The sequence below is a fragment of the Nesterenkonia aurantiaca genome, assembly GCF_004364585.1.
Lineage (GTDB): Bacteria > Actinomycetota > Actinomycetes > Actinomycetales > Micrococcaceae > Nesterenkonia > Nesterenkonia aurantiaca.
This window is the reverse complement of the sequence record NZ_SOAN01000001.1, coordinates 1-57,035: the sequence shown is the minus strand read 5'-3', so window position 1 is coordinate 57,035 and position 57,035 is coordinate 1. Positions and strand designations below refer to the sequence as shown.

Below are 57,035 nucleotides of genomic sequence, written 5' to 3'. Positions count from 1 at the left end.
CGTCGATCTCCGGGTCACCGAGGGAGGCGAGGGCATCGAGCAGCTCCGGGTAGGTGGCGGGGTTCTCCGCGACGGTAGGGCGCAGGGCTGGCTGGTTCTCCGCGATCCAGTGCAGAGTCTCCCAATCCGTGCGCGGATCGGCGGCGATGCCACTGAGCTCGTGATCGTTCGAAGCCATGCGTTCCTTTTCGGTCCCGACGACGCGGCACCAGGCCAGCCGTTCAGTGTGAACAATTCGTTGCGTCCGAAGTGTACTCTCGTCGCAGGAACCGGGTGAGGTGGCTCCAGATCAGTTCTGCAGCTGGTAGCTTTCGCGCGCCATGAAGAATCCGTTGCCGGTCTCGGTGTTCCAGCACTCGAAGCCGGACTCGGAGGAGACGCAGGCGAACCGACCATTGCTGGCCGACTGGCCGTACTGCAGGGTCGCCGAGTTCTCACCCTCGGTGCTGCCGCAGCCGAGCTGCGGATCCTCGGACCCCACCGAGAAGCGTGCAGGCCCGTCACAGTCCTGCGGAGCGTCGAAGCCATAGTCCAGGATGCTGCACTCGAGCTCGTCCTCCCCGATGGCGCAGTTGATGTTCCCCGAAGGCGCGGTGAACGCGGGGATGTCCTGGGCGCCCTCGGGTGCGGGGCGCACGATCTCGGCGTCGTCCTCCTCGGGGGCATCGGACTCGGCGCCCTGAGCCCCCGCTTCGTCCGGGTCCTCGCCCGGTTCGTTCTGGTCCTGCTCATTCTGGTCCTGGGAGATCGAGGTCTCCTCGGTCGGCTCATCGTCGCCGCTGAAGACCCCGTTGAAGATCAGGAAGTAGGCGGCCACCACGGCGGCCGCGGCGACCAGCAGGATCAGGAAGATGATCGCGCAGGTGCCGCCGCGACGACGGCGCGGCTCCGGTTCGGCATAGGGCGCCTGGTTGGCCGGAGCTTCCCAGGGAGCGGGACCCGGATTGGATTCCCAAGGAGCCGGGCCGGTGGGGGCGGCGGGGTAGTAGCCGTGACCTGGCTGCGACTGCGGGTAGTCCTGCGGGCGCTCATCGCGCACGGCGGAGAACTCATCCGTCCCGGGGTCCGCCCGAGGGCCGGTTCCGGCAGCGCGTCGGGCCAGCGCGGCGTCCACGGCTGGGTCATGGAGTTCGGCCAGCCACTGGAGCAGCTCGGGGTAGGTGTTGGGATTCTGCGCGATCAGCGGTCGCAGCTCGGGATGGTCTCCGGCGAGCATCTGCAGCTGGACCTGGGGCGTGTGCGGGTCCGCTGCGCGGGCAGCGGGGCCGGTGGGGCTCTGCCCGTGGTGTGGTCCGTCAGTCATGTGCTCTCCATGGTCGAAGGTTCCGCGTACGGCATCCTTGGGACATCATGCCCGAACCAGAGCTGATTTTCAGGTCAGCTGACCTTGTGCTCCGCGGTGATCTCGACGAAATACCGATGCAGCCGGTGATCCGGGGTCAGCTCCGGATGGAAGCTCGCGGCCAGGATCCGTCCCTGCCGAACCGCCACCGGCCGGTCCTGCCAGGAGGCGATGACCTCCACGTCGGTGCCCAGGGACTCGATCACCGGGGCGCGGATGAAGACGGCCTCAAACGGGGTGGTGTCGTCCCCGGGGAGTCCGGCCACCTGCAGCGGTCCGACGAAGGACTCCAGCTGGCCGCCATAGCCGTTGCGCCGCACCACGACGTCCAGGCCGCCGATGCGTTCAAAGCCGGTGAGCGCCTCGGCGTCGAGGATCTGATCCGCCATCAGGATCATCCCGGCGCAGGTCCCGAACATCGCCATGCCCTCGGCGTGCCGCTCCCGGATGGACTCCAAGAGCCGCACCGGGGCGGCGAGCCGGGCCATGGTGGTGGATTCCCCGCCGGGCACGATCAGCCCGTCAAGGCCCTCGAGCTCGGAGGGGCGACGCACGGTGGAGACCTCAGCACCGGCGGCGCGCAGGGCGCGAGCATGCTCGGCCACGGCCCCCTGCAGCGCCAGGACCCCGATGCGGGGTGTGCTCACCAGCCGCGCTCAGCCAACCGGTGCGGGGCCGGGAGGTCTGCGACGTTGATGCCGACCATCGCCTCGCCCAGGCCCTTGGAGGCCTCGGCGACCACGGCGGGATCGTCGTAATAGGTGGTGGCCTTCACGATCGCGGCGGCGCGCTCGGCGGGGTTGCCGGACTTGAAGATGCCCGAGCCGACGAAGACGCCGTCGGCGCCCATCTGCATCATCATCGCGGCGTCGGCGGGAGTGGCCACACCGCCGGCGACGAAGAGGACCACCGGGAGGCGCCCTTCGCGGGCGATCTGCTTGACCAGCGCGTAGGGGGCCTGCAGCTCCTTCGCCGCCAGATAGAGCTCATCTTCGGCCAGCGAGGTCAGCCGGGCGATCTCACCGTTGATCGTGCGGATGTGCTTCATCGCCTCGGAGACGTCACCGGTGCCGGCCTCACCCTTGGAGCGGATCATCGAAGCACCCTCGGTGATCCGGCGCAGCGCCTCACCGAGGTTGGTCGCACCGCAGACGAAGGGCACCTTGAACTTGGACTTGTCGATGTGGTGGATGTAGTCCGCAGGGGAGAGGACCTCGGACTCGTCGATGTAGTCGACCTTGAGGTGCTCCAGGATCTGCGCCTCGACGAAGTGACCGATCCGGGCCTTGGCCATCACGGGGATGGAGACCTCATCGATGATGCCGGTGATCAGATCGGGGTCAGACATCCGGGCGACACCGCCGGTGGCGCGGATGTCGGCGGGCACGCGCTCGAGGGCCATGACAGCGACGGCACCGGCGTCTTCGGCGATGCGCGCCTGCTCGCGGGTGACCACGTCCATGATCACGCCACCCTTGAGCATCTGGGCCAATCCGGTGTTCACCGCGGTGGCACCTGTGGCGGCGGCAGTGTGCGAGGTGGACTCAGTGGTCACGGAGGTCTCCTGAAGGTTTGGGTTGCTGCGACGACAATGGGGAGTGAACGTCGCGTTCACTCCCCATTGTTCCATCACTTCAGCACCGCTGCCGAACCGGCGTCATACTGCGTTCAGGCGCGGTTGCGCTCCTGGGCCTCGAGCTGCGCGGTGTAGTCCTCGGTGGCCTGCGCATCGGAGGACCCTGCCTCTGAGGATCCGGCGCCCAGGGCCGCCGGAGCGGAGCTGCCGGACTTCAGCGCGGCGAGCCGGGCGTCGACCTCGGCCTGCTCGCCCAGATCCTCCAGAGACTCGAACTGCGCATCCAGTGAGGAGGCGGCCAGCTCGTTCTGCCCCCGCACCTTGGCCTCTTCGCGGCGGATCTTCTCTTCGAAGCGTCCCACCTCGGAGGTCGGGTCCATCACGTCGATGGACTTCACGGCGTCGTGGACCTGGGACTGGGCGTGCGCGGCGCGGGAGCGGGCGATCAGCTCGTCGCGCTTGGACACCAGCTGCTGACGCTTGGTCTTCATCTGCTCGAGACCGGTCTTGAGCCGGTCCACGATCTCGCGCTGGGAGGTGATGGTCGGCTCGGCAGACTTCGCCGAGGACTCTGCCTCCATCTGGCGCTGGATGGCGACCTTGGCCAGATTGTCGAACTTCTGCGCGTTCTCAGCGTTGCCGCCGTCGCGGAACTCGTCCGCCTTCCGGGAGGCGGCCAGCGCCTTCTGGCCCCAGGACCTCGAGTTCTCGAGATCCTCGCTGTAGTCGTCCTCCATCATGCGCAGATTGCCGATGGTCTGGGCGATCGCCTCTTCGGCCTCTGCGATGTTGTTGGTGAAGTCTCGGACCATCTGGTCCAGCATCTTCTCCGGGTCCTCGGAACGATCCAACATGGCGTTGACGTTCGCGCGGACCAGCTGGGACATGCGACCTAAAATGGACTGCTTGCTCACAGTGTTCACCTTTCCTTGTGCATCAATGTCTATCGATTGCTCACGTGGTCGATACTAGTCACGGGTTCTTCACACGGCCATGGCACGGCCCCGGTGAAGACTCAGAACATCCGACGACGGCGCCCGAAGCCGCCCCCGCCCATATGGCCATAGCCGCCCGGCATGCCGAATCCGCCGAATCCGCCGCCGTAGCCTCCGCCCCCGCCGCTGAGCGCGTCTTCAGCCGATTCCTGGCGGGCGATCTGAGCGGCCTGCACGGCCAGGGTCTTGGCCTGGGTGGCCAGCTCCAGCGCCTTGGCCGGTTCGCGGTCTCCGATGGCCTCCGCCTCGGCGAGGGTGCGTTCGGCCTCCGCCATCCGGGTGCGCGAGGTGGCGCCGCTGCGCTTGGAGCGCAGGTAGTCCCGGGAGGACTGCACCTGGTGGCGTGCGGTGAGGATCTCGGTCTGCAGCACCTCACGGGCCCGTCGGTCCCGGGCCTGCTGGTCCCGGACCGCGTTCAAGGGCTCGTCGAGCTCGCGATGGGCGATCTCGAGCGAGTTCAGCAGCTCCAGCGGGTTGGTCTTGGACCCTGCGTCCAGCGCCCGGCGCACCTGTTTGACCGCGGCCTCGGCCGCGGCGATGGGGCCGGCGAGCTCCGCGGACTGGCCTGCCTGCATGGTGGCGCGCGCCTGGGCGATGTCCTGCTCGGTCTGGTCCAGACCGATGCTGAGGTTCTGCTCGGCGCTGCGCAGCCGCAACTGGGTCTCTTCGAGGGATTCGATCAGCTTCCCGGCCTCCCCGGCGGCTTCCTCTCCGGCGTGGATCGCGACCACCGCATCGGAGGCTTGGGAATCGGTGAGCGCCTGCTCGGCGTCCTGGGCCGAGCCTTCGGCGTGCTGAAGGCTGCGCGCGGAATGGGCCAGGCCTTCGGTGAAGGAGGTGAGCGCCTCGTCGTCGTATTTGGACTGCAGGTTCGGGAGACGCTTCTCGGCCTCTCCGCGGCGGTCCCGGAGCTCGCCGATCCGGCTGCGCAGCTGCTCCAGGGCCGGACGCGGGTCCAGCTCGAGGCTGCGCAGAGACTCAAAGTCCTGGCGGTGTGACTCCAGGGTCTCGCTGACCCGCTGGCAGTTCTCGATGACCTTGCGCAGCAGCTCGCGGGCCTCGTGCTCATCCTCCGGCGGATCGCGGTCCACCGTGTGCTGCATCCGGAAGGACTCCTGCAGGTGCTCCCGCGCCTCGTCCACGTCCTTCTGGAAAGGGGCGACCTGTTCATCGCCGTAGGCGGCGCTGGCGAAGAGGATCTCCTGTTCGGAGGAGTTCACCGCGTTGTCCGCCGCGATCAGCAGCGAACCGGCCTCGCGCCGAAGCTCCTCGAGGCTCATCGCAGCCAGCCGTCGCTCCTCGGCGGATTCGGTTCCGGAGTTCTTGCCGCCGGAGAGCTGTTGGTTGTTCGCGAAGCCCTGAAGCCGGCGGTTCTGCTTCTTGCCGCCGGAGAGCCACACCGCGCCCAGGCCGATCAGACCGAGGATGACCGCACCGATCAGCAGCGGGCCGATCACGATCATCCCGAGGCTGATGGGTGGATTGAGGACTATATCGGGCACCATGGGCCGAGTCTATAAGTGGCCTATGACATCGTCTATCAGCCAACGGTCAGCTCGTCTGTGGGCGTAGCAGGGGGCTCGCGGCCTGCGAGGTCAACGGTGGCGGGCGGATCGCAGTCTCCTGGAATCGTCCAGGAGGCATCCAGGCCGTTATCGTCGTCGATACAGGATGGGCGCTGACAATGGCAGTCGAGCCCGCGAGAGTATGCGTGTCCCGATCTCGCCGCCCCACTATCACAGCGCAAGACCACAAAGGCAGGTTCCACCATGAGTTCAGATCCGCACAACGGCCCTCGCCGGGACGATGTTGACCCCCCGGAGGACGCCACCGCGCGGATCGATCCTGTCCCACCGGGACCGGTCTCTCCCGAAGCTGATGTGCCGGCCCAGGCCGGGGCGGAGTCCTACTCCGCGAACTGGCCCGCCTCGCCCTCCGGGACTCCCTCCTCCCAGCATCACCGCGCTGAGCAGGGCGGCTACGCCCCGGGCGAGCCAGGCCAGGAACAGCACCAGCCCCAGCACGGTCAGCCACAGCACGGTCAGCCGCAGTACGGTCAGGATGCTAATGACCAGTACGGCCAGGATCAGCATGGTCATGACCAGTACGGTCAGCACGGTCAGGACCAGTCCGGTCAGTACGGCCAATACGGCCAGGGTCAGTACGGACAGGACCAGCAGGGTCAGTACGGCCAGCCGCAGTACAACCAGGACCCCTCCTACGGCGGAGCGGGCCATGGCGCCTACGGCGGGTACGGATCGGGTGCCGCCTTCGCGCACCCCAGCCAGCAGCAGCCAGGCGCCAGGCGCACCGTGGGCGTCGGCGGTCTCGCGCTCGCGGTGCTGCTCGCCGGGCTGCTCGGCGGTGGTGTGGTGGCCGGCACCCAGGCCGTGCTCGACGACGGAAGCATCAGCACCTCCTCCGCCGGAGGCATCGAGATCAACAACCCCGACTCCGCCACCGTGGTCACCGCCGCGGCCGCGAAGGCGTCTCCATCGGTGGTCACCCTGGCAGTCAGCGAAGGCGGCCAGGGCGGTTCGGGCTCAGGCATCATCCTGGACGAGGAAGGCCATGTGCTGACCAACACCCACGTGGTGACCCTCGGCGGGGCCGCCCCGGATCCCGACATTCAGGCCCGGATGAGCGATGGCTCGGTCTCCAACGCCACCCTGGTGGGCACCGACCCGCTGAGTGATCTCGCGGTGATCCAGCTGGAGGACATCGAAGGGATCCAGCCGGCCGAGCTTGGCTCTTCCGGGGATCTCAACGTCGGCGATCAGACCATCGCCATCGGTGCCCCGCTCGGCCTGGCCGGCACGGTCACCGACGGGATCGTCTCCACGCTGAACCGCACCATCTCGGTCGCCTCCTCCGCCGTGGAGGACGAGGGTGCCGACGCCCCGGAGGCACCTGAGGAGGGCAGCGAAGAGGACGGCTTCGAGTTCTACTTCCCTGACATGGAGGGTTCCCCCACCCAGGGTTCGATTCATCTCAACGTGATCCAGACCGACGCCGCGATCAACCGCGGCAACTCCGGCGGCGCCCTCGTCGACGACGAGGGTCGGGTGATCGGCGTCAACGTGGCCATCGCCTCCTCCGGGGGAGGCGCCGAGTCCGACGCCGGGTCCATCGGTGTGGGCTTCGCGGTGCCGATCGACTATGCCCAGCGGGTCGCGCAGGAGCTCATCGATACCGGTGAGGTCTCGCACGGGCTGCTCGGCGTCACGGTCGCGGCCGCCGGCTCCCAGGAGGTCCCGGACGAGACCGATACCGGACTTGCTCCGGTGATGCCCGGCTTCACCGTGGGCGCGCTGATCGATGACGTGCCGGGAAACACCCCGGCCGCCGAAGCGGGGCTTACCACCGGCGACATCATCACCGCGGTCAACGACCGGCGGATCGAAGACTCGCTGGCGCTGACCGCCACGATCCGCGAGTACGCGGCCGGGGAGACCGTGACGATCAGCTACACGCGGGACGGCCAGCAGGAAGAGACCGAGGTGACCCTTGGCGCGACCTGAGTCTGAGTCGTTCCCAGCCGGTTCTTCGCAGACCGCGATGTCGGCAACCCCCGGATCCTCCACCCGTGCCGAGCTGACCACCCCCGCCGCGCTGGCGGCGGAGCACGAGGTCCGCCGGGTGCTCGCCTTCGGGGCTCATCCCGATGACATCGACTTCGGCGCGGCCGGCAGCATCGCGGCGTTCACCGCGGCCGGGGTGCAGGTGACTCTGTGCCTGCTCACCGCCGGGGACGCCGGGGGCTTCGAACCCGGGCGCGACGGGGCCGAGCTGGCCCGAGTGCGGGAGGCCGAACAGCGTCAGGCGGCCGCGGCACTGGGGGTTCACGAGGTGATCCTGCTCGACGAGCGCGACGGCTTCGTCGCGCCCACCGCGGAGTTGGTCGGAAAGATCGTGCGGATCATGCGCCAGGTGCGGCCAGAGGTGGTCGTCTCTCCGCATCCCGAACGCGCCTGGGACCGGCTGCAGAAGTCGCACCCCGATCACTTGGCCTGCGGCGAGGCCGTGGTCCGCGCCGCCTACCCCTCCGTGGAGAACCCCTTCGCCTACCCGGAGCTCGCGGCCGCGGGGCTCGAGGCCTTCAAGATCCGGCATCTGCTGCTCACCACAGCGCCGCAGGAGCGGGTGAACCTCCGGCTCGACGTCTCGGGTCAGGAGTCGGTGAAGCTGGATGCGCTGCGGGCCCACTTCAGCCAGCACCCCGACGCCGAGCGGATGCAGGATTTCGTGCTGGAGCAGATGCGTGAGATCCACGGGGCCGGCGGCTTCGCCGAGGAGTTCCACTGGGTCACGGTCAACGCCCCGGACACGATCAGCGGGTTCTGAGCCCTGAAGGCGGTGACTCCGACCGGCGGTGATTCCGACCGGCGGTGATTCCGACCGGCAGTGACTCAGACGTTGCTGACGAGCACGCCGTCGGCGTCGGACCACAGGGTCGCCCCGGGCACAAAGCTGACGCCGCCGAACTGGACCGGCACATCGACCTCGCCGGCTCCGTCCTTGACCGACTTCCGCGGGTTCGAGCCCAGCGCGCGCACCCCGAGGTCCATCTCGGCGAGCTGCTCACGGTCACGGATCACGCCGTGGATGACCACTCCGGCCCAGCCGTTCTCGATAGCGGAGGCGGCGATCATGTCACCGATCAGGGCCGAGTCCAGCGAGCCTGAGCCGTCGACGACGAGCACGGCACCGTCACCGGGGGAGTTCAGCAGCTCTTTGACCAGTCCGTTGTCCCGGTGGCAGCGGATGGTCCGGATCGGGCCGGTGAATCGGGCGCGGCCGCCGAGGTTCAGCAGCTGCAGCGAGAGCGACTGCAGCGACTCGTCGGCGTCGTAGAGATCGCAGGTCGCGAAGTCAGCGCTGCCGGTGGTGGGTGTGGATTCTGCGCTCATCAGTCCTCTTCCTCCTGATCGGCGGACCCGCCGTACTGCGGGCCGTCGGTGACTCGTTCACGCATCTCGATCTCGCCGACGGTCTCGCCCATCGGGCGCTCCTCGCCGCGGATCTGTTCAACCGTGATCTGCAGCGCCCGGTTCGATTCGATATTGCGCAGGGTCACGATCTCTTCCTCGAGCTCCGCGGCGGTGAAGTTGCCCAGCGAACTGGGCTGGGCGTCGTCGCGCGGCATGAGCCAGAGCTGGTAGGTGGCGTCGCCCTCGAGCTCCCCGACCTCGGAGAAGTCCACATAGCCCACATTCTCGGCCTCGGAGATCACCGCCCGTGCGGTGCCGCCCTCGGCGAGCTCGATGCCGTCGACCACCCGCGCCTCGGGGTCCCCGTCGGCCGTGGCCTGCACGTCCTGGCCGATGGTCAGTCCCCAGATCAGCAGGACCGCGGCCAGCACGACGACGGCGAGCCCGCTGACGATCATCCAACGTTTCACCACCGGCTCGCGCTTGGGAGCCACCTCGGTGTGGCTCGAGATGGACTCCACCATCCCCATGCCCACCTCCTGGTCGGAGAGGTTGTAGAGCACCTCCTCGAGCAGCTGGCCAGGCGGGACCACCGGGTAGGCGGTGAAGATCTCGGCGAGCGTGCGCCGGGCCGAGAGCACCCGGGTGTCCCAGGCGCGCGCGGTGGCCTCGTCGGCGGTCAGGGCGGCCTCATCCAGCACGGCGCGCTCCCGGTTGTCGATAGCGTCCAGCGCGTAGACCTCGGCGAGCTCCACGAGCAGTCCGTGTTCGACGTCGGCGCCGATGTCCTCGGTGAAGTTCCGGTTCACCGCGCCGGAGCGTTCCACGTCCTTCTTCGTCACCGCGGCCCGCAGGATCGGATCGAGCTCCGCCTCGCGGGTGGTGCGTCTGGTGTGCATCCGGGTCATGCCGTCGCGCAGTCGGGACTTCACGGCCGGAACGGCTGCGCCCACCGCGGCGCCCACCTGCTGGTGCGTGTCGCCGGCGAGGTAGCTCAGCGCCAGCGCCTGAGACTGCGAGTCCGAGAGCACGCTGATGTCCTCGATGATCTCCTCGGGAAGACCGGCGATCCCGCCCCCCTCATCGGCCGGGACCACTGCGAGGCGGATCGGTGTGGCCAGGCCCTCGCGGAAGCGCTCCACGAAGATCCGGTGCGCCAGCGGGACCAGCCATTCCAGGACCAGCTCGTATTCGGTGGGCCGGTAGGCGTCGTCGGGGCGATGTTCGTCGGCGGCGTGCTCGTCGGTGAGCAGCTCCGAGGCTTGGGACTGCAGCCGGAGGTCTTGGGCGCGCTCGTCGGCCTGGTCCCAGAGCTGGTGGTAGACCGCCAACATGGAGGCCTGCGCCCCCTCAGGCTCTTCGTGCATCAGCAGCGCCAGCCCGTAGACCACATCGGAGGTGGCCTCGTAGAAGGTGGCGAAGGAGGGCTGGTCGCCGCGGGCGGAACCGGCGAGGAGCTCGCTCAGCCTCGGATCGTGCGAGGACTCGGCGGAGTCGGGCCGGCCGCCGACGTCGTCGTTGCCGGTGGTGTCATGGACGGACCCGCGGTCGTGTTCTGCGCGGTTCAGGTCGCCGTCGGGGAGGTCTTCGGGGTGATCCGATGCAGAGCGGTCAGAGGCGGTGTCCATGGTTGGTGAGTGTAGCGATCCCCAGAGGGCTTCAGCGGCACCAACACCCTCATGAGCGTCAGACGGCTCCGCCGAAACCGTCCTGACGCCAGGCTTCGTAGACGGCGATCGAGACCGAGTTCGCCAGGTTCAGCGAACGCCGCGAGGCGAGCATCGGGATCCGCACCCGATCGGTGATACGCGGATCGGCCTTGACCGCCTCATCCAGCCCGGTGGACTCCCGACCGAAGAGCAGCACATCGCCCGGGCGGTAGGTGATCGAGGTGTGGGTGACGGTGCCCTCGCCGGTGAAGGCGAAGATGCGCTGGGGGGCAAGTGCCGTATAGGCCGCTTCCAGGTTCGGGTGCACGGTCATCACGGCGAGATCGTGGTAGTCCAGACCCGCACGGCGCAGCTTGGCGTCGGCGAAGTCGAAGCCGATCGGTTCGGCCAGATGCAGCTCCACCCCGGTGACGGCGGCGAGCCGGATCAGGTTGCCGGTGTTGCCGGGGATCTCAGGCTGGTCCACCAGCACCCGAATCGGAGTGTTCACGCCGGTCATCCTACCGGCGCCGGACTCGGCTCATCGCGCGGTCACTCGAACGGGTGCTGCAGCTGCCGGCGCAGCGCGGCAAGCAGATGCCGGTCGATCACGTTGGCCTGGGCGGAGGCGGCGAGCTGCTCGCGGATGCTGCGGAAGGCACGCGCCGGGGCCAGCGGGGCCCGGGCGATGCCGGCCCCGCGGGACTCCACCACCGGGCTCTGCATGCCGCCGTCGGGGGAGTGCAGCACGAGCTGCTGCCCCAGGTTCAGGCTGGTCTCGCGGCCGGCATCACGCATCGCGGCCTCCAGGGTGGCCCGCAGCAACCGGGAGTCTCCGGTGAGGTCAGGCAGGGTCAGCGAGCGTCCGGCGGCGTGGAGCCGGTGGCCGTCCCAGGAGGCAGCCGCAGCGGGTACCTCCAAGGAGGAGACCACCACCAGGGTGTCCCCGCAGACCAGCACGTGATCAACAGCCGGCCCGCGCGGGGGGCGGCTGGCTCCGCGGCGATCCTTGCCCGCCGGTTCCAGGGCGACGGCGTTGAAGAGTCGCGCGGTGGGCAGCTCGGCGAGCACGTGCTTCTCCAACAGCGCCGCCATCCGCTCGGCGCGGCGGGTGCGGCCTCCGCCGAAGAGTCCCTTCGAGGCGAACCGACCATGCGTGCGCTGACTGGTCAGCGGCAGCGAGAGCGGCTCGGGCCGGGAGAGGTCCGGGATGTAGATCGGGGCCAGATGGGCGGTCCCCGAGGGGGTGCGCGCGGAATCGGCGCTGCCGGAGCGCGCCGAGGTGCTGCCCGAGGCGGTGGTCCGGAATGCCGCCCCTGACCCGCCGAAGCCGCCGAACCCTGGGCGGCCGTAGGTGGGCCCGTCGTTCTCGGAGTCCTCTTCCGCGCCGGCGCCCTGCGGCTGGCGCAGCTTCCGATCGTAGGCGGCCCGGGCAGCCTCATCGCCGAGGACCTCCCAGGCCGACTGCACCTCGTGGAACTCCTCCGCAGTGCCGCCGGCGTCGGGGTGGGCCCGCCTGGCCTGCTTGCGGTAGGCCGCGCGGACGGCCTGGGCGTCGGCGTCGGGGCCGATGCCCAGCACACTGTAGAGATCTTCGGAGTGACTGCTCATCGAGGATTCACGATAGCCCCAAAAGCGTAGAATCGTGGACACGATGTCATCTGCACCTGAGGCCCTGCCGGGCGGAACCTATTTCGACCACGCCGCCACCACTCCGATCAAGCCCACCGCCATGCGTGTGCTCACCGAAGTGATGCCGGCGCTGTCGAACCCCTCCTCGCTGCACGGCTCCGGCCGTCGCGCCCGGCTGGCGGTGGACTCCGCCCGCGAGCAGCTCGCCCGCGCCGCAGGAGCCCACCCCTCGGAGGTGATCTTCACCTCCGGGGGCACCGAGGCGGACAACCTCGCGGTCAAGGGGCTCTACTGGCAGCGCCGCGCGCAGGACCCGGCCCGGCGTCGGATCCTGCTGCCCGGGATCGAACATCACGCGGTGCTCGAGACGGCTGAATGGCTGGAGACTCACGAGGGCGCCGCACTGGGCATCGTCGCCGTGGACGCGCAGGGGATCGTGGATCTGCCCGCACTGGAGGCCACCCTGGCCGAGTCCGCGGACTCGGTCGCGCTGGTCACCGTGATGTGGGCCAACAACGAGACCGGGGCGATACAGCCGATCCCTCAGATCGGCGAGCTCTGTGCGCGCTTCGGGGTGCCGCTGCACACCGACGCGGTCCAGGTCTTCGGCTCGCTTCCGCCCGGCACGGCGCCGATGAGCTTCCGCGACTCCGGCGCCGCGACCCTGGCGATCAGCGGGCACAAGATCGGCGCCCCGGTGGGGATCGGCGCGCTGCTGGTCCGACGCGACGTGGTGCTGACCCCGGTGCTGCACGGCGGCGGGCAGGAGCGCGACATCCGCTCCGGCACGCTCGACGTCGCCGGGATCTGTTCCTTCGCCGCGGTGGCCCAGGAGCTGGTGGCCTCTCAGGAGCAGGAGTCTCAGCGGCTGGCGGGACTGCGGGATGAGCTGCTGGACGCCGTCGTCGGGCTCGAAGGAGTCACGCTGCGCGGGCCGGACCCGCGAACCCACCCGGAGCTGCGGCTGCCGAACAACCTGCACATCACCGTGGACGACGCCGAGGGCGATTCGCTGCTGTTCATGCTGGACATGGCGGGCTTCGACACCGCCACCGGCTCGGCCTGCACCGCCGGGGTCCCGCGCCCCTCCCACGTGCTGCTCGCGATGGGCCTCAGCGAGGAACAGTCCCGCGGTGCTCAGCGCTTCACCCTGGGCTGGACGACGACGGAGCGCGATGTGGCCGCGCTGGCCGCCGCGCTGCCCGCAGTGATCGCCCAGGCGCGCACCGCCGGAATGGCCGCCGCCCGACGCTGAGCGGGGGCACGGTCATGCATTCGCCGTATCCCGGCGTCTCTGGGGCGCATACCGCCTATCCGGCGTCTCTGGGGCGCATACAGGTGCTCTCAGCTCCTTATGCGGCCGCATTCCCGGTATCCCGGTGTCTCTGGGGCGCATACAGGTGCTCTCAGCTCCCTATGCGGCCGTATTCCACCCGTTGCCGCCCCAGCAATGGTGCGGGTGGGCGCGGGAGGCGGGAGGCGGGATGCGGCAAGGAAGGCCAGGCGGAGTGACTTCGGCTCAGGGTAGGACGACGTCGTTGACCTCGCCCGGCGCGCAGGCGATCTCCCAGCGGAATCCGTCGGGGTCGGCGAAGTATCCGCTGTAGCCGCCCCATGCGCGACGTTCGGCGGGCTGGATCTCAGTGGCTCCAGCCGCGCGCGCCTGGTTCCGGACCTCCTCGACCTGCGCGTCCTCAGCGACGTTGTGCGCCAGGGTCAGCGGCGCCAACCCTGGACCGGTCATGATCGGGCCCACCTCGGTCTCGAACTCCGCGCGGTCCCAGAGCGAGAGAAGCAGGTGCTCGCCGGCGCGCAGCATCAGCACCCCGGGGGCCTCCACGCTGGGCGCCCAGCCGAGACCCTCCACGTAGAAGCGTCGGGTCGCCGGCAGGTCGGCCACGGCGAGGGTGATCAGGGAGAGTCGCTGGTCCATGGGGTCTCTTTCGGATAGAGGGGCGAGTTTCCGGGGTGAAGCGTGTCCGTGGGGCGCATCCAGGTGCTCTGAGGTCTTCCTGCGGCCGCATTCCACCCGTTGCCGCCCCAGCGATGGAGGGGAGGGACGTGAGGGGAAAGGCGCGAGGGGAGGGGGAGGGAAGCGGTGACGGAAGCGGAAAGGGGCGCACCCCGCTCAGGCTTCGCGGAGCTGGTCGCGCAGCGCCTCGGCGGTGTCGCGCACCCGGGTGAGCACCCGCATCGCGGCGGGTTCGGTGAGCGAGGCGAACTGCGAGCGGGCTGGTTCTGCCTGGTGCCGGGCTGCGGAGCCGACCAGGATGAAGCTCTCCAGACTGCTCAGCGGCATCCCGATCCGGTCCCAAGGCCCACGCAGCCTTCGTGCCAGGTCGTTGACCTGGGGAAGCTGGGCGTCCCCGCGGCGTGCGGCCTCCGGGGAGTGAGGCCGCGCGGCTGCAGCGGCCTCCGCGGCGGTCACTGTGGAGGCGAGCATGGTGGCCCCAGATTCAACCAGTTCGGCGGTGCGCTCCCAACCCTGTGCCTGCATCACGGTCAGATCGACTCCGAAGCCGCTGACCCGCGGCCCCTGGGTCGCGCGGAAGTCCTGCAGATGCTCCGCCTCCACGCCGCCGCCGAGGTCGAGCAGGATCTCCTCGGCACCGCCGCGTTGGAGGGTCTCGATCATGATGCCCAGGTGGCCGCGGGCCTCCTCGCGGTCCAGCGCCCGGATCGTCCGGTAGCCGCTGACCGTGGGGATCAGGCCTCCGCGAGCGCGGATGTAGTCGGGTTCGGCGATGATGACCGTCAACGACGACGGCGCGCAGGCTCGCCGCACATGGGTCAGGTGCTCGGCGACCCCGGCGGCCAGTGAGCCGGCCAGGTCCCGGCGTGCCCCATGATCGGTGAGCACCTTCTCGCCGGAGGGCAGCGCGAGGCTCGCCATCAGGCTGATCGGTCCCAGCAGCTCCAGCACCAGGGGAGCGGCGAGTCCGTTCTCGTCGGTGGCGTCCAGGCCGGCCTCGCGGCGCCGCCCCCGGACGTCGGCCAGGGTGTCCACATCCGAGCGCAGCCAGCCGCGGGCGCGCTGGTCATCGGCGCCGGGTCGCTGGGTGAGCCGCCAGCCGTAGGAGGTCAGCTCGGTGGCGAGCTCGGAGAGCTGAGCGAGACTGCGGCCCAGCAGCTGCGAGTGCAGTCCGCGTCCGGGAAGCTCAGGAAGTCCGGGCAGGTGCGGTGCCGGCAGCTCGGCGGCCTGCAGCTCTGCGCTGTGCAGCAGATCGGTCCCAGGCATCACACCGGCCGCGGCGGAGCGCAGGGGCATCAGCGGTCGGTCGAATCGTGGGGTGCGGCCGCGTCGGCGGCGGATTCTCCGGGGCCGACCGCTGCGGCGCCGGGGGCTTCCGTGCTGGACTGCTCGGAGCCGAGGCCGGCGCTGGAGATCGCCTGGTGGTGGCGGATGACCTCTTCGATGATGAAGTTCAGGAACTTCTCGGCGAACTCCGGGTCGAGCTGGGCCTCATTCGCCAGGCGCTTGAGCCGCGAGATCTGGTTCTTCTCCCGGGCCGGATCGGCCGCGGGGAGCTGGTGCTTGGCCTTGAGCACTCCGACGCGCTGGGTGGCCTTGAACCGCTCGGCCAGCAGGTAGACCAGCGTCGCATCGATGTTGTCGATGCTGGCCCGCATGGACAGCAGCTCATCGAGGATCTCGGGTTCGATCTGGGTGCCGGCCTCGCCGGCGCGGGGATCAGTGCTCATGCATCCAGCCTACTGGGCGGCGGAGGCCACCGGCTGGTAGTTCTTCGAGCGGGCGGTGTCGATGGTGGCCTGTCCCAGCACCCGGGTGCCCTGGTACATGACGGCGGTCTGACCGGGGGCGACGCCCTGCAGAGCATCCTCGAGCTCCACCATCAGCCGTGGTGCGCCGTCTTCGGTCTCCGGGTGCTCGGCCTCGACCCGAGCGCGGGCGGGCACCGGGTCGGCGTGCGCGCGGATCTGCAGGTCCAGGGAGAACCATTCCCCGGTGGCGGCCTCGGGGACCGGGGCGCCGGCCCAGGAGAGCCGGATGCCGGTGAGCCGGTCGATCTCGAGCAGCTCGCGCGGCCCGGCGACCACGGTGTTGTCCTTGGGCCGGATCTCCAGCACGAACCGGGGCTTTCCGTCCGGGGCGGGGTGGCCGAGCTTGAGGCCGCGGCGCTGGCCCACGGTGTAGGCCTCGGAGCCCTCATGCTCGCCGATCTGCTCGCCCTCGGCGTCGAGGATCGGGCCGTTGCGCAGCTCGATCTGCTCGGCGAGCCAGCCCCGGGTGTCCCCGTCGGGGATGAAGCAGATGTCGTGGGAGTCGGGCTTCTTCGCCACGGAGAGTCCGCGCTCTGCCGCCTCGGCGCGGACCAGGTCCTTTGAGGGGGTCTCGCCCAGCGGGAAGATGCAGTGCTCGAGCTGCTCGGTGGTGAGCACCCCGAGCACGTAGGACTGGTCCTTGGTCCAGGTGGCCGCCCGGTGCAGCTCCGGGCTGCCCTCGGCGTCGCGGAAGACCTTGGCGTAGTGTCCGGTGGCCACGGCGTCGAAGCCCAGTGCGATGGCTTTGTCCAGCAGCGCCTCGAACTTGATCTTCTCGTTGCAGCGCATGCAGGGATTCGGGGTGCGGCCAGCGGCGTATTCGCTGATGAAGTCATCGACCACATCGGCCTTGAAGCGTTCGGAGAAGTCCCAGACGTAGAACGGGATGCCGAGCTTCTCGCAGGCGCGCCAGGCGTCGGAGGAGTCCTCGATGGTGCAGCAGCCGCGGGACCCGGTGCGCAGCGTGCCGGGCATCCGGCTCAGCGCCAGGTGCACCCCGACGACCTCGTGGCCGGCGTCCACGGCGCGCGCCGCGGCCACAGCGGAGTCCACTCCGCCGGACATGGCTGCCAATACCTTCATGAATCTCTTCCCGGTTCCCTGTAGTGGTTGCGCACGCCTGTGCGCCGAGCTGGTTCTTCTGCCCAGTATTCAGCACTTCCGGGGGTCGATGCATTCCCGCCGGTCAGCGCGGGTGTCAGTGAACATCCCAGCGCCGAGGTCAGAGCCGGTGTCAGCGCCGAGGTCAGTGCCGGTGCCAGCGCCGGAGCCAGCCCCCGAGTTCGCCCCAGCCTGAGCCTCAGCCCCGGCCCCGGAACTACAGCCGGCCCGAGGCCTTGAGCCGGATATAGGTGTCGGCGAGCTGCGGCGGCAGCTGGTGCGGGGCGGCTTCGACGACCTCGACCCCGAGCGAGGCGAGCTGGCGGCGCAGCGCCTCCTTCTCGATCAGCGCTCGCTCGGCGGCGGCTGCCCGGTAGACCTCTCCGGCGGTCTCCCGGGCTCGGGCCCGCCGATCCAGCTCCGGGTCGCGCACCGCGGCGAGCACCACGAGATGGCGCTGGGTCAGCGCGGGCAGCACCGGCAGCAGGCCCTCCTCCAGCGAACCGGAGTCCAGCGAGGTCAGCACCACCAGCAGGCTGCGCTGCGAGCTGATCGCTCGGATCTGCCCCGGCAGCTGGGAGAAGTCCGCCTCCACCAGGCGGGGTTCCACCGTGGACATCGCCTCGGCCATCTGATGCAGCAGGTCTCCACGCATCCCGGATCGGGCCTGCGAGCTGAGCCCGCGGTCGAAGGAGAAGTAGTCCACCCGGTCACCGGCCCCCGCGGCGAGCGCGCCGAGCAGCAGCGCGGCCTCCATCCCGGAGTCCAGCCGCGGCTCATCCTCGATGCGCACCGCGGAGGTGCGCGAGGAATCCAAGGCGATGATCACGCGCCGGTCCCGTTCGGGCCGCCAGGTGCGCACCACCAGATGCTGACCCTGGGAGGACTGCCGCCGCGCGGTGGCCCGCCAGTCGATGGAGCGCACATCATCGCCGCGCACGTAGTCGCGCAGCGAATCGAACTCATGCCCGGCGCCGCGGATCTGCACCGCGGTCGCTCCGTCGAGCTCGCGCAGCCGCTGCAGCTTCGAGGGCAGGTGTCGCCGCGAGTGGAACGGCGGCAGCACTCGCAGGGTGTGCCGCACCCGGTGGGTCACCTGGCGTCCGGCCAGGCCCAGCGGCCCGATCGAGCGCAGGCTCAGATGTTCGCTGTGCAGGTCTCCGCGCCGGGTGGGTCGCAGCGCGGTCTCGATCCTTGCGGTCTGGATCCGGGCGGCGGACCCGTTGGGACCGTTCGATCGGCCCGGTCCCAGCCGGATCGGGCTGATCTGCGCGCGTGCACCGGCAGAGGGCTGCCAGCCGTCCTTGACCTGACCCCGCAGCGGGCGCGACCCGGCCTGGTAGACGGTGGTGCTCGCCGTCGTCGCCTGGCCCAGCCGCACCTCGGCGGTCGGCACCCGTTCGACCCGCACGCTGCGCGGCGAGCCGGCGAGCACCATGTCCACCGCGGCGAGCAGGATCAGCAGCACCGCGCAGCCGAGCAGCGTGCCCGGCGCCGGGAACACGACGACGACGGCGCTGAGTCCCAGCGCCACGTAGAGGAAGCGTCGGGTCAGGACCATCGGTCGGCTCCGATCACCGTGGGACCGGCACGGTGGCCAGGATCGACTGCAGCACGTCGTCGATGCTGACCCCGTCCATCGCCGCTTCGGGACGCAGCGAGACTCGATGCCGCAGGCAGGCCGGAGCCAGCGCCTTGACGTCGTCGGGGGTGATGAAGTCGCGGCCAGAGAGCCAGGCCCAGGCGCGAGCGGCGTTCATCAGAGCGGTGGCGCCACGCGGGGAGACGCCCAGCTGGAAGCTCGGGGTCTCCCGGGTGGCGCGGGCGAGGTCGACGATATAGGCCAGCACCTCACCGGCGATGGCGACCTGGCGGACCTGGGCGCGGGCGGCGAGCACGTCCTGGGCACCAGCCACGGCGCGGACCCCGGCCCCGGCGAGATCGGAGGGGTTGAACCCGGCGGCGTGGCGGCGGATGACCTCGATCTCCTCACTGCGGTGCGGAAGATCCAGGTGCACCTTGAGCAGGAAGCGGTCCAGCTGCGCCTCCGGCAGCGGGTAGGTGCCCTCGTACTCCACGGGGTTCTGGGTGGCGGCGACCAGGAACGGATCGGGCAGCGGTCGGCTGATCCCGTCCACCGAGACCTGCCGCTCCTCCATGGCTTCGAGCAGCGAGGCCTGGGTCTTGGGCGGGGTGCGGTTGATCTCATCGGCGAGCAGCAGGTTGGTGAAGACCGGGCCCTCGCGGAAGCTGAAGTCCCCGGTCTTGGAGTCATAGACCAGCGAACCGGTCACGTCGCCGGGCATCAGGTCCGGGGTGAACTGGACCCGCGAGGTGTCCAGGCTCAGCGAGGCGGAGATCGCCCGGACCAGCAGGGTCTTGGCCACCCCGGGCACCCCTTCGAGGAGCACGTGGCCACGGACCAGCAGGCCGATCAGCACGCTGGTGACCGCGGCATCCTGGCCGACCACCGCCTTGGCCACCTCGCCGCGGACCTGGTGGAACTTCTCACGCAGCTCATGGGACGCCTGGTCCGGCATCAGAGACGGGTCCTGGTGGTTCTGCGTGGCAGCGATATCTGGTTCAGTCATTGCTGGTGTTCTTCCCTTGCTGGCGGTTCAGGTGTGTACGGTCTGTGCTGGTCTGCCCGGCGCCGAGCCCGTCGCGGGCTCCGCCGGCCGAGTGGGCGCCGGGGTGATGGTTCAGCGCGGCGCGCTGGACCTCGTCCTCGAGCTGCGCCAGCGATTGGGCGTAGGCGACCAGCTCTGAGTTGCGGCGCGGCTGCTGGGCGAGGAGCCCTTCCAGCTGCGCGGGATCGCGGCGGACCTGCCGGGCGGCGGCGGCGATGATGCTGGCCTCCTGCGGCGCGGCGCCGAGCCGGAGCAGCCGGGCGAGCCGGATCAGGTGGGCGCTGCGCAGGGTGCGCGCGGAGGGTGCCACCGCGTTGGCGCTCTGATACATCCGACCGCGTCCCTCGGCGGTCTCGGCCCCGGGGACCTGGACCGGCAGCGGCTCGCCGACCACCGGACCGGGACGTCGCCCGAGCACCAGCATCATCACCAGCACGCAGAGCAGCAGCCACCAGGCCAGCGGGACGACCCAGTCGGGGAGGAAGTCCATGGGGGAGGCCCACTGCTGATCGTCGAGCGTGTCCACTCCCATCGGGGTGTACCAGATCAGGTCATCCTCGGCGCCGAAGAGCCACAGCGCCAGCGCCGCGTGTCCGGCGTCGGTGATGTTCTGGTTGGTGAACGCCGCCGGGCCGCCGAAGAGCAGGCCGGCGTCGGTCTCGATCAGCATCTGCGCCTCGCCGGCGTCCTCGCTGAACCCGATGAAGCAGCCCGGCGCGTCGCCGAAGAACAGCGCTCCCGGGGCCTGCACCGTGGCGGCGTTGACCGCCGCGTCCACCGGGCACTGCGCCCCGGCCTCCAGCGCCGCGCTGGAGCCGCCGCCGGGGTGGGTTCCGGCATAGCTCGCCGGGCCCTCGGGGTAGAGCGCGGTCAGCAGCTCGGGTCCCTCGCTGAGCAGCACCACCGGACGCTGGTCGCGCTCGCGGAGGCCTTCGTTGAAGGCAGCATCGGGAACGTCCCCGGTGGAGAGGACCACCAGCGGGGCCTCCGGATGCTCGGTCATCAGGTCTCGGGCGATCTCCGCAGAGGCCGCCTGGTGGATCTGCACCTCCTGCTCCTCGAGCACCCCGGCGAGGGCGGCATAGCCGTCCAGCGCGGTGTTCTGCAGGCCGAAGCGATCCATGTCCTCATCGTTGAGCGACTGGATCAGCGCCACCGACAGGAGCCCCAGGATCAGCAGCAGCAGCCAGAACTGCCAGCGCTGGAACCCGTTGCGCAGCGTGGAGCCGAGCGTCGCCGTCGTCGTCATCCGCGCGCCCCCTGATGCTGCTGGGCCTCATGCTGCTGGGCCTCAGAGTGCTGGGGCTCAGGGTGCTGGGCCTCGGGCGGGGACTGCAGCCGCTCGGCCAGGGCGAGCAGCGTGTCGTAGGCGGCCTGGTTCAGCGAGCCGCCGCCGTAGCGGGAGTAGTTGAACAGCTCGGCGGCATGCATCGCCTGCCGGGCCTGGCCCGGGTGTGCCCGCGCCAACGCGGTGCCGGCCTCGGTGGCGGTGCGGCCAACCTGCTCGGCGAGCTCCTGGCGCTCCTCGGCGGCGCGGATCACGGCGCGGAAGAGCTCCCGGCAGGCCTCGTCGAAGCGTCCGGCCTGGGCGTGGGATTTCGCCCGCCGGCGCAGCTGCTCCGCGGTCACCCCGGCGGGGCTGGTGAGCAGCTCGCCGGCGTCGGCGCCGCGCTGCAGCCGGGGCCGCACCAGCACGATGCACAGGATCACCGCGACGAGCAGCAGCACCAGCAGCAGCACCGGACCCAGGGGCAGGTTCAGCGGACCCAGATTCAGGCTCAGCTGGTCCAGCCAGGCGAAGAAGCGGTCTGCGGCTTCGCGCAGCGGCCCGGTGGCGTCGCGCTGGTAGCGCGGATCGCTGAGCTCCTGCTCCAGGAGCCGCCGGGCCTCATCGGGTTCGGGCTGCACCGCGGTCCACCTCCGCGAAGTGCTCGTGGAGATGCTCGATCGAGCCGGGGACCAGACGATCGGCGGGGGTCCGGGCGGACTGCAGCGGCAGGCGCACCGGGTCGGTCGCGGCCAGCAGCGTCACGTCCAGGGCCTCCTGCCGGATGCGGGCGTTGAGGTACATCAGTGAGATCACCGTGCCCACCACACCGATGAACAAGGTGGTCAGCACGGTGCCGTAGAGCTCGGTGAGGGCAAACACGGCGAAACCGGCCCACTCTCCGCCGGGGACCGGTGAGCCCTCGAGCAGCTCGGCGGCGGCCACGGTGACTATCAGCGGCATCGACGCGATCGTGAACACCAGTCCCAGGATCACGTAGAGCAGCGCGACCAGCCCGATGTTGCGCCACCAGCGGCCGCGGTTGAGCTGCCAGGACCGTCCGATCGCGGCGAAGGGGCCCCGTCGCTCGACCACCACGGTCAGCGGGGCGTACATCACCGCGGCGGTGACCCAGCACAGGGCCAGGAAGAGTCCGGGCAGCACCACCACGGCGCCCAGGAACAGGGTGATCACCAGCAGCAGCACGGCCACGAAGAACACCGGCAGCGCCACCACGGACAGGATCAGACCCAGCACCAGAAGGTTGACCACGGTCGGGCCGACCCTGCCCAGCCGCAGCCGGACCGTCTGGCCCATCCCGGTGTGCAGCCCGTAGGCGGCGCGCAGCGTGGGCAGCACCATATAGGCGGCAGCCACCGCGATGACCAGAGAGGTCAGCGCGGAGCTCGCGAAGGTCACCCACAGGAAGCCGGCATCGGCGGCCACGCCCAGCGCCAGGTCCGGGTCCTCGAAGGCGCCCGGGTCGGTGAGCATGCGCATATAGGAGGAAGAGGGAAGCACCAGCATCATCACCAGGGTGAGCCCGAAGTTCACCAGCCCGGCGAGGAACGGGACGCCCAGCACCGCCTTCGGTGAACGGCGGATCACGGCCACGGCGGCGCTGAACAGCTCATCGGCGACCATCCGGCGCAGCGGGAAGACCGATCCCGGGGTCAGCTCCGGATCCTGCGCGGCGCGGGAGGTTGCGGAACCGGTGCCCGGCCACGGCCTGGCACGGTGTGTCTCCGCTGTATGGGTCATCGCCCCTCCTCAAGCGCCTCTGCGCGACTGCCCTCTGCGCTCAGCCTACCGCTCTCATATATCCTGAGTGCGGTGCCGCTTGGAACTGGGCCCGAACCTGCGCGCGCAAGACGTTCTGCGCCGCAGGCCCCCTATGGATGGAGAGCAGATGAAAGCCAGAATCCTGGTCGTCGACGACGACGAAGCGCTCGCAGAGATGATCGGCATTGTGCTGCGCAATGAGGGATTCGAACCCACCTTCTGCTTCAACGGCGAAGACGCCCTGGAGACCTTCCACAGCTCCAAGCCGGACGTTGTCCTGCTCGATCTGATGCTGCCCGGGAAGGACGGCATCGAGGTCTGCCGCGAGATCCGCGAGGAGGCGGACACCCCGGTGATCATGCTCACCGCCAAGTCCGACACCGCTGATGTGGTGCGTGGACTCGAGGCCGGCGCCGATGACTACGTCCCGAAGCCCTTCAAACCGGCGGAGCTGGTGGCCCGGGTCCGCGCGCGGCTGCGCCCAGCCGACCATAATGCCCGGCCCGACGGCGAGAATCTCACCATCGGTGACCTCAGCATCGACGTGGCCGGCCACGAGGTCCGCCGCGGCGAACATCGGATCTCGCTGACCCCCCTGGAGTTCGACCTGCTCACCGCCCTGGCGAAGAAGCCCTGGCAGGTCTGGAACCGCGAGATGCTGCTGGAGGAGGTCTGGGGCTACCGCCACCAGGCCGACACCCGGCTGGTCAACGTGCATGTGCAGCGGCTTCGTTCAAAGATCGAGAAGGATCCGGAGAACCCCGAGATCGTGCAGACCGTGCGCGGCGTCGGCTATAAGGCCGGAGGGCAGGGGTAGTCATTCCAGGCGAAGCTGATCATTCCGCGGATCGCACCGCGTCTCGATCCTCGGCGAGCTCCACCGGCAGCATCCCGGTGATCCGGGACCAAGCCCGGGGCCCGCAGGAGGAGAGTCAGGCGACTGCGGAGTCGGCCGAGGCCGCCGCCGCGAGCTCCCAGCCGGGGCTTCAGCCCGGTGCCAAGCGCAGCTTCGCCGGCACCGCCCGGAGGATCAGCGGGCTGCCCCGCCTGTGGGCGCGCTCGCTGCTGATCCGGGCGGTGTTCTTCACCGGATTGCTCACCATGATCAGCACCATGGCCGTGGCGGCGTTCCTGGTCCAGCAGGTCACCTCGGGGCTCTTCCAGGAGCGCTTCGACCAGGCCGAGCTGGAGGCCGCCGAAGGGCTCGACTCGATCCGCAGCAGCTTCGCGGCGCTGAGCACCAGCAGTCGGACCGAGGCGCAGCAGGACATCCAGTCGATCCTCAACGACGTGGGTGAATCCTCCACGCAGATCCGGCGAGAGGTCATCTTGGCTCCGCTCGACGTTGGCGAGAACCTCTACGTCGACGGCATCACCTCCGGGGGCGTATCTCAGGGCGTGATCTCCGAGGAGCTCACCGACGCCGTCGCCGCAGGCACCGGTCAGTACTGGCAGGCCGTGGAGCTGCGGGCCGAGGGGGACTCCGAGGCGCCCGGGATCGCGTTCGGCACCCAGGTCGACGTCCAGGGCAGCCCCTATGCGCTCTACTTCGTCTACGACTTCTCCCCGGTCCAGGAGAACGTCGCCTTCGTCTTTCGCACCATGCTGGTCGCCGGCGTCGCGATCCTGCTGATCAACATGGCCATCGCCGCCTGGGTGGCCCGCTCGGTGGTCCGTCCGGTCTCCCAGGCCGCGGAGGTCTCGGAGCGGATCGCGGACGGCCAGCTCGACCAACGCCTTGCGGTGCGCGGGGAGGACGAGATCGCCCGCCTCGGACGGTCCTTCAACCGGATGGCCTCAAACCTTCAGGAACAGATCACCCAGCTGGCGAACCTCTCCAAGATGCAGCAGCGCTTCGTCTCCGACGTCTCCCACGAGCTGCGCACCCCGCTGACCACCGTGCGGATGGCCGCCGAGGTGCTGCATGAGTCCCGGGATGACTTCGATCCGATCAACCGACGCTCCACCGAGCTGCTCCACCATCAGGTGGAACGGTTCCAGGCGCTGCTCTCGGACCTTCTGGAGATGTCCCGGTTCGACGCCGGCGCCGCAGAGCTCGCCACCGCCGAGGTTGACCTGCTGGCCCTCACCCGGGAGGTCTTGATCAGTTCCAAGCCGCTGGCGGAGAGCTCGAACACCCCGCTGGGCCTGGTGGTCCAGGGGGAGAACTTCCGCGCCGAAGTCGATGCTCGTCGGATCAGCCGGATCCTGCGCAACCTGATCAACAACGCGATCGAACACGCCGAGGCCCGCCCAGTGGATGTGGTCGTCTCCTCCAGCCCCACAGCCATCGGCATCGCGGTCCGGGATCACGGGATCGGCATGAGCCCCTCCGAGGTTGCCCACGTCTTTGACCGGTTCTGGCGCGCCGATCCGGCCCGAGCCCGCACGACCGGCGGCTCCGGGCTGGGGCTCTCCATCGCCACCGAGGACACCCGGCTGCACCAGGGCGCGCTGGACGCCTGGGGACAGAAGGGTCAGGGCTCCTGCTTCCGTCTGGTGCTGCCGCGCCGCCAGTCAGTGCCCTACCGCGCCTCGCCGATGGCGCTGCCCCCGGTCTACCGGGCGACCGACCGGTACCGCATCGAAAACATCCAGGACCTCCCCGAGGCAGAGCCGGAGCATGACCGGATCAACGAACAGGCGCTCTACCAGCCCAAGAGGGGGGAGTCATGATCCGCCGTCGACTGCTCGCCCTGATCACGGGACTGCTCGCGTTGATGCTCACGCTCGGCGCCTGCTCGCCGCTGCTGCCCACCGACGGGCCGGTGGGCACCTCCGCCCCAGAGTCGGGCGAGGAGCTCACCTACACCCCTCAGGCCCAGCCGCCGCAGACCGGAGCCAACGCCGAACAGATCGTCTCCGGATTCATCCGCGCCGGCGCCGGCGCCCAGGACGACTACGCCGTCGCCCGGGAGTTCATGTCGCCGGAGGCGGCCAGGGACTGGCGACCGGATGCCCGGACCGTGGTCTATTCCTCGGAGCCCCCGGTGTTGGCCTCCGGAGAGAACACCTGGAGCGCCCAGTTTCAGGTGGACTCCGTGGTGGACGGGGCTGGGATTCTGACCCGGCTGCCAGAGAACTCCACCGAGGTCTTGGACTTCACCGTGGAGGAGATCGAAGGGGAGTGGCGGATCACCGACGCCCCCGACGGCACCATGCTCATCGACGGTTCCTTCCAGCAGGCCTACCAGGCCCATACGCTCTACTATTTCGATCCGCAGCTGCGCTACGCGGTGCCGGATCAGCGCTGGTTCCTCAACCGCCCGGGCATCTCCTCGCAGATCGTCGGCGCGCTGCTTGCCGGTCCGGCGCCCTACCTGGAGCCCGCCGTGGTCTCTGCCTTCGGTGAGGACGCCACTCTCGAACGCGCCTCGGTGCCGGTGGACAACAGCACCGCAGCGGTTGACCTCGCCCCGGAGGGCGTGGAGGACGCCTCGCCTGCGGAACGGGCCCTGATGCAGGAACAGCTGGAGCTCGCGCTGACCTCGCTGACCCGGGTCAATGAGGTCGAGATGACCGTGGCCCAGCGGGAGTTCGACATCCCGCTGGAGACGGAACTTCCCGAGGCGGAACGGCTGCGCATCGAAGTCGCCCCCGAGGTCGACTCCACCCAGGTGGGCATCGAGAACGACACCCTGCGATGGCAGAACGACCAGGTCACGCTCTCCATCGGAAGCCTGCCCGATATCGCGGACCTCGACCCACAGGCGCCTGCAGTCCCGGGATCCTCATCGGAGGAGGTCTTCGCGTTCCTCAACGGCGCAGGAGACCAGCTCTACCACCTGCGCCCGGAACGCGCCGAGGACCTGGTGCTCGAGGCCCCTGACCTGACCCGCCCCTCCATGGACAACTACGGCTGGACCTGGACCGCCTCCGCACAGGGCGGTGAGGCTACGGTCCATGCCTTGGCGTACGACGAGTCCCTGGAGCCTGCCACCGCGGAGGTCAGCGCCGACTGGCTCGAAGGCCGCACGATCACCTCCCTGCGCATCGCGCAGGACGGCGCTCGGGCTGCGTTGATCCTCGACGACGACGGCGAACGGGACCTCTACGTGGCCGGTGTCATCCGCGATTCCAGCGGGATACCCCGCGGACTGGGTCAGCCCATGCGGCTGGAGACCTCGGTGGAGCTTGAAGAGGTGCGCTGGCAGGGGCCCGACGCGCTCTACGTCTGGGCCAGCTCCGAGGAGGAGCCCATGACCCCGGAACGGGTCACCCTGACCGGCTCGAACCGGGCTGACAGCCAATTGCTGGGACTCTTGAACATCTCTGTGGGGGAGGGCCAGCAGAAGGTCTTCGCCGAGACCGTGGACGTGCCCTTCCAGAACCTCTCCGGTGACGCCTGGGTGGCCTTGGAGGAGATCGAGATCCGCGACCTGGCGTTCCCGGGCTGAGCCGCAGAGACCGCTGAGCCGCTGGGCTGCTGGGCTGCTCGCACGCTGAGCCGCTGATGTTCGGGCCCGCCGCGGCGTGCTGCCCGAGCCGCAGCCGCACGTGGTCTGCCCCAGCTTCGGGTGACGGGGCGGCGGCACCCCGGTTCTCCCCAGCGGCACCGGCGCTCAAGACTCGGAGCCGCGGTGCCGCGAAGATCGGTGCATGAGTTCGATGCCCCAGCGCCCGGCCCGGCTCGTCCGCTCCGTGGACCGGATCTGGTTCGGTCCCACCGGGGTGGCTCTGCGCACGGCGCTGCGCGGCGCGGCGGGGCTGGTCTCCCCGGTGTGGTGCATCGGCTGCGCCGAGCAGGATATGGTGCTGTGCGCACCCTGCGCGGAGGAACTGCACCTGGTGACCCGCACGCCCTTCCCGGCCGAGGACCAGGCCCTGGCCCTGCCGCTGCTGATGGAGGGGCAGGTCCTCACGGTGCTGCCGGTCAGCGCCGCCGGGCGCTACGAGGGACTGCTGGCTCGAACGGTGCTGGGATTCAAAGACCACGGGGCCATCGGCCTGAGCGCCGCGCTGGGACCCGGGCTGGCCCGCGCGCTGCGCCTGGCGGCGGCGCGCGCCCTGGCGGAACCCGGCGCGGAGCCTGCCGGGGAAGCTGACGGGGAGCCTGCCGGGGAAGCTGACGGGGAGCCTGCCGGGGAAGCTGACGGGGAGCCTGCCGGGGAAGCTGACGGGGAGGCTGCCGGGGAGCCTGGCGGGTTGCCGTCCTGGCTGTTGGTGAGTCCGCCGCCGTCGCTGCGGTCCCGGCTGACCCGCGGCTTTGATCCGGTGCAGCTGCTGCTCGACCGTGCTCTTGCGATCTCCGAGCCGGAGCTGCGCCGGCTCGGACTGAGGCCCACGCGGGTTCCAGGGCTGCTGCGTGCCTCTCGTGCCGCAGCGCTGAGTTCCCTGAACCCTCGGCACGGCCGGCAGAAGACCCGTGGAGCGCGAGCGCGGCGTCGCCGCTCGGTGGGAAGCATCGAGCTGACGCCGCGGGGTCGGAGCCTGCTTCCCGGTGCCCAGGTGCTGCTGGTCGATGATGTGCTCACCAGCGGGTCCACCCTGGCGGAGCTGTACCGGGTGCTCACCGCCGCGGGAGCCCGGGTCCGCGGCGCCGCGGTCTTCGCGGCAGCCCCTGGACCTGGGGCTGGATTGGAGTTTCAGCTCGGGAGAGCTTCGCCCGAGGCGTAAATGGTGACGTGGGTCGCTCGGGGGATTAGTGTGAGGTATGGGTAACTTCTTACAGTCCCATCGCAGCGGCGAAGGGAGATCGTTCCCCTCCCCGCTGTGCCTGATATTGGATACGAGGAGGACAGAATGACTCTGCAGGTCAACTTCACTGGCCGAAACATCGCGATCCCCTCCGCCTTCAAGGAGCACGTCGAAGGGAAGCTCGAGAAGATCGAGCAGCTCACCGACAAGGGGCATCGCCTGGAGATCAAGGTCTCCAGCGAGAATTCCCACCGCCGAGCCGATACCAGCATGACCGTCGAGCTGACCGTCATCGGCCGTGGCAAGGTCATTCGTTCCGAAGCGCAGGCCGGGGACAAGTTCGCCGCCTTCGAGATCGCCCTGAACAAGCTCACCGAGCGACTCAGGCGCACCCTGGACAAGAAGAAGTCCCGCGCCCACGCCTCGCACAACGGAGCCGCCGATGTGGCCGCCGCGATGGCCAGCATCCCGCCGGTCGCCACCGACCGTCCGCTCTATGAGCAGGTCCTCGATGCTGAGGCGGCCGACGATGTGCCGCCCACCGAGGATGAGGCGGAGTCCAGCATCAAGATCCGACGCAAGGTCTTCCCGGCCAAGCCGGTCAGCGTCGACGCGGCAGTGGATGCGATGGAGCTGGTCGGCCACGACTTCTACCTCTTCGTGGATGCCGCGACGGGTCAGCCATCAGCGGTCTACCGCCGCCGCGGCTGGACCTACGGCGTGATCTCGCTGGATCAGAACAGCAGCGATCAGCATGAGCCGGTGGTCGAGGAACTGGCCTACCAGGCCTCCTGACCTCCACCCCACACCCCAACCCCCATGTTGAGGGGCGGATTCTCCGGGCACTTCATGCCCAAACGGGCTTAGAAGCTCGGAGAATCCGCCCCTCAACGCTGTGGGGAAGCGGTTGCGCGCAGGTGTTCGGGGGCTCCGGGAGGGAGCGCGTAGAATGATTGATGGTGATTCATGCCTATCGTGAGTCTCCGCCGAACCAGTAGACACCGATGGAGAACTGGCTGTGCCCACTCTGCTTGAACGAATCCTCAAGACCGGGGACAAAAAGATCCTCAGGACTCTGCGCTCCTACGCGGATGCGGTGAACCTCCTGGAGGACGAGTTCAAGGAACTCAGCGACGCCGAGCTGCGCGCTGAGACCGAGCGCTTCCGGGAGCGCCTGCGCGACGGCGAGTCGCTGAACTCTCTGCTGCCCGAGGCCTTCGCCACGGTCCGTGAAGCGGCCGACCGCACGCTGGGTCAGCGCCACTACGACGTACAGCTGATGGGCGGAGCGGCCCTGCATCTCGGTGACATCGCCGAGATGGGCACCGGCGAGGGCAAGACCCTGGTGGCCACCGCCCCGGCGTATCTCAACGCACTCAGCGGCAAAGGCGTCCACGTGGTCACCGTCAACGACTACCTCGCCAAATACCAGGCGGACCTGATGGGACGCGTCTACCGCTTCCTCGGACTCAACGTCGGCACCATCACCAACGACCTGAAGCCGGCCGCTCGCCGTGAGGCCTACGCCGCCGACATCACCTACGGTACGAACAACGAGTTCGGCTTCGACTTCCTGCGCGACAACATGGCGCAGTCCCTGGACGACCTGGTCCAGCGGGAGCACCACTACGCGATCATCGATGAGATCGACTCGATCCTCATCGACGAGGCCCGCACCCCGCTGATCATCTCCGGCGCCGCCTCCGCCGACATCTCCCGCTGGTACAGCGACTTCGCCACCCTGGTCAAGAAGCTTCACATCGACGAGGACTATGAGGTCGACGAGAAGAAGCGCACCGTCGGCGTGCTGGAGTCCGGGATCGACAAGGTCGAGGACTACCTCGGGATCGAGAATCTCTACGAGACTCAGAACACCACACTGATCCAGTACCTCAACAACGCCATCCGGGCCAAGGAGCTCTACCGTCAGGACACCGACTATGTGGTGTCCCAGGGCGAGGTGCACATCGTCGATGAGCACACCGGACGCATCCTCAAGGGACGGCGCTATAACGAGGGCCTGCACCAGGCCATCGAGGCCAAGGAGCAGGTCCGGATCAAGCCGGAGAACCAGACCCGGGCCACCGTGACCCTGCAGAACTACTTCCGCAGCTACGAGAAGATCTCCGGCATGACCGGCACCGCCGAGACCGAGGCCGGCGAGTTCATGTCGACCTATAAGCTCGGCGTCGTCCCGATCCCCTCGAACCGCGCCCGTCAGCGCAGCGACCACAACGACCTCGTCTACAAGAACGAGGTGGTGAAGTTCGAGGCGGTGATCAAAGACATCGTCGAACGCCACGAGAAGGGCCAGCCCATCCTGGTCGGCAGCGAATCGGTGGAGAAGTCCGAGTACCTCTCCAAGAAGCTGGCCCAGGCAGGCATCCGCCACGAGGTCCTCAACGCGAAGAACCACGAGCACGAAGCCACCATCGTGGCCCAGGCCGGCCGCAAGGGGTCTGTCACCGTGGCCACGAACATGGCCGGACGCGGCACCGACATCATGCTCGGCGGCAACGCGGAGTTCAACGCCGTCCGCGAGATGGAACGCCTCGGTCTGGATCCGGAGAAGGACGCCGAAGCCTATGAGGCGAGGTGGAACGAGGTCTTCGACCGCGCCAAGGCCGAGACCAAGGCCGACGGCGACAAGGTCCGGGAACTGGGCGGGCTCTACGTGCTGGGCACCGAGCGGCACCAGTCCCGACGCATCGACAACCAGCTGCGCGGACGCTCCGGACGTCAGGGCGACCCCGGCGAGTCCCGCTTCTACATCTCCTTGACCGATGACCTCATGCGGCTCTTCAACCAGGCCGCCGCGGCACGGATCATGAACTCCAAGGCCATGGACGATGAGATCCCGGTGGAGCACAAGTTCGTGTCCTCCGCGATCGCCAACGCCCAGCAGCAGCGCGAGGGTCAGAACACCGAGACCCGCAAGAACGTGCTCAAGTACGACGACGTGATGAACCGGCAGCGCCAGGCCATCTACTCCGACCGCCGCCGAATCCTCGAAGGCGACGACGTCCACGAGAAGGTCCAGCACTTCATCGAAGACGCGGTGGGCCTGATGATCGAGGAGAAGACCACCGCGTCCTCCTCGGAGGAATGGGACCTGGAGGCTCTCTGGGAAGAGCTGAAGTCGCTGTATCCGGTGTCGTTGAGCATCGAGGACCTGATCGAAGAGGCCGGTGGCATCGATCAGCTCAACGTCAAGATGCTCAAGCGTGAGCTCATCTCCGACGCCAAGGTCGCTTACGAGAACAAGGCGGAGGAGATCGGGGAGGCCGCCATCCGGCAGCTCGAGCGCCGGGTCCTGCTCACCGTGATCGATGAGAAGTGGCAGGAGCACCTCTACGAGATGGATTACCTGAAGTCCGGGATCGGGCTGCGCTCGATGGCTCAGCGTGATCCGCTGGTGGAGTACCAGCGCGAAGGGTTCCTGCTCTTCCAGACCATGGCCGACAGCGTCCGCGAGGACTCGGTGCGGCTGCTCTTCAGCGCAGAGGTCACCGCGAAGGCTCCCGAGACCGCCATGCCGAATCTTCCAGGCGTCAAGGACGGCAGGATGTTCGCCGCTGGCAAGCGGCTGCGCGTTCCTGGTCTGCAGGACACCACCGCGACCCAGGGCTGAGCCGGGGGTTCAGCCAAGCTCCATCGCGACCACGCGCCAGCGCCGTCGGTGGGCTTCGATCCGCAGGGCGCAGGCCCGGATCCGCTTGCCGTCTCCGAATACGACCGAGACCTCCCACACGCCACAGACGAGGCGTTCGGCGCGCAGGTGCCCGAAGGTCAACGGCTGGGGGCGGGGAATGGTATGGGTTCCAGCGCCTCGATTCCCGGTGCCGGTCGCCGCTCCAGGCGAGGCACGGCGGGTCTCGGTCAGGAGCCTGGCGCGTTCGGTCACCTTCTGCTGCACCTCCGGATCGAGCCAGCGCTGCAGCTGGGCGGCCGGGCGCAGGCCCTGCAGGACCTCCGTGGTGACCTGGCACACGATGCGAGAGATCGCGCAGATCTGCCGTCGCTCCTCGCGGTAGCTGGCCAGCGTGGTGGGCGGCTCGCCCGGAGCTCCGCGCTCCGCAGCCGTTCCGCGCTCCCCGCGAAGCCGCCGCATCAGGGCTGGGACCTCGTCTTCGCGCTGCAGTCGATACCCTCCCCGCTCGGCGGAGCCCTGCCCTGGCCCCGAGGAGCCAGGCGCTGGGATGACCGTGGTGCGCCCGCGCAGCTGAGGATCCGCGTCGAGGAAGGCACGCAGCGAATCCAGCGGATCCTCACGCGCGTCACCCCGAGCCCGGTGCTGCGCGCCGTCCCGACCGTCGTTCCGGCCACGCGGCTGTGACGGCGGCTGCTGACCTGCTGGGTTCACTGACATGATCTCTCCCGAAGGTTCGCTGGTGCGGGGCGATGGTGCCTGGGTCGCTGATTCTGGGGTTGCTGTTCTTCGGATGCTGGATCTCGGGGTGTTTCTTCACCGGTGCCGGCCTGGCTAGGTGGCGGGAACGTTGAGGATCATCCCAGGCAGGATGAGGCCGGGGTCCGCGCCGATGCGGTCTCGGTTCTCGGCGTACCATTCGGGCCAGCTCGCCGCGATCTCCCAGTCCGTGGCGTCGGGGCCCAGGTGCTCTGCTGCAATGTCCCACAGCGAATCACCGAGCCGGACCACGATCTGTTCGGCCTCCGAACCCGGGCGGGTGGGAAGGCCGCCAAGCCGGTCCGGGTGCGGCGCCGGGCCCCCGGGGGTGGAGCGTCCTGGGTCGGTCTGGTCGGCGCTTCCTGGAGTGCCCGGGTCGGCCTCGGGTTCGGTGGTGTCGAACAAGACGGAGTCCGGCACGTCGTGCGGCACCTCATCCGCGTCGCCGTCGGTATCTCCGTTCGGATCCAGGTCCTTGTCGCCGTCGGCATCACCGCCTCGATCCTGGTGCGCTGCCCGCTCGAGCGCAGGGGCTGCAGGGTCCTCAGACCGGGGTCCCGGGTGCGGGAGGATCTCGGTGGGAGTGGTGGCACTCTGTACCGGCTCGCTGGCCTGGGAATGCTGCCAGGAGCCCGCGGCCATCGTGGTCAGCGCGAGCCCGGCTCCCAGGGCCAGCGCCGCACTGCGCCGCATGAATCCCGGGCTGAACCGCGCGAGGAATCCCTCGACCCGCCAGGCGCCGCACCGGCGGGCGATCTGTTGGGCGAGAATCGCCAGCACCGCGATCAGCGCGCCGCCGCTGATCAAGAGCCCCGAGGCCGCGGCGAGCAGGCCCAGCAGCGTCTCCGCGGCATCGATGCCGTGCTGGTTCGGCACCTGGCCGAGGCGTGTCCCGAGGTCAGGCTGCTGGTCAAGGATCGTTGCTCCGAAACCCCATAGGGCGGGGCCGCTGGCGATGAAGACCAGGCTCAGCAGCAGGTCCCCGAGCCGGTGGCGGGCACCGGTGTCTTCTGAAACCGGCGAGCCTGGAGATGCGCTGCGACTACCCATGATGTCGACCTGGTCCAATGTAGTGAAGTTTGTTTACGTTTGGTGTTTTTAGAGTGTACACAGCATCGACAGATCCGCGATAGAGCTGAGGCGGATCGTGTAGCCTCGGGCCGAGAAGCAGGTCGCGGAGATGGGACCGATATGCGTTGGGATGCACTGTTCGCGGACCTCGAGGCTCAGCTGGAGGCCGCACAGACCGCCGAGTTCGACGCCGCGCTGGCAGACGCGTCCCGACTGGAATCTTCCAGGCTGGAGTTCGCCGAACGCCTGCGTGCGCACCAGGACCGGCCACTGGTCCTGCAGGTCGTGGGTGGTCAGCGCCTACAGGTGCGAATCATGGCCGTGGGTGCCGACTGGCTGGCTGGCACGGCAGCTGCGCACAGCGTCCTGGTGCCGCTGGGCGGGATCCTTGCCGTGGACGGCATGGAACGCGCGGCGGCGCGCAGAGAACCCAGTGCCACGCGACGGCGACTCGGCATCACGGCTCCGCTGCGGAGGCTGGCGAGGGACCGGGCACCGGTCAGCGCCTTCGGAGCAGAGGGAGTCTTGGGTTCAGGCCTCATCGCCATGGCTGGGCGGGACTTCGTCGAGATCACCCCGGCATCGCAGGATGAGCGGCTGCGACGGGGTGGGGGAGAGCGGTCATCCCGGGTCATCCCGCTGCACGCAGTGGCCTGGTTCCGCAGCGAGCGGGTCGACCTCGACTAGCCGCAGGCTCCGTGCCGACTCAGGATCGTGCTGACCCTGCCTCATCCTGGGCCGGTGACGCGGGCTGAGCGGCCGGGGCTGCTGTCGCTCGTGAGGCCCGCTGCGCGGCGTACTGGCGCTCGATGTACTCATCGAGCTTCGACTCCTCAACGCGCCACTGTCCGCGACCCCCGATCTGGATCCCCTCCACATCCCCGGTCTTGATCAGCGCCCGGGTCTGCGACAGGGAGATGTTCAGCGCCTCCGCCACGTCGGGCAGGGTCAAGAACCGTCGCATCGTGAGCCTCCATGATTCAGCGTGACGTTTGATGTCGTTTCACACGATTCTCCCACGTTCCAAGGGCGGATTCCGAGTTCTCCCACACGGCAGAGGCAGAAACCCTTCTGCACAGCTTCTGCTCCACCCGTTGTCTTCTTGGGAGGCTGTACCTACGCTGAGGCCTGTGCGCCCGCGCTGGCGGGCCCTCAGCCAGGGAGAGATCATGCCTGAGTCGTATTCGCCGCCGAGCGCAGACTCCGGGCCGCGTCCAAGGACCCCCGAAGCCCCCAGATCCGGACCCGCCGCGCAGCGGCTGCGCCGGCCGAGCTGGCGAGATCCCCGGCTGTTGGCCGGCGTGCTCATCGTCGCGCTCTCGGTCTCCGGGGTGATCGCCCTGCTCACCGCCCAGAACCAGACCACCCAGGTCTACGCGGCCGACCGGCTGCTCACCGTGGGGGACCGGCTCAGCACCGAGGACCTGCGAGTGGTCCAGGTGCAGATCGACGAGCTCTCCGGGGCCTACCTCCTGGTCACCGAGGCGCTGCCCGAGGACACGGCATTCATCGCCCTGGTGGAGGAGGGCGAGCTGATCCCGCGCCGCGCGCTGGCCGAGGAGGACCCGCTGGGGCGACAGGCGCTGACCATCGAGGTGGAGCACACCCTCGCCCGAGGTGTGGAACCGGGACGCCTGGTCGATGTCTGGTCCGCCGACGCCGGGCCGCTGGGAGCCCAGGAAGAGGTCCAGGTGGAACAGATCGCCGCCGGCGCCCAGGTCTCGGTGATCACCGAGTCCAGCAGCAGCTTCGGGGCGCAGGATCGCGTCACCGTGGAGCTGCTGGTGGACCCGGCGGAGCTGCCGGCGCTGCTGGGCGCCACCAGCTCGGCCTCGGCCCTGTCCGTGGTCCCGGCGGGAGCCGATGCCGGCTCCGTCTCGGAACCCGCGCCGGAGGACGGGGCCTAGATGGGCCGGTGGGCGGTGGTGACCATGGGTCGGCTGAGTGTGGACCACATCGCAGCCGTCGAGGGTCTCCAGGGGCCCGTCACGATCGAACGCCGCTGCGCCGACCTTCCCGAGCTGATCGCGGTGTGCCGCGCCGGGCGGGCCGACGCCGCGCTGATCATCGGCGAGACCCAGCAGCTCACGGCTACGGTGCTCGGCGAGCTCCAGGCCGGTGGCAGGCAGGTCGTCGTGCTCTCACACATCGTGGAGGAGCGCAGCCGGTTGCAGCGGCTCGGAGCGCGCACCTTCAGCGACGAGGTCAGTCCCTCGGCGCTGGCGCGGGCGCTGCAGGGCCGCGAGCCGATCCATGAGACCGGCACAGGCTTGCCCGAGGCCACATGGGGCTCGACCTACGGGTTCCCCGCTGCGGCAGCCGAGCGGACCCGTGGCGCGGACCAGCTGACCAACGGCGCCTCGGAGCCAGCCGGGGCTCCTGCGCCGGCCGCCTTCACAGCCGAGGACAGCTCAGCCACCCCGGAGGCCTCTGCCACCCCGGACGTCCCGCCGGAGCCCGGCGGCGCGGCGCGGCGCACGTTGCCCGGCGCGGCGCCCGGAATCACCGTGGTCTGGGGTGCGCCGGGCAGTCCCGGTCGCAGCACGGTGGCGGTCAACCTCGCCGCCGAGCTGGTGCTGCAGGGCGCCTCGGTGCTGCTGATCGACGCCGACACCTTCGCCGCCTCGCTGGTGGCGCAGCTGGGACTCATGGAGGAGACCGCCGGGCTGGCGAGGGTCTGCCGCGCCGCTGACCTGGGCCGGCTGGACACGGCCGCGCTTGACGCCGCAACCCTCTCCGTACAGATCAGCGGTGCCCGGCTGGGACTGCTCTCCGGGCTGCCGCGGGCGCAGCGCTGGCCGGAGCTGCGGGAGCGCAGCCTCATCGCGGTGCTGGAGCTGGTCCGCAGCCACTATGACCACGTGATCATCGACGTCGCCGCCCCGGTCGAGGAGGACGAGGAGCTCAGCTTCGACACCGCTGCGCCGCAGCGCAACGCCGCCACGCTGACCTGTCTTCGAGCGGCTGATCGGCTCCTCGTCGTCGGAGCCGCCGATCCGGTGAGCTTTCCGCGACTGGTCAAGGCGGTGGAGGCCCTGGAGCTCGCCCTCGAAGACGCGCCACTGGCAGCGCCGGAGGTGATCATCAACAAGGTGCGCAGCGAGGTGATCGGGCGCTCGCCGCGGGATCAGCTCAGCCAGACCTGGCTCCGGCTCGGCCCCTCCGCCCAGATCCAGGCATTCCTGCCCTGGGATCCGGTCGGCTGCGACGCCGGGCTGCTGGCCGGGCAGGTCCTGGCCGAGGCCGCCCCGAACTCCGCGCTGCGGCGCAGCATCGCCCGGCTGGCCGGCGTCGATCTCTCGGTGCGCCGCCGCGGCCTGCGCGCACGGGGCAGAAGGTAGGCTGAGCGGCACAGGCAACGCGCCGCCTCCGACCCTCCGGGGTCGAGGACCACGCGTGCTGAAGAACCTGCAGAAAGAGTGAGAGCACACATGCCCGCCGAGACAATTCTTTGGACCAGCAACGACGCCGATCTTGAGACATTGACCGATGCGTATTTCGCCCATATCGCCAGCGAGGATCGCCACCAGGTCAGCGCAGACCGCCAGCAGCAGCGGGTGCGCGAGCACCTGCACCTCGCCGAGACCCGGACCGACTCCTCCCCGGTGATCCAGGTGGTCCAGGTCGGGGCTCAGAGCCTGGTCCAGGTCGTCACCGATGACATGCCGTACCTGGTGGACTCGGTCACCGCCGAGGTGACCCGCCATGGCCACGGCATCTCCCTGGTGGTGCACCCGATCCTGCTGAGCAGCCGCAGCACCGACACCGGCCATCTGGTCTCGGTGAAGTCCCTGCCCTCGGAGCACCGCGGCGTCTCCTCGGGGGACACCCAGACGCTGCCCAACCTCGCCGCCGTCTTCGACGAGCAGCACCTGGTCAAGATCGAATCCTGGATCACCATCGAGCTGGACCGGGTGATCCCGGAGCAGGACGCACAGACCCTGGTCGCGGGACTCCACAAGATCCTGCTCGACGTCAAGGCCAGCCACCGGGACCAGGACCGGATGATCGCCCAGGTCAAGGCCGCCGGCAGTACGCTGCGCGAGGCCAGCGACCTGCCCGAGTCCCGGGAGTCAGCCGACCTGCTGCAGTGGATGGGTTCCGGGAACTTCCTGTTCCTGGGCTACCGCGAGTACCAGCTCGCCGACTACCCCGACGGATCCGTCCACCTCGACCCGCTGACCGGGACCGGGCTGGGGATCCTGGCGGACCAGAACGGCAAGCCGATCACCCGACGCTCCACCGAGCTCTCCGCGGCCGGTCGGCAGCGCGCCGGGCAGCGCCGGGCCCTGGTGATCACCAAGGCCAACTCGCGCTCCACCGTGCGCCGCCGCACCTACATGGACTATGTGGCGATCAAGACCTTCCACTCGGACGGCACCGTCAAGGGTGAGCGCCGATTTATCGGGCTCTTCAGCGAGCGAGCCTACAGCGAGTCGATCGTGAACATCCCGCTGCTGCGCTCCCGGGCCGAGCAGCTGCTGCGCCGCTCCGGCTTCGCCCCGGACTCGCATTCCGGCAACGACCTGATGCAGATCCTCGAGACCTATCCGCGCAACGAGCTGCTGCAGATGGAGATCGACGAGATCGAGCAGGCCACCTGGCAGATCATGCAGCTTCAGGAACGACGCCGGGTCAAGCTGTTCCTGCGCCGGGACCACTACGGACGGTTCATGACCGCCCTGGTCTACCTGCCCAGGGACCGCTACAACACCGCGGTGCGCCGGCGCATCGAACAGGAGCTGCTGGACTACATCGCGGCGGATTCCATCGACTTCAACGTCCGGCTCACCGACTCGGTGCTGGCTCGGGTGTTCTTCCGGCTTCGGCTCGCCGACGACGCCGCCGAGCCGACCGGCACCCAGCAGGAGCTGGAACAGCGCCTGACCCGGGCGGTGCGCTCCTGGTCCGAAGGCATCGCAGCCGAGGCGGGGGACCGCTACTCCTCCTCCCACGCCAGCGCCGTCGCGGCCCGCTGGGGCGAGGCGTTCCCGGATGACTACCGGGTGCTCTACGAGGTCCCTGACGCACTCGCCGACGCCGCCCAGTTCGAGGCGCTGGAGGCGGCCGCCGCGCAGGGCCAGGCGGTGCCCCGGATGAGCTTCTACCGCACCGGGGACAACGGCGTGGCGGACATGCGGCTGAAGCTCTACCTCACCGAGCCCAAGACGCTCACCGACACCCTGCCGGTCATCGACGACTTCGGACTCGAGGTCCTCGACGAGCGGTCCTACACCCTGCAGTGCCCCGACGGAGCCACCTTCCACCTCTACGACCTGGGCCTGTTCTACCCCGAATCGGTGGACGCCGACGCCACCATCGGGCTGCTCCAGGAGGCCTACCAGCAGGTCCTGATCGGCCGGGCCGAATCGGACATCTTCTCCCAGCTGGTGCTGCGGCTGAGCCTGAGCATCCGCAGCGTGACCGTGCTGCGCGCCTATGCGAAGTACTACCGCCAGCTCGGCAGCACCAACTCCTACAGCTTCGTGGCGGAGTCGCTGCTGGCCAACCCCGAGATGGCCACCGCCCTGGTGGACTACTTCGAGGCCCGCTTCGACCCCGACCTCGACGGTGACCGGGACCAGCTCAGCGCCGCGGCGCGCGAGCGGGTCACCGAAGCGCTGGAGCAGGTCCGCACGCTGGACGCGGACCGGGTGCTCAGCGCCCTGCTGAACCTGATCGACTCCACGCAGCGCACCAACCTCTACCAGGACCGCGACTGGCTCTCGCTGAAGCTGACCCCGGCAACCATCGACGCGGCACCCGCGCCCCGCCCGGCCCACGAGATCTGGGTCTACTCGCCCCTGGTGGAAGGGGTGCACCTGCGCTTCGCCAAGGTCGCGCGCGGCGGGCTGCGCTGGTCTGACCGGCGCGAGGACTTCCGCACCGAGGTCCTGGGACTGGTCAAGGCGCAGATGGCGAAGAACGCGGTGATCGTCCCCTCGGGCGCCAAGGGAGGCTTCTTCCCCAAGCAGCTTCCCGATCCGGCCGCCGACCGCGCGGCGTGGGCGCAGGCCGGCCAGGATGCCTACAAGATCTTCATCCGGGCGCTGCTGGACATCACCGACAACCAGAGTGAACGTGACGGACAGATGGTCATCACCCATCCCGAGCGGGTCGTGCGCCACGACGGGGACGACGCCTACCTCGTGGTCGCCGCCGATAAGGGCACCGCCACGTTCTCCGACACCGCGAACGCGATCAGCAAGGAATACGGGCATTGGCTCGGTGACGCCTTCGCCTCCGGCGGGTCGGTGGGCTATGACCACAAGGCCATGGGCATCACCGCCCGGGGTGCCTGGGAATCGGTCAAGTCGCACTTCTCCGAGCTCGGCCTGGACACCCAGCGCGAGGGCTTCACCGTCATGGGCATCGGGGACATGGGCGGCGACGTCTTCGGCAACGGGATGCTGCTCTCCGAGCACATCCAACTGGTCGCGGCGTTCAACCACCTGCACATCTTCATCGACCCGGACCCCGACGCCGCGGCCAGCTTCGCCGAACGACAGCGGCTCTTCACCGCCCAGCGCTCCGGCTGGAGCGAGTACAACCTGGACCTGATCTCTGCCGGCGGCGGGGTCTTCTCCCGCACCGCGAAGACCATCGAGGTCACCGAGCAGATGCGCCGCCGCTTCGACCTTCCCGAGGCGCAGCAGCGGCTCACACCCCCGGAGCTGATCAACGCGCTGCTGAAGGCGCCGGTGGACCTGATCTACAACGGTGGCATCGGCACCTACGTGAAGGCCTCCACCGAGACCCACGAGCAGGTCGGGGATCGCGCGAACAACGCCATCAGGGTCGACGGCGAGGCGCTGCGCGCCCGTGTGGTCGGCGAGGGCGGCAACCTCGGACTCACCCAGGCCGGCCGGATCGAGGCAGCCCAGACCGGGGTGCTGCTGAACACCGACGCAATCGACAACTCCGCCGGAGTGGACTGCTCCGACCACGAGGTCAACATCAAGATCCTGATCGACCAGCTGGTGGAATCGGGTCATCTCGACGTCGACGAGCGCAGCGATCTCCTCAGCTCGATGACCGAGGATGTGGCCGCGCTGGTGCTGGAGACCAACCGGGACCAGAACGTGCTGCTGATGACCGACCGGCATCGGGTGGGCGAGTGGTCGCCCAGCTTCCAGCGGCTGATCAGCTGGCTGGAAGACACCGTGGGGCTGGACCGGGAGCTCGAGGTGCTGCCCACCGATGGGGTCTTCGAGGAACGCGCCGCGAATAAGCAGCGGATCCTCACCTCGCCGGAACTCTCGGTGCTCGCCGCCTATGCGAAGATCCAGCTCAAGGCGGCCCTCGTGGAGAACTCGGTGCCTGATGACGACTGGTTCGGGGTCACGCTCCAGCAGTACTTCCCGGCACCGCTGCGCGAGCGGTTCTCCGATCAGCTCGCCCGTCACCCGCTGCACCGCGAGATCATCGCCAACGTGGTCGCCAACGACGTGATCAACGTCGGCGGGGCGGCCTTCGTGTTCCGTGCCATCGAGGAGACCTTCGCCGCCGAGGAACAGGTGGTCCGGTCCTTCGTGGCGGTGCGCGAGCTCTTCGCCCTGGAAGACTTCGACGCCGCCATGCGTGAACTGCCGGTCGGCTTCGACCGGGACGCCTGGGCCAACACCTACCGGGACATGCGCCGGCTGTTGGATCGCGCGGTGCGCTGGTTCATCAACCATGTCAGCCGCGGCACCTCGGTCCGCGAGGACGTCGCGACCTACGCAGAACATATCGCCCCGCTCTACGGCGATCTCTCCAGCTACCTGCGCGGGGAGGACCGCGAACGGGTCGAACGGCTCCACGAGGAGGCGTTGGAGGCGGGCATGCCGGCCCAGCTGGCGACCTGGGTCTCGCAGCTCTTCGAGGCGTTCTCGCTGCTCGACATCGCCACCCTGGCTCGGGACCTCGAGCTGGACTCCCGCGAGGTCGCCGGGGTCTACTATGCGGTCTACGCCGACTTCAGCGCAGACTCGCTGCTGAACCGGATCACCAACCTGCCTCGTGAGGACAAATGGCAGGCTCTGGCCCGCGGCGCCCAGCGCGACGAGCTCTACGGCGCGATGGCCGACATCGCCGGGACGGTGCTGCGCACCACCTCCGCCGAGACCGCGCCCGAGCAGCGGCTCGAGGAGTGGAAGCAGGCCAACGGGGCCAAGCTGGCGCGAGCCGAGAAGCTCGTCGCCGAGGTGGACGCGCTCGCCGATGACAACATCGCCTCGCTGACCGTGCTGCTGCGGCACCTGCGCGGGCTGGTGGACTCGTGAGCCGACGTCGTTGCCTGGTCACCAGCGTGTCCAGCACCACCGCCTGCACCGAGGAGCCCTGAGATGGCCGTCTTCCAGGATCCGCTCATCGGGCACCGCCACCTCTCCAAGGATGACGTCGAGTGGCTGCACGCCCTGGTGGGGGACTGGCAGCTGCTCTCGGACCTGGCGTTCTCCGACGTGGTGCTGTGGTTCCCCCACACCGAGGAGGGGTTCCTCTCCCCGGAGGAGAGGTCCTTCATCGCGCTCGCGCAGGCTCGCCCCTCGACCACGCAGACCCTGATCCACCGGGACGTGGTCGGGGACCGGATCCGGGCGGATCTCAAACCGATGGTGGAGCGGGCCTGGACCTCCCAGGTGGAGACCAACTCCTCGGACCAGGGCCAGCCTTCCCCGGCGCGGATGCGGGTCCAGGCCATCCCGCTGATCCACCGCGGCCGCACGGTCGGGGTGATCACGCTGCATTTCGCTGTGGCCGCAATGCGCAGCCCCTCCCGGCTGGAGCTGACCTACCGGCGCTGCGCCGAGGATCTGCTGGTCATGGTGGCCGAGGGCCGCTGGCCCGACGCGAGCCAGGAGTTCACCGGCTACGGCGGAGCCCCTCGGGTGGGCGACGGGCTGCTGCGCCTGGATACCGAGGGCCGGATCACCTTCGCCTCGCCCAATGCGGTCTCGGCGCTGCTGCGCCTGGGCGTCTCGGACACTCTGGAGGGACGCTCGCTGGCCGGCATCGGGTCCGAGCTGCAGCGCGCCACCGGGGTGGCGGTGGATGAGTCTCAGCCGATGATGCTCACCGGGCGACGTGCGATGCGGGCCGAGCTGGAGGCCCACGGCGCCGCGGTGACGCTGCGCTCGATCCCGCTCTACCGCGCCTCCCGCAGCGGAGCTGGCGCGAGCTCCGCGGGGACTGCTGTGGCGCCTGTGCCGCCGACCTCGAGCCGCGGCGCCCGCGAGGCCCGCGGCGGAGAGCGCTTCGCCGCGCTGGTGCTCTGCCGCGATGTGACCGAGCTGCGACGCCGGGACAAGCAGCTGATGAGCAAGGACGCCACGATCAAGGAGATCCATCATCGGGTGAAGAACAACCTGCAGACCGTCTCGGCGCTGCTGCGGATGCAGTCGCGTCGGATGGACTCCCAGGAGGGCCGGGAGGGTCTGCGCCGAGCGATGCGCCGGGTGGAGACCATCGCGATGGTCCATGACTCGCTGTCCAAGGGACTGGAAGAGACGGTGGACGTCGATGAGCTGATGCGCCGCCAGCTGCACCTGGCCGCAGAGATGGCGCAGTCGGACCGGCAGGTGATCACCGCGCTGGAGGGCAGCTTCGGGCAGCTTCCCCCCGAGATGGTCACCCCGCTGGCGCTGGTGATCACCGAGATCGTCGCCAACGCGGTGGAGCACGGCTTCGGCCCGGATCCCGCGCGTCGGGAGCTGCATGTGAGCATGAGCGTGCAGCGTCATTCCGACGCCGCCGGACGTCAGCGCCTGGAGCTGGAGCTCACCGACGACGGGGTGGGGCTGCCGGAGCACGAATGGGAACCTGGGCTGGGGCTGCAGATCGTGCGCACCCTGGTTCGAGGAGAGCTCTCCGGCTCCATCGAGTGGGAGACCGCGAGCGATCCTGCCTCGGAGGCTGGCGCCGTCGCGGAGCCGGGCACAGAAACGGCGAGGACGGGGACACGGGTGAAGCTCCGTGCGCCGATCCTCGCCGCGTCGATGAAAACTGGAGGGTGAGGCCTCAGGAGGCGCGGCGAGCGCGTGCGGCCCGACGCTTGAGCGCCCGGCGCTCGTCCTCGCTCATCCCGCCCCAGACGCCTGAGTCCTGACCGGTCTCCAGCGCCCACTGCAGGCAGGTGTCCATCACAGGACACCTCCGGCAGACGCTCTTGGCCTCTTCGATCTGAAGCAGGGCCGGTCCGGTGTTGCCGACGGGGAAGAAAAGCTCAGGGTCCTTGTCCAGGCAGGCTGCTCGGCTGCGCCAATCCATGGGATCACTACTCCTAGGGCGCCACGTGGGCGCCGATGTTCGGGTCATTGGGCATTCAGCGGCGATTCCTCGACCGAGCCTCATGATGAGCTGCTCGTGAATGAGTCTCCAGGGAGTCACATCCGCTTCCAGGCGACAGAATGTGCCACGGTCCAGCTGTTCCGCAGTGCCTGGACGGATGTACATCTCCAGACCTCGGGTGAGGTGTTCTGCCATCCCGAATAAGTACGCCATCAACGTTGGCATGTTAACGGCTGGCAGACAAGACTTTGCGCGACTGAAATGACTCCGAAACAGTGTGTATTCTGTCACAGAATTCTCAGACTTCAGCGAACCCCCAGGTCAGGCGATTGAACCCCAGAATTCGCTCCGAGAGAGGGCCGAGGGACTCAGCCGGGTCGGTCGAGTGGTTCAATGGGGAGATGTCCTCAGATGACCCCGTCCAGCCGGATTTCAACGCCCCGCGACCCCCGCGGCGCTTCGTCCAGGCGCGGCCCCGACCGCTGGCGGTGTGGCTGATCTTCCTGATCCTCTTCGTCCAGGGCCTCGCGGTGGTCTTCAACGTGATCGCTTCCGCGGTGGCCTCCCCGCCGCAGGTGCTCGACGCCGCCGGTCAGATCGCCCTGGTGGTGCTCTACGTGCTCTTCGGACTGATCCTGGTCGTGCTCGGCTTCAGGATCTTCCTCGGCGCCCAGGGCGCCCGCACCCCGGCGATGGTGCTCCAGCTCTTGATCGTGGTGCTCTCCTTCAGCTTCTTCTCCTCAGGCGCCGTCCCGATCGGTCTGGCATTCCTGGTGCCCGCGGCGGTGGCGCTGGTGCTGCTGTTCATCCGCCCCACGCAGGTCTGGCTGAGCGAGACCGAGCCTCAGGACTGAGCGCGCGCTCCGGTCTGCCGTACCAGCTGCTCCGCGCAGCCCAGATGATGTTCGCGCTGATCCGGGCCGGAGGCTCCGGGCAGCAGTGAGAGCAGCACCGCTGCGGTGCGCGCACCGAGATCGGCCGCCTCGGTCTCGATCAGGCAGCGGGAGTGGAAGCGGCGGGCGAACTCTGGTACCGCGGCGTACCCGTGTGCGTCGAAGCTCGGCAGCACCAGCAGGTGTCCCAGCATGGTGGCGAGGTCATCGGCCCGGTAACCGGGACCGACCGTGTCTGCATCGATGAGTCCGCTCGGACGATGCGCCTCCACGTCCAGGAACAGGTTCGCCGGGTGGAAGTCCCCGTGCGTGGGCACCACCGGCCCGGGCCTCTCGCGCAGGCCGGCGGCGATCCGGATGCGCAGCCGCGCCACCCGGTCCGGATCAGCGCCTGCTGCCAGGGCGGAGGCCGCCAGAGCATCGAGCCGCTGAACCGGCGGCACCCGGGGCGGCATCTCGAGGCTCTCGGGGCGCAGCGTCTCCAGTGCGGAGATCAGCACCTCCGGGTCGGGCGGGACGGTCAGCTGGAGGTCAGCCTGTGCGGCGGGTCGGTAGAGCAGACTGGTCAGCGCCAGCCCAGGGGCCTGGTCTATCACCAGGATGCCGTCCCCGGCGTCGGCCACGGCGGGGATCAGCGGAGAACACCCGTGGCGTGCCAGCAGCTGCGCCGTTCGGGATGGCCTGACCACCTTCAGATAGACCACCCGCTGGCCCCGTGCGGAGGCCACCACCGCACGGTAGACGGCGCGGCGCAGCGGACGCAGCACCAGCAGCTGCAGACTCTGCAGCCGGCACGGCTCGCCGAGCAGACGGCTGAGTCGCGATTCCAGCTCGGTGCTGCCCAGAAGCTCGGAGCCCTCGAGACGTTCGGTCTCGCCAGGAAGCTCGGCGCCACCGGCTGCGGGGGAGTGGGTGGGCTGTTCCACCACGAGCAGTCCCGGCAGCTCCGGGTCCACCGGGTGCACCCACAGGTGCACCGTGCCCTGCGAGGAGTCGGCCCGGACCGCCCCCATGAGAGCGCGCTGCTCCGGGGTCAGCGTCACCGTGCTCGCCACCATGGTCAGCTCCGTGGGCGGCGTGTTGTCGTTCGTCGCGGTCAGTTCGATGGTCGCGGTCAGTCCGGTCGGCTCAGCGGCGCCGGTCTGCCTGGGTAGGGGTCCTGGAGGGGACCCCAGGGGTGCGGTGCACTGCACCCGGTACCGGGCTGAGACCTCGGCGCCGGGCCGAGCGTAGACCTGCTCCAGCGCCCAGCCGCTCAGGACGACGCCGGAAGACTCCAGCGCCTGCCGCAGCAGCGTCTCGGCCTCGGGTCCACACAGCACGCCCAGCAGATCACCGCGCGCCTGATGCCCATCCATGCCCTCATCCTCCCGCATCCAGATGAAAGAACTCTCATCGCCCAAGACCTTTGTCGGCGGTCCTTCAGTGAGAAACTGAGGTCCATGACCCACTCGAGCCCGCCCGACGACGCCGGGGCGACCAGCCCGCCCGACGCCTCGAGCCCGCGCCCCCGTTCCCCGCGCGGCTGGCGGCCGGTCCGGGTCAACGTGCGCATGAGGATCCTCACCGCCGTGGTCGGACTCGCGGCGCTCGCGCTCGCCGTCGCAGGCTACACCGCCTTCGCGATCCAGCAGGCGCAGGTCGAGGGTCGGATCGACGCCGAGCTGGCGGCCGATGCCGAGCAGTTCCGGGTGCTGCACGAGGTCGGAGTGGACCCCGGCACCGGCGAGCCCTTCACCTCCCCGGGTCAGCTGGTCCGCACCGCCATGGAGCGGATCATCCCGACCCGCAATGAGGGCATCGTGGGGCTGGTGGACGGGCAGGTGGCCTACACCTCCCCGGTCACTCCGGTGCGGCTGGAGGAGGACCTCGCCCTGCTGCGCGCGCTGGAGCCCCATGCCCTCAGCGACCGTGCCACGGTGGTCACGATCGAGACCGAGACCACCAGCTACCGTGCGGCCATCGTGCCGGTGCAGGGACGCGTCGCAGCGGAGGCGGCAGACCCCGCCGAGGATGAGGCTGCGGACGAGGCAGGTCAGGCGATCACCGAGGTGCCGCAGGTGGGCGCGCTGGTGATGGCCTATGACATCACGGCGGAGAAGCGTGTGTTCGCCGAGGGGTTCCTGATCTACGCCGCCGTGGCCCTGCTCTCCCTGGGTGTCGTGGCGATCGTGGGTGGGGTGATCGCCGGGCGTCTGCTCCACCCGGTGGGTGTGCTGGCCTCCTCGGCCCGGCATATCGGCCGCGAGGACCTCTCCGAGCGGATCCCGGTGACCGGCAAAGACGATCTGGCCGAGATGACCAAGGCGGTCAACGAGATGCTCGACCGGCTCCAGACCTCCTTCCGGGCCCAGGACCAGCTCATCCAAGACGTCAGCCACGAGCTGCGCACCCCGCTGACCATCGTGCGCGGTCACCTCGAGGTCCTCGACGTCGGGGACCAGGAGGATGTGACCTCCACCCGGGCGCTGACCCTCGATGAGCTGAACCGGATGAACCGCGTGATCGATGACCTCACCACGCTGGCACAGTCTGCCCGCCCGGACTTCATCCAGCGCTCGCTGACCGATCTCGGCACGCTCACCGACGAGGTTTAAGACAAGGCGCTGGCGCTGGGCCGGAACCGCTGGATCGTGGAGTCCCGCGGCGAGGGCCCCGCCTGGGTCGACCGGGAGCGCCTCACCCAGGCCTGGCTGCAGCTTGCGGCGAACGCGGTGAAGTTCTCCGCCCCCGGCTCGGTGATCGCGCTCGGCTCAGAATTCACGGCAGAGGATATGCGCATCTTCGTCCGGGACCAGGGTCAAGGGATCGCCGAACAGGACCAGGAGCGGATCTTCCTGCGCTTCGGGCGCACCGACCCGTCCAAACCGGGATCCGGACTTGGACTGCCGATCGTGAACGCGATCGCGCAGGCCCACGTCGGACGCGTGGAACTGGACTCGGCGCCCGGGGTGGGGGCGTGCTTCACTGTGATCATCCCGCTCACCAGCCCCGCCGCGGACCAGACTGACCCAGACCAGAGCTTCGAGCAGACCCCCGAGGACGACGGCGACACCGCGCCGCTGCCGCACCCCATCGACACCAGGAGTCATGGATGACCCAGATTCTGCTCATCGAGGATGAGGACCGGATCGCGTCCTTCGTGGAGAAGGGCCTGCGCGCGGCCGGCTATGCCGTGCTGCGGGGCGCCACGGCGTCGGAGGGCTTCGAATACGCGATGAACAACTCGGTGGGCCTCGCAGTCCTGGATCTCGGGCTGCCCGACGAGGATGGGCTGCGGCTGCTGGGCCGGCTGCGCGGCCAGGGCTTCGGCGTCCCGGTGATCATCCTGACCGCACGCAGCACCCCGGCGGACACGGTGGCGGGACTTGAATCAGGCGCAGATGACTACATGTCGAAGCCGTTCAGCATCGATGAGCTGCTCGCTCGGATCAGGCTGCGTCTGCGCGGCGGCTCGGCGGAGGAGCCGACCACCCTGAGCGCCGGAGGGCTCATCCTGGATTTGCATGCCCGTCGCATCAGGGCGGGGCAGAAGCATCACGATCTGTCCGCGCGGGAGTTCGCGCTGATGGAGACGTTCATGCGGCACCCCGGCCAGGTGCTCTCCCGGGAGCAGCTGCTGGAACGCGTCTGGGGCTACAGCTTCGATCCTGGGTCGAACCTGGTCGACGTCTACGTCCGGTATCTGCGGGCCAAGATCGGCGCCGGTGCGATCCGGACGGTGCGGGGCGTCGGGTACCGGCTCGAACTCTGAACCGTGCACAGGTCACGTCGCGCGCGATTCCTCCGGCGCAGCACAGCCTCGAAGCGGGTCAGCTGGCCGCGGAGGGGGCCGACCAGCTCTGCGCAGACACCGGGCTGGACCAGGACTGGGCAGAGGCCAGCGGAGCCTGCTGCTGGTAGGTCGAGGGCGGTGCGGGGGCGACCGTGGTGGGTGCAGGAGCCTGCGGCGGCACGTACTCCGGGGCCGGTGCGGTGCTGCGCGGAGTGCTCGGTGCGGGTGCGGCGGGGCTGGACGTGGGACTGGCGCTTGCGCTCGAACGTGAACTGGGAATCGGACTGGCACTCGAACGCACGCTGGGGCTGGCACTGGCGTCGTCCTCGCTGGAGCTCGGGCTCGGTGAGGCAGACTCACGCTCAGCAATGGGGGCCTCGCTCGGCGAGGCCACCTCCATGGCCGGACCGAGGTCCTGACCCTGGTCGGGACCTCCCAGGCCGGCGACGGCGGCCGTGCCGCCCAGAGCGACGATGCTCAGCGCCCCGGTGATGATCCATCCTGACTGCCTGGCCATAGTGCCCCGTCCTCTCACGTCTCTGCTCTGATGCCTGATTCTCTCTCCTGGTTCCATTCTGGGCCGTGCCGGTGAGCGTCCGGTGAGACCAGGATGAGAAGATTCTCATCTTCTACTGGGACCTCGCGGCGCGCGCTCGCAGCAGCGCAGCCACCCCGCGGTAGGTCGGGCGCACGGCGTAGACGCAGCCCAGCCGCAGCACCGCGGCCCGCTCATAGACCGCCAGCGCGTCGGGCGGCACCGCGAGTCGATCCGCTGCGGCATCGACCGCTGAGGTCACGGTGTCGGCCTCGTGGGACTGCCAGAGTCCCTGCATCCGCCGGAGCAGGGCGTGCGCCCGGAGGTTCCCGAGATCCAGCGCCGGGTCCGCGAGGCACGCGGTGTCCACATCGAGCAGGCCCGGACCGTTCTCCGGGGTCCACAGCAGCTGCTTGTCGTGGAGGTCTCGGTGGGCGGGCCGCAGCCGCGCCTCGGGCAGCTGCTGCAGTTTCACCGCCACCTCCTCCACCAAGGCCGGGAGCGGCTCGGCCGGGTCGAGGTACGGCCCTACGAGGTGGGCCCAGCGGCGCAGCACCGCTGCCTCATCCTCTGCGGCATGCCGCGGGACCTCCGGAGACTCGGCAGATCCGCCGCTGGTGATCCGGGTGAGGCCCGAACCGTCGCCCGAGCTGCGGACCGCCTGGGTCCAGGCGCTCAGCGTCTCGGTCCAGGCCAGTCCCCAGTGCGGGCCGGCGAGCATGGCAGGGTCGTGCAGGCTGGTCCCGGCCAACTCGGCGAAGGTCACGCAGGAGTCATCCTGGGAGAGGACCTCGGGGGTGCGGAACGAGTGCGTGAAGGCGCCGGCGCTGCTGACACCGTCCAGGATCGCGGCGGCTCGGCCGCGGCGCACCACCTTGATGAACTCCGCGCCGCGGCGCACCACGGCGCGCTTGCCCGGTCGATGTGAGACCACAGTGCCGGACCCGGCGAGACGCTCGAGGCTGGGCAGCCGGGGGTCCGTGCCGACCGGCTGCAGCCGGGCACCGTCGTGATCCCAGAATCCGGCGCGGCGCTGCCCGGCGTCCTCGCATTCGATCGCGAGTCGGGTGTCCTCGGGCACCGGCCAGGCGCGGGTGACGCGGAGGGAGCGGCCCGATTCGTGGATGAGCTCGGGGGGCAGGTGCAGGGTGCTCATCGGTCCAGGGCCTCCTCGCCGAGGGTCAGGGTGCGTTGGATCAGGTCGGGCCAGCGTGGATCCCGGACCCGGAACGGGTCCGGTGCGGCGTGCAGCTGGGCGTAGGCCTCCCAGACCGCGGCCCGGGCCGGGTCCGCAGCGCGTCGGCTGAGGTAGCCGGTCTGAAAGTCCTCGATCAGGATGTTGCGGTGCAGCCGGCGGCAAGCAGCGGCCCAGCTGCCGAGATCGCGCATCGGGTCCCCGGTGGTGGCGCGATCGAAGTCGATGAGTCGGATCTTATGGCTCCCCGGTGCAGCGAGCACCACCTGATCGGGGGAGAGGTCGCCGTGGAGCTCCGCGGTGAGGCTGGGCCCCATGTCTGAGAACCGGTCCTGGATCCGCTCAGCGAGTGCGTGGGCCTGAGGCCCCAACCACGGGGCGATCAGCGCGATCGATGCGGCGGCCGTGACGGTGTCCGTGGGAAGCGGGGTTCGGCGCGAGACGAGGGTGAGCCGATGCAGCGTGCCCAGCGCCTCCCCGGCGGAGACGGTGGCCGGGCCATAGGGCTGGCTGCTGAGATCGGCCCAGCCCCATAATGGGGCCCACAGGGCGGTGCCGCGGCTGCCGACGGGGGTGCTGTTCACCAAGGGCAGCCCCAGGTCCCGCCAGCGCCGCGCCGTCGCCAGCGCGGTGCCGGTGGTCCCTCGGGAGGCGACCCGGAGAACCTTCTCGCCGCGCCCACCGGCGGGGGGCACCACGGCCACCACCCGTCGGCGCGGGTTGTGCCGCAGGATCTTCCAGGGCTGGATCGTGCCGGGCTCCCGTTTTTCGCCGGGTCCATGGTTTCCGCAGGACTCCTGGTTCAGGGCACGGCGGGCGCCCTGAAGGTCCTTGGCCAGGACCGGATCAGACCAGAGGCTCCCGCTGAACAGGTAGGGCTGGTGCTGCGCATGCACGAGGAACGGCAGTCCCTCCCGTGCCGCCCCGGCGTCGTCCTGGGCGCGGTGCCGGGCCTTGCCGAGCTTGTCCGGGTCCAGGGTCAGCATCGCCCAGCCGGATTCGGACTCCGCGGTGGTGAACGCGGCGACCACCGAATGTCCGGGCTTGATCCGGACCCGGGAGATCGTGGCCTGCTGGCCCAGCACGGCAGAGAGCTCCGCGGAGTCCAGCAGCGTGCGCGCTCCGGGCAGCTGCACGGCCCGTGCGGCCGCCTCGTCGGCGTCGGTCCACATCGCGTGGGGCTGGGGCTGGCTCATCGGCTCACCCATTCGGTCTTCTCTGCCGTGCGCGGCGCAGTCGCCGAGGCAGCTGGATCGTCGGCCTCGGATGTTGTGGCCTCAAGTTCTGTGGCTTCGGGCCCTGCGGCCTCAGGTCCCGCGGCGCTGCGCTGGCTGGCCGCCCACTGTGCCAGCTGGGAGCGTGGATCAGCGAGCAGCTCCGCCGGACTTCCGTCCTCGTGGATCCGGCCGTTCTGGAGCCACAGCACCCGGTCCAGACCCTGGATCATGCTGATGTCGTGGGTGATCGCCACCGTGGTGCGTCCCCGGGTCAGTTCGCGGATAGATTCTTCCACCACGCCGCGCGAGGCCGGGTCCAGACCGGTGGTCGGCTCGTCGAGCAGGATGATGGGCGCATCGCGGACCAGTGCCCGGGCGATCGCCACCCGCTGACGCTGTCCGCCAGAGAGCGTGTCTCCGCGGTTGCCCAGCTCGGTCTCATAACCTTCGGGCAGCGTCATGATGAACTCGTGGGCACCTGCCCGCCGGGCGGCCTCCTCGACCTCCTCGTCTGAGGCGTCCTGCCGTCCGTACCGGATGTTCTCCCGCACCGAGGTGCTGAAGAGCACCGACTCCTGGAGCAGGACCGCGATGTTGCCGCGCAGGTTCGCTCTGGTGACGTTGCGCGCGCAGTACCCGTCGACCAGCACCGAGCCGGAGTCTGGATCCGCGAGCCGGAGCAGGTACCCGGCCAGGGTGGACTTCCCAGCGCCGGAGGGCCCCAGCAGTCCCACGCGCTGGCCCGCGGGGATGGTCAGGTTCAGCTTCTCGAACAGCGGCGTGCCACGGTGATCGTTGGCGCTGATGTTCCAGAAGGTCAGCTCCCCGGTGGCGCGTCCCAGCGGGAAGGGTCGGGCCGGGTCCTGGATCTCGATCTCTTCATCGAGCAGGTCCGCGATGCGTTCCCCAGAGGCGGTGGCGCGTGCGATCCGACCGGTGTACTTGGCCATGTCGCGCAGCGGCTTCATCGCGATCTTCAGGTACATCAGGAAGAGCACCATGTCTCCGGGGGTCATCGACCCCTGCAGGACTTGCCACCCTCCGAGTCCAAGGACCACGGCGGTGGAGATCCCCACCAGCAGATCGGTGGACCGTTCCAGCTGCGCCGCGAGCCTGCGGGCGCGGATCCCGGCGGTCAGCGCCTTGGCATTTCCGGCGGCGAACCCTGAGGCCACGGTGTCTTCCAGACCGTAGGACTGCACCACCCGTATCGCGCCCAGCGCCTCGGCTGCGTCTCCGACCAGCTGGCCCTCGCCCTTGCGGGTGGTGCGAGAGGCGGAGGTGATCTTCGGGCTGAGCACGTGGCTGAACAGAAGGTACCCGGCGCCGGTGAGGAGCACGATGATCGCGAGCACGGGATTAAGGATCAGCACCACGATCAGCAGCGTGAGCAGGGTCAGCAGGTTGCCCACCATCGGCAGCCCGGCGGTGACGGCGACCTCTTGGAGCCGGCCCATGTCCCCGACCAGGCGCTGCGAGGTGTCACCGATCGAGGCCTTGGAGTGATACCTCAGGGACAGCGCCTGGATATGGTCGAAGACCCGGGTGCGCAGCCTCGTGGCCACCTTCACCCCGGTCTTCGCGAAGGCGATCGTGGAGGCGTAGCTGCAGAATGCCCGGCCGCCGACGATCAGCGCGAGGGCGAAGGCCCAGAAGACCAGCATCCCCTCCACGTTGTGGCTGGAGTCGATGGTCTCGTTGATCTGCGCCCCGAGCGCCTCGGTGACCGCGTCCACGGCGAACTTCACCGGCCAGGGTTCGAGCACCCGGAAGGCGACGTCGCCCAGCAGGGCCAGCAGTCCCACGGTGATCAGCAGCTTGTGCTCCCCGAGGTGCGGCAGCACCATGCGCAGGGTGCGGCGCAGTCCCTGGCGGTGCAGGGTGCGGGAGGCCTTGGCCTCGGAACGTCTGCTCATCGCTGCGCCACCTTCTGGGCCGGGACCGCTGCGAGCACGTGCTGCGCGCGCATGCTCCAGCTGTGCTGGGCCTCCACGAGTCGGCGCCCAGCGGTCCCCATGTCAGCGCGGCGCGCGGGATCCTGGATCAGGCGGATCAGCGCCTGGGCAAGCGCTTCCACGTTGCCGGGCGGGACAGTGATCCCTGCCGGCTCGGCATCGCCGTGGAGCAGCTCGGGCAGCTCACCGACTGCGGAGGCGATCACCGGCACGCCGGCGGCGAGGTACTCGTAGACCTTCAGCGGAGAGAAGTAGTGCTCCGCATCGGGAGTGGGGGCGGGATAGGGCGCGCTCGCGATGTCCACACCAGCCAGCAGCTTCGGCACCTGTGCCGGAGACACCGGTCCGGTGAACTCGACGCGCTCGCCGAGGCCCAGCTCCGCGGTGAGGGACTCCAGTCGCTGCCGCTCGGGCCCGCCGCCGATGATCCGCAGCCTGAGCACACGCTGCAGCTCCGGGGCAGGCGCGAGGACCTCGGCGAACGCCCGGAGCAGCAGATCGGTGCCGTGCCAAGGCTTCAGCGTGCCGAGGAACCCTATGGTCACGGTGTCCAACAGGTCGGCGGGCTCCGGGTCGGCGGGCCTCGGGTCGAACGGCCCGGGGCCGACCTGTGCAGGGCTGAACCGTCCTGCCCTGAACCGGGCTGGCCTGAACCGGGCGGGGTCGACCCCGTTGGGGGTCACGCGCACCACCGGAGCCGCCTCATGGACAGCGTGATGCTCGGACAGCAGCCGGCGCGCCCACTCGGCAACCGGTGCGGAGACGCAGGAGAGCAAATCCGCCTGGGTGAAGCTCTCCAGGGTGGCGGCGGCGGCGGTCTGCTCGTCATGCAGGACTCGGTGTCGCCTCTGCTCATCCAGCAGCGGGGCGTTGACCTCCAGCACCAGCGGGACGCCACGACGACGCCGGGCCGCGGCACCTGCGGTGGAGAACAGTGAATACCGCTCGTAGAGCAGGTCGAAGCCGCCCTCTGCGGCGAGCTCGGCCATCCTGCCGGCGACCCGGACGACGGCGGCCTCACGGGCCGCGGCGCCCTTGACCCCGGACACCGGGACCACGAACACCGGCAGGTCCCCGAGGTCCTCCGGGACCGAGGCCGAGGTGGGATCGTCATGCTTGTCCCCACGCTTGGTGCAGAAGACCGTCACCTCGTGCCCGAGGGCGCGGAAGGCGCGGATCATCTCCTGGGCGTGCACGCTGGCCCCCTTGGAGCCGAAGATCCCGATGCCGGGATCGGGGAGCAGATAACCGATTCTCATGCTGATTCCTTCACTGCTGCGAGGGGCTCCTGCGTGACCGGAGACTCTGGGTCTGCGACCAGGGCTCGGAGCCTGCGGGCCTGAGCTAGCGAGTCGAAGCTCTGCTCGATCATGGTGCGTGCCGCGTCGAGCATGGGCAGGTGGTCTGGGTCCTCGGTGATCGCTTCACCCAGTGCCGCGGTGAGCGCGTCGAGGTCCCCGGAGGGCACCAGCCACCCGGTCTGTCCGGTGCGGACCACCTCGCCCACCGCGGTCACCTCAGCGGCCACACAGCGGATGCCGCGGGCCATGGCTTCGAGCAGCACCGTGGGCAGACCATCGGCATTGCCGTCGGCGCCGATGACGAAGGGGGCGGCGAAGACGTCATGGGTGCCCAGCAGCTGGCCCACCTCCTGCTGGGTGCACGGGCCCAGCAGCCGGACCGAGGCTCCCAGACCGGCCTCGTCGACCTGGCGCTGCAGCTCGTCTCGCAGCGGTCCGTCCCCGGCGATGTCCGCCTGGACCGCGAGGCCTCGTTCCTGGAGTCGGGCGACCGCCGCGATGAGCAGGTGGAACCCCTTCTTCTCGACCAGTCGGCCGATGCCCAGGATCCGTGCTGGGCGCCTGGTGCCGTCGTGAGGCGGCGCCGAGGCGGGCCCGAGTCCGGGGGCGAACGGGAAGCGGGAGAGCTCCAGGCCGTTGCGCACCAGGTGCAGCCGGGTGGTGGCGGCCGGGAACCGGGTGCGCAGATCCTCGAGGTTATAGCCGGAGATGGTGATCGCATGATGCGCGTCGGTGAGCTTCACGGCGAGCTCGGACTCGTCCACGTCCTGGTGGAAGATGTCCTTGGCGTGGGCGGTGAAGGAATACGGCAGGCCGCTGATCCGCGCGGCCAGCCGGGCCACCGTGGTGGCGATGGAGGCGAAGTGAGCGTGCAGGTGGGTGACCCCGGCCTCCTGCGCCGCGCGGGCCACGGCGACCGCCTGCTGTGCGTCATCGTGGTTCGCGGCGAGCATCTCCAGGAGGCTGCGTTGCAGCCCCTCCGCCAGCATGGGTGACTCGGCGGCGAGGCTCAGCTCGGTCCAGAGCCGGGCGGGGGAGGAATGACGAGGCACCTGGATGACCGGAGCCTTCACCCGGGCGAGCTCCGGATGGAAGCGGGCATCGGTGCTGGGTCGCAGCGAGAAGATCACGAGCTGCTCCCCGGCGGCTTCCCGGGCCAGGATCTCCGAGACGATGAAGGTCTCGGAGAAGCGGGGATACATCTTCAGAACGTAGCCGATCACGGGATTCCTCGGGAGGCTGGAGCGCTCGCCGATCGTGGGCCGCGCCGTCTCGAGGGGGCGCGGGTCGGACTTCTGGTCTGGGTGCTCAACGGACATGGGATTCGATCCTCGCTTCGGCGGCTGGGGGAGACAGGGGGGTGGCGGCGCCGAGCGCCGCCGCGGAGGCCGGATGCCTCGGGACCGGACGCGCCGTGAGTGAGAGCTCTGCGGCGGCCAGGGCCCCGATCCGGGTGAGCCCGTCCAGGTCCACGGCGCTTCGATCGCACCGCCGGGTCACCGCGCCCGTGAGCCACCGGCCCAGCGTGCGGGCGCTGAGGTCCTCGAGCGCAAGGGTGTCGACGGCGCCCACGGCGGCCAGCGCCGCAGCCCGGCGAGGCTGTTCGGCGCGACGAGTGGCGCGCGGCACCAGCAGCGCCGGCGTGGTGGTGGCCATGATCTCGGCCGTGGAGTTGTACCCAGCCATCGAGACGACGGCGGCGGCCTCGCGCACCAGCTGCGGGACATGAGGCGCCAGCCGGGTGACCTGGATCTGGGCCGCGTCGGGGGAGGCCGCGACGGCCTTCTGCACCCGGCTGTGGTCTTCCGGCGGCATCTGCGGTCCGGTGAGGATGATGTGCCGATGGCCGGCGGGGACCCGGGCCTGGGCCGCGGCCAGGGCGAGCCTGCCGCCGTCGGATCCTCCGCCGACCATGGAGAGCACATAGGGCCTCGGTGCCCGCACGCTGGAGTCGGAGAGCTCATCGGTGGGGCGTCCGTGGCTGAGGTAGCCGGTGTGGGCTGACCCCGTTTTTTAGATCCAGTCGTTGTGAGAGTCGTCTTGTTGCCCGAGTCCTCGGGCGGGAAGACTGGTCAGATCATGACGAACACC

49 protein-coding genes (1 of these 49 running past the window's edge) are annotated in these 57,035 nt (G+C 69.5%); 18 read left to right on the top strand and 31 right to left on the bottom strand.

Translation table 11 applies throughout. The features are described from left to right. From EV640_RS00245 to EV640_RS00220, 6 genes are all read right to left on the bottom strand, one after another. Positions 1-178, bottom strand: partial view of a variant leucine-rich repeat-containing protein gene (locus EV640_RS00245; protein ID WP_133725425.1) — the start only. 1,157 nt of this gene lie to the left of the window's left edge; the window shows 178 of its 1,335 coding nt (coding positions 1-178); it begins with the start codon at positions 176-178; its stop codon lies off the left edge, out of view. A 111-nt stretch (positions 179-289) separates the two neighbouring features. Then, positions 290-1,303, bottom strand: a complete 1,014-nt coding sequence (locus EV640_RS00240; RefSeq protein ID WP_133725424.1) for a variant leucine-rich repeat-containing protein — start codon at positions 1,301-1,303, stop codon at positions 290-292. 74 nt (positions 1,304-1,377) lie between these two features. After that, the gene (gene pdxT / locus EV640_RS00235; protein WP_243832166.1) at positions 1,378-1,989 is read right to left on the bottom strand and encodes a pyridoxal 5'-phosphate synthase glutaminase subunit PdxT; all 612 of its coding nucleotides are present in this window, start codon (positions 1,987-1,989) and stop codon (positions 1,378-1,380) included. After that, positions 1,986-2,972: a pyridoxal 5'-phosphate synthase lyase subunit PdxS gene (gene pdxS, locus EV640_RS00230; protein ID WP_133725422.1), complete on the bottom strand. Its 987-nt coding sequence runs from the start codon at positions 2,970-2,972 to the stop codon at positions 1,986-1,988. Before pdxS ends, pdxT begins: the two co-directional genes overlap by 4 nt. Before the next feature lie 38 nt (positions 2,973-3,010). Further along, the gene (locus EV640_RS00225) at positions 3,011-3,832 is read right to left on the bottom strand and encodes a PspA/IM30 family protein (protein ID WP_133725421.1); all 822 of its coding nucleotides are present in this window, start codon (positions 3,830-3,832) and stop codon (positions 3,011-3,013) included. A gap of 101 nt (positions 3,833-3,933) precedes the next feature. Continuing rightward, a complete protein-coding gene (locus EV640_RS00220) occupies positions 3,934-5,418 on the bottom strand; it encodes a coiled-coil domain-containing protein (protein WP_133725420.1) in 1,485 nt (494 codons plus the stop codon). 264 nt (positions 5,419-5,682) lie between these two features. Here EV640_RS00220 and EV640_RS00215 point away from each other — a divergent pair, with 264 nt between their 5' ends. Then, positions 5,683-7,434 carry a S1C family serine protease gene (locus EV640_RS00215; RefSeq protein WP_133725419.1) on the top strand — a complete coding sequence of 584 codons (1,752 nt, stop codon included), beginning with the start codon at positions 5,683-5,685 and terminating at the stop codon, positions 7,432-7,434. 37 nt (positions 7,435-7,471) lie between these two features. Continuing rightward, positions 7,472-8,257 carry a PIG-L deacetylase family protein gene (locus EV640_RS00210; RefSeq protein ID WP_133725418.1) on the top strand — a complete coding sequence of 262 codons (786 nt, stop codon included), beginning with the start codon at positions 7,472-7,474 and terminating at the stop codon, positions 8,255-8,257. A 65-nt stretch (positions 8,258-8,322) separates the two neighbouring features. On the opposite strand, the gene rraA is transcribed toward EV640_RS00210, so the two are convergent. The 4 genes from rraA to EV640_RS00190 are packed head-to-tail and all read right to left on the bottom strand — an operon-like array spanning position 8,323 to position 12,104. After that, positions 8,323-8,823, bottom strand: coding sequence for a ribonuclease E activity regulator RraA (rraA, locus tag EV640_RS00205; RefSeq protein ID WP_133725417.1), 501 nt, complete (start codon positions 8,821-8,823; stop codon positions 8,323-8,325). Beyond that, the gene (locus EV640_RS00200) at positions 8,823-10,472 is read right to left on the bottom strand and encodes an anti-sigma factor domain-containing protein (protein WP_133725416.1); all 1,650 of its coding nucleotides are present in this window, start codon (positions 10,470-10,472) and stop codon (positions 8,823-8,825) included. Before EV640_RS00200 ends, rraA begins: the two co-directional genes overlap by 1 nt. Positions 10,473-10,530: 58 nt before the next feature. Continuing rightward, positions 10,531-11,013, bottom strand: coding sequence for a tRNA (cytidine(34)-2'-O)-methyltransferase (locus tag EV640_RS00195; RefSeq protein WP_133725415.1), 483 nt, complete (start codon positions 11,011-11,013; stop codon positions 10,531-10,533). A 32-nt stretch (positions 11,014-11,045) separates the two neighbouring features. Next, a complete protein-coding gene (locus EV640_RS00190; RefSeq protein ID WP_133725414.1) occupies positions 11,046-12,104 on the bottom strand; it encodes a J domain-containing protein in 1,059 nt (352 codons plus the stop codon). A gap of 43 nt (positions 12,105-12,147) precedes the next feature. On the opposite strand from EV640_RS00190, the gene EV640_RS00185 reads away from it, so the two are divergent. After that, the gene (locus tag EV640_RS00185) at positions 12,148-13,380 is read left to right on the top strand and encodes a cysteine desulfurase family protein (protein ID WP_133725413.1); all 1,233 of its coding nucleotides are present in this window, start codon (positions 12,148-12,150) and stop codon (positions 13,378-13,380) included. A 264-nt stretch (positions 13,381-13,644) separates the two neighbouring features. Here EV640_RS00185 and EV640_RS00180 read toward each other — a convergent pair whose 3' ends face one another. From EV640_RS00180 to EV640_RS00140, 9 genes are all read right to left on the bottom strand, one after another. Next, positions 13,645-14,058 carry a VOC family protein gene (locus EV640_RS00180; protein ID WP_036473682.1) on the bottom strand — a complete coding sequence of 138 codons (414 nt, stop codon included), beginning with the start codon at positions 14,056-14,058 and terminating at the stop codon, positions 13,645-13,647. Positions 14,059-14,253: 195 nt separating this feature from the next. Then, entirely contained in the window at positions 14,254-15,393 is a 1,140-nt protein-coding gene (locus EV640_RS00175; RefSeq protein ID WP_051500827.1) for a uroporphyrinogen decarboxylase/cobalamine-independent methonine synthase family protein, read from the bottom strand. Continuing rightward, positions 15,393-15,827: a chorismate mutase gene (locus EV640_RS00170; RefSeq protein WP_084479327.1), complete on the bottom strand. Its 435-nt coding sequence runs from the start codon at positions 15,825-15,827 to the stop codon at positions 15,393-15,395. The genes EV640_RS00175 and EV640_RS00170 overlap by 1 nt, the downstream gene beginning before the upstream one ends. A 9-nt stretch (positions 15,828-15,836) precedes the next feature. Then, positions 15,837-16,991 carry a tRNA 2-thiouridine(34) synthase MnmA gene (gene mnmA / locus EV640_RS00165; protein WP_036473684.1) on the bottom strand — a complete coding sequence of 385 codons (1,155 nt, stop codon included), beginning with the start codon at positions 16,989-16,991 and terminating at the stop codon, positions 15,837-15,839. A 235-nt stretch (positions 16,992-17,226) separates the two neighbouring features. Beyond that, positions 17,227-18,570 carry a DUF58 domain-containing protein gene (locus EV640_RS00160; RefSeq protein ID WP_133725412.1) on the bottom strand — a complete coding sequence of 448 codons (1,344 nt, stop codon included), beginning with the start codon at positions 18,568-18,570 and terminating at the stop codon, positions 17,227-17,229. Positions 18,571-18,583: 13 nt separating this feature from the next. Beyond that, positions 18,584-19,549, bottom strand: coding sequence for an AAA family ATPase (locus EV640_RS00155; protein ID WP_036473745.1), 966 nt, complete (start codon positions 19,547-19,549; stop codon positions 18,584-18,586). A gap of 43 nt (positions 19,550-19,592) precedes the next feature. Then, positions 19,593-20,888 carry a DUF4350 domain-containing protein gene (locus tag EV640_RS00150; RefSeq protein ID WP_133725411.1) on the bottom strand — a complete coding sequence of 432 codons (1,296 nt, stop codon included), beginning with the start codon at positions 20,886-20,888 and terminating at the stop codon, positions 19,593-19,595. Next, positions 20,885-21,547 carry a DUF4129 domain-containing protein gene (locus EV640_RS00145; protein ID WP_036473688.1) on the bottom strand — a complete coding sequence of 221 codons (663 nt, stop codon included), beginning with the start codon at positions 21,545-21,547 and terminating at the stop codon, positions 20,885-20,887. The genes EV640_RS00150 and EV640_RS00145 overlap by 4 nt, the downstream gene beginning before the upstream one ends. Beyond that, positions 21,528-22,667 carry a DUF7847 domain-containing protein gene (locus EV640_RS00140; protein ID WP_036473689.1) on the bottom strand — a complete coding sequence of 380 codons (1,140 nt, stop codon included), beginning with the start codon at positions 22,665-22,667 and terminating at the stop codon, positions 21,528-21,530. Before EV640_RS00140 ends, EV640_RS00145 begins: the two co-directional genes overlap by 20 nt. Before the next feature lie 148 nt (positions 22,668-22,815). On the opposite strand from EV640_RS00140, the gene mtrA reads away from it, so the two are divergent. From mtrA to secA, 6 genes are all read left to right on the top strand, one after another. Next, positions 22,816-23,505, top strand: coding sequence for an MtrAB system response regulator MtrA (mtrA, locus tag EV640_RS00135; protein ID WP_036473691.1), 690 nt, complete (start codon positions 22,816-22,818; stop codon positions 23,503-23,505). A 77-nt stretch (positions 23,506-23,582) separates the two neighbouring features. Next, complete coding sequence (mtrB, locus tag EV640_RS00130; RefSeq protein ID WP_235180922.1) at positions 23,583-25,364, top strand: MtrAB system histidine kinase MtrB; 1,782 nt, start codon at positions 23,583-23,585, stop codon at positions 25,362-25,364. Beyond that, on the top strand, positions 25,361-27,085 hold the full coding sequence (locus tag EV640_RS00125; RefSeq protein ID WP_133725410.1) for an LpqB family beta-propeller domain-containing protein: 1,725 nt from the start codon (positions 25,361-25,363) through the stop codon (positions 27,083-27,085). Before mtrB ends, EV640_RS00125 begins: the two co-directional genes overlap by 4 nt. 202 nt (positions 27,086-27,287) lie before the next feature. Further along, positions 27,288-28,304 (top strand): ComF family protein, encoded by a 1,017-nt coding sequence (locus tag EV640_RS13630; RefSeq protein ID WP_243832164.1) that lies wholly within the window; start codon positions 27,288-27,290, stop codon positions 28,302-28,304. Positions 28,305-28,430: 126 nt separating this feature from the next. Further along, complete coding sequence (gene hpf, locus EV640_RS00115; protein ID WP_051500829.1) at positions 28,431-29,120, top strand: ribosome hibernation-promoting factor, HPF/YfiA family; 690 nt, start codon at positions 28,431-28,433, stop codon at positions 29,118-29,120. 223 nt (positions 29,121-29,343) lie between these two features. Further along, the gene (secA, locus tag EV640_RS00110) at positions 29,344-31,956 is read left to right on the top strand and encodes a preprotein translocase subunit SecA (protein ID WP_084479332.1); all 2,613 of its coding nucleotides are present in this window, start codon (positions 29,344-29,346) and stop codon (positions 31,954-31,956) included. A gap of 9 nt (positions 31,957-31,965) precedes the next feature. On the opposite strand, the gene EV640_RS00105 is transcribed toward secA, so the two are convergent. Next, positions 31,966-32,694 (bottom strand): Rv3235 family protein, encoded by a 729-nt coding sequence (locus EV640_RS00105; protein ID WP_051500830.1) that lies wholly within the window; start codon positions 32,692-32,694, stop codon positions 31,966-31,968. Positions 32,695-32,808: 114 nt separating this feature from the next. After that, on the bottom strand, positions 32,809-33,783 hold the full coding sequence (locus tag EV640_RS00100; RefSeq protein WP_133725409.1) for a LysM peptidoglycan-binding domain-containing protein: 975 nt from the start codon (positions 33,781-33,783) through the stop codon (positions 32,809-32,811). 141 nt (positions 33,784-33,924) lie between these two features. Here EV640_RS00100 and EV640_RS00095 point away from each other — a divergent pair, with 141 nt between their 5' ends. After that, positions 33,925-34,491, top strand: a complete 567-nt coding sequence (locus EV640_RS00095) for a hypothetical protein (protein ID WP_036473698.1) — start codon at positions 33,925-33,927, stop codon at positions 34,489-34,491. Positions 34,492-34,510: 19 nt separating this feature from the next. Here EV640_RS00095 and EV640_RS00090 read toward each other — a convergent pair whose 3' ends face one another. Further along, the gene (locus EV640_RS00090) at positions 34,511-34,768 is read right to left on the bottom strand and encodes a helix-turn-helix domain-containing protein (protein WP_051500831.1); all 258 of its coding nucleotides are present in this window, start codon (positions 34,766-34,768) and stop codon (positions 34,511-34,513) included. 205 nt (positions 34,769-34,973) lie between these two features. Between EV640_RS00090 and EV640_RS00085 the strand changes: the two genes are divergently transcribed. The 4 genes from EV640_RS00085 to EV640_RS00070 all read left to right on the top strand — a co-directional run bounded on the left by EV640_RS00085 (position 34,974) and on the right by EV640_RS00070 (position 43,799). Then, positions 34,974-35,711, top strand: coding sequence for a hypothetical protein (locus EV640_RS00085; RefSeq protein ID WP_133725408.1), 738 nt, complete (start codon positions 34,974-34,976; stop codon positions 35,709-35,711). After that, on the top strand, positions 35,712-37,145 hold the full coding sequence (locus EV640_RS00080; RefSeq protein ID WP_133725407.1) for a CpaE/TadZ family protein: 1,434 nt from the start codon (positions 35,712-35,714) through the stop codon (positions 37,143-37,145). Positions 37,146-37,235: 90 nt separating this feature from the next. Beyond that, entirely contained in the window at positions 37,236-42,068 is a 4,833-nt protein-coding gene (locus EV640_RS00075; protein ID WP_133725406.1) for an NAD-glutamate dehydrogenase, read from the top strand. Positions 42,069-42,131: 63 nt separating this feature from the next. Further along, on the top strand, positions 42,132-43,799 hold the full coding sequence (locus EV640_RS00070; RefSeq protein WP_036474113.1) for a sensor histidine kinase: 1,668 nt from the start codon (positions 42,132-42,134) through the stop codon (positions 43,797-43,799). 4 nt (positions 43,800-43,803) lie between these two features. Here the strand turns inward: EV640_RS00070 and EV640_RS00065 are convergent, their stop codons facing one another. Continuing rightward, a complete protein-coding gene (locus tag EV640_RS00065; protein ID WP_036474112.1) occupies positions 43,804-44,052 on the bottom strand; it encodes a WhiB family transcriptional regulator in 249 nt (82 codons plus the stop codon). A gap of 422 nt (positions 44,053-44,474) precedes the next feature. Between EV640_RS00065 and EV640_RS00060 the strand changes: the two genes are divergently transcribed. Continuing rightward, positions 44,475-44,927, top strand: a complete 453-nt coding sequence (locus EV640_RS00060; RefSeq protein WP_036474110.1) for a hypothetical protein — start codon at positions 44,475-44,477, stop codon at positions 44,925-44,927. Here the strand turns inward: EV640_RS00060 and EV640_RS00055 are convergent. After that, a complete protein-coding gene (locus EV640_RS00055; RefSeq protein ID WP_084479381.1) occupies positions 44,918-46,324 on the bottom strand; it encodes a phosphotransferase in 1,407 nt (468 codons plus the stop codon). The two genes, EV640_RS00060 and EV640_RS00055, sit on opposite strands and share 10 nt — an antisense overlap. 84 nt (positions 46,325-46,408) lie before the next feature. Here EV640_RS00055 and EV640_RS00050 point away from each other — a divergent pair, with 84 nt between their 5' ends. From EV640_RS00050 to EV640_RS00040, 3 genes are read left to right on the top strand one after another with little or no spacing between them, the layout of a single operon-like run. Further along, positions 46,409-47,563, top strand: coding sequence for a HAMP domain-containing protein (locus EV640_RS00050; protein ID WP_166645819.1), 1,155 nt, complete (start codon positions 46,409-46,411; stop codon positions 47,561-47,563). A 36-nt stretch (positions 47,564-47,599) separates the two neighbouring features. Further along, positions 47,600-48,064: a sensor histidine kinase gene (locus tag EV640_RS00045; protein WP_166645818.1), complete on the top strand. Its 465-nt coding sequence runs from the start codon at positions 47,600-47,602 to the stop codon at positions 48,062-48,064. Beyond that, a complete protein-coding gene (locus EV640_RS00040) occupies positions 48,061-48,720 on the top strand; it encodes a response regulator transcription factor (RefSeq protein WP_036474106.1) in 660 nt (219 codons plus the stop codon). The genes EV640_RS00045 and EV640_RS00040 overlap by 4 nt, the downstream gene beginning before the upstream one ends. Positions 48,721-48,778: 58 nt before the next feature. On the opposite strand, the gene EV640_RS00035 is transcribed toward EV640_RS00040, so the two are convergent. From EV640_RS00035 to EV640_RS00005, 7 genes are all read right to left on the bottom strand, one after another. Beyond that, positions 48,779-49,258 (bottom strand): hypothetical protein, encoded by a 480-nt coding sequence (locus EV640_RS00035; RefSeq protein WP_133725403.1) that lies wholly within the window; start codon positions 49,256-49,258, stop codon positions 48,779-48,781. Between the two features lie 112 nt (positions 49,259-49,370). Continuing rightward, entirely contained in the window at positions 49,371-50,432 is a 1,062-nt protein-coding gene (locus tag EV640_RS00030) for a phosphotransferase family protein (protein WP_036474102.1), read from the bottom strand. Further along, positions 50,429-51,667 (bottom strand): phosphotransferase family protein, encoded by a 1,239-nt coding sequence (locus tag EV640_RS00025; protein ID WP_161634788.1) that lies wholly within the window; start codon positions 51,665-51,667, stop codon positions 50,429-50,431. The genes EV640_RS00030 and EV640_RS00025 overlap by 4 nt, the downstream gene beginning before the upstream one ends. Then, positions 51,664-53,604, bottom strand: coding sequence for an ABC transporter ATP-binding protein (locus EV640_RS00020; protein WP_084479379.1), 1,941 nt, complete (start codon positions 53,602-53,604; stop codon positions 51,664-51,666). The genes EV640_RS00025 and EV640_RS00020 overlap by 4 nt, the downstream gene beginning before the upstream one ends. Further along, a complete protein-coding gene (locus EV640_RS00015; RefSeq protein ID WP_036474099.1) occupies positions 53,601-54,902 on the bottom strand; it encodes a glycosyltransferase family 4 protein in 1,302 nt (433 codons plus the stop codon). The genes EV640_RS00020 and EV640_RS00015 overlap by 4 nt, the downstream gene beginning before the upstream one ends. Continuing rightward, on the bottom strand, positions 54,899-56,263 hold the full coding sequence (locus EV640_RS00010; protein WP_084479378.1) for a glycosyltransferase: 1,365 nt from the start codon (positions 56,261-56,263) through the stop codon (positions 54,899-54,901). The genes EV640_RS00015 and EV640_RS00010 overlap by 4 nt, the downstream gene beginning before the upstream one ends. Beyond that, entirely contained in the window at positions 56,253-56,888 is a 636-nt protein-coding gene (locus tag EV640_RS00005) for a glycosyltransferase (protein ID WP_133725401.1), read from the bottom strand. Before EV640_RS00005 ends, EV640_RS00010 begins: the two co-directional genes overlap by 11 nt. Positions 56,889-57,035: the final 147 nt, after the last annotated feature.

Bases quoted from the DNA above. Each gene is read 5' to 3' on its own strand.
- EV640_RS00125 (WP_133725410.1), top strand. From the start codon at position 25,361: ATGATCCGCCGTCGACTGCTCGCCCTGATCACGGGACTGCTCGCGTTG.
- EV640_RS00090 (WP_051500831.1), bottom strand. From the start codon at position 34,768: ATGCGACGGTTCTTGACCCTGCCCGACGTGGCGGAGGCGCTGAACATC.
- EV640_RS00050 (WP_166645819.1), top strand. From the start codon at position 46,409: ATGACCCACTCGAGCCCGCCCGACGACGCCGGGGCGACCAGCCCGCCC.
- EV640_RS00060 (WP_036474110.1), top strand. From the start codon at position 44,475: ATGTCCTCAGATGACCCCGTCCAGCCGGATTTCAACGCCCCGCGACCC.
- EV640_RS00080 (WP_133725407.1), top strand. From the start codon at position 35,712: ATGGGCCGGTGGGCGGTGGTGACCATGGGTCGGCTGAGTGTGGACCAC.
- EV640_RS00100 (WP_133725409.1), bottom strand. From the start codon at position 33,783: ATGGGTAGTCGCAGCGCATCTCCAGGCTCGCCGGTTTCAGAAGACACC.
- EV640_RS00075 (WP_133725406.1), top strand. From the start codon at position 37,236: ATGCCCGCCGAGACAATTCTTTGGACCAGCAACGACGCCGATCTTGAG.
- EV640_RS00215 (WP_133725419.1), top strand. From the start codon at position 5,683: ATGAGTTCAGATCCGCACAACGGCCCTCGCCGGGACGATGTTGACCCC.
- EV640_RS00140 (WP_036473689.1), bottom strand. From the start codon at position 22,667: ATGACCCATACAGCGGAGACACACCGTGCCAGGCCGTGGCCGGGCACC.
- EV640_RS00200 (WP_133725416.1), bottom strand. From the start codon at position 10,472: ATGGACACCGCCTCTGACCGCTCTGCATCGGATCACCCCGAAGACCTC.
- EV640_RS00010 (WP_084479378.1), bottom strand. From the start codon at position 56,263: ATGTCCGTTGAGCACCCAGACCAGAAGTCCGACCCGCGCCCCCTCGAG.
- EV640_RS00155 (WP_036473745.1), bottom strand. From the start codon at position 19,549: ATGCCGGACCAGGCGTCCCATGAGCTGCGTGAGAAGTTCCACCAGGTC.
- EV640_RS00015 (WP_036474099.1), bottom strand. From the start codon at position 54,902: ATGAGAATCGGTTATCTGCTCCCCGATCCCGGCATCGGGATCTTCGGC.
- EV640_RS00030 (WP_036474102.1), bottom strand. From the start codon at position 50,432: ATGAGCACCCTGCACCTGCCCCCCGAGCTCATCCACGAATCGGGCCGC.
- EV640_RS00170 (WP_084479327.1), bottom strand. From the start codon at position 15,827: ATGAGCACTGATCCCCGCGCCGGCGAGGCCGGCACCCAGATCGAACCC.
- EV640_RS00185 (WP_133725413.1), top strand. From the start codon at position 12,148: ATGTCATCTGCACCTGAGGCCCTGCCGGGCGGAACCTATTTCGACCAC.
- EV640_RS00065 (WP_036474112.1), bottom strand. From the start codon at position 44,052: ATGGATTGGCGCAGCCGAGCAGCCTGCCTGGACAAGGACCCTGAGCTT.
- EV640_RS00105 (WP_051500830.1), bottom strand. From the start codon at position 32,694: ATGTCAGTGAACCCAGCAGGTCAGCAGCCGCCGTCACAGCCGCGTGGC.
- mnmA (WP_036473684.1), bottom strand. From the start codon at position 16,991: ATGAAGGTATTGGCAGCCATGTCCGGCGGAGTGGACTCCGCTGTGGCC.
- EV640_RS00035 (WP_133725403.1), bottom strand. From the start codon at position 49,258: ATGGCCAGGCAGTCAGGATGGATCATCACCGGGGCGCTGAGCATCGTC.
- EV640_RS00020 (WP_084479379.1), bottom strand. From the start codon at position 53,604: ATGAGCAGACGTTCCGAGGCCAAGGCCTCCCGCACCCTGCACCGCCAG.
- EV640_RS00085 (WP_133725408.1), top strand. From the start codon at position 34,974: ATGCCTGAGTCGTATTCGCCGCCGAGCGCAGACTCCGGGCCGCGTCCA.
- EV640_RS00040 (WP_036474106.1), top strand. From the start codon at position 48,061: ATGACCCAGATTCTGCTCATCGAGGATGAGGACCGGATCGCGTCCTTC.
- EV640_RS13630 (WP_243832164.1), top strand. From the start codon at position 27,288: ATGAGTTCGATGCCCCAGCGCCCGGCCCGGCTCGTCCGCTCCGTGGAC.
- EV640_RS00190 (WP_133725414.1), bottom strand. From the start codon at position 12,104: ATGAGCAGTCACTCCGAAGATCTCTACAGTGTGCTGGGCATCGGCCCC.
- EV640_RS00095 (WP_036473698.1), top strand. From the start codon at position 33,925: ATGCGTTGGGATGCACTGTTCGCGGACCTCGAGGCTCAGCTGGAGGCC.
- mtrA (WP_036473691.1), top strand. From the start codon at position 22,816: ATGAAAGCCAGAATCCTGGTCGTCGACGACGACGAAGCGCTCGCAGAG.
- EV640_RS00025 (WP_161634788.1), bottom strand. From the start codon at position 51,667: ATGAGCCAGCCCCAGCCCCACGCGATGTGGACCGACGCCGACGAGGCG.
- EV640_RS00220 (WP_133725420.1), bottom strand. From the start codon at position 5,418: ATGGTGCCCGATATAGTCCTCAATCCACCCATCAGCCTCGGGATGATC.
- EV640_RS00175 (WP_051500827.1), bottom strand. From the start codon at position 15,393: ATGCCCCTGCGCTCCGCCGCGGCCGGTGTGATGCCTGGGACCGATCTG.
- EV640_RS00160 (WP_133725412.1), bottom strand. From the start codon at position 18,570: ATGGTCCTGACCCGACGCTTCCTCTACGTGGCGCTGGGACTCAGCGCC.
- EV640_RS00195 (WP_133725415.1), bottom strand. From the start codon at position 11,013: ATGACCGGCGTGAACACTCCGATTCGGGTGCTGGTGGACCAGCCTGAG.
- hpf (WP_051500829.1), top strand. From the start codon at position 28,431: ATGACTCTGCAGGTCAACTTCACTGGCCGAAACATCGCGATCCCCTCC.
- EV640_RS00150 (WP_133725411.1), bottom strand. From the start codon at position 20,888: ATGACGACGACGGCGACGCTCGGCTCCACGCTGCGCAACGGGTTCCAG.
- rraA (WP_133725417.1), bottom strand. From the start codon at position 8,823: ATGAGCGCAGAATCCACACCCACCACCGGCAGCGCTGACTTCGCGACC.
- EV640_RS00240 (WP_133725424.1), bottom strand. From the start codon at position 1,303: ATGACTGACGGACCACACCACGGGCAGAGCCCCACCGGCCCCGCTGCC.
- EV640_RS00055 (WP_084479381.1), bottom strand. From the start codon at position 46,324: ATGGATGGGCATCAGGCGCGCGGTGATCTGCTGGGCGTGCTGTGTGGA.
- pdxS (WP_133725422.1), bottom strand. From the start codon at position 2,972: ATGGAACAATGGGGAGTGAACGCGACGTTCACTCCCCATTGTCGTCGC.
- EV640_RS00210 (WP_133725418.1), top strand. From the start codon at position 7,472: ATGTCGGCAACCCCCGGATCCTCCACCCGTGCCGAGCTGACCACCCCC.
- EV640_RS00070 (WP_036474113.1), top strand. From the start codon at position 42,132: ATGGCCGTCTTCCAGGATCCGCTCATCGGGCACCGCCACCTCTCCAAG.
- EV640_RS00180 (WP_036473682.1), bottom strand. From the start codon at position 14,058: ATGGACCAGCGACTCTCCCTGATCACCCTCGCCGTGGCCGACCTGCCG.